Origin of the sequence: Stieleria maiorica, from assembly GCF_008035925.1 — a bacterium.
In the GTDB taxonomy this organism is placed as follows: Bacteria; Planctomycetota; Planctomycetia; order Pirellulales; family Pirellulaceae; genus Stieleria; species Stieleria maiorica.
In genome coordinates this window covers 6047641-6105311 of sequence record NZ_CP036264.1, presented here as the reverse complement: position 1 = coordinate 6105311, position 57671 = coordinate 6047641, and the positions used below count along the sequence as shown (strand labels likewise).

General features: G+C 58.4%; 44 protein-coding genes (1 of these 44 running past the window's edge). 21 read left to right on the top strand and 23 right to left on the bottom strand.

The features are described 5' to 3' along the window. The 4 genes from Mal15_RS20815 to Mal15_RS20800 form a co-directional block, all read right to left on the bottom strand. Window positions 1–418, bottom strand: the 5' end (the start) of a protein-coding gene (locus tag Mal15_RS20815) for an ATP-binding protein (RefSeq protein ID WP_147869524.1). The gene continues 659 nt to the left of window position 1, outside the view; 418 of the gene's 1077 nt are visible here — the first part of the coding sequence; its start codon is at window positions 416–418; its stop codon lies beyond the left edge, outside the window. Then, window positions 415–1842, bottom strand: a complete 1428-nt coding sequence (locus Mal15_RS20810; RefSeq protein WP_147869523.1) for a DUF5691 domain-containing protein — start codon at window positions 1840–1842, stop codon at window positions 415–417. Before Mal15_RS20810 ends, Mal15_RS20815 begins: the two co-directional genes overlap by 4 nt. Continuing rightward, complete coding sequence (locus tag Mal15_RS20805; protein WP_199773702.1) at window positions 1832–3154, bottom strand: SWIM zinc finger family protein; 1323 nt, start codon at window positions 3152–3154, stop codon at window positions 1832–1834. The genes Mal15_RS20810 and Mal15_RS20805 overlap by 11 nt, the downstream gene beginning before the upstream one ends. A gap of 421 nt (window positions 3155–3575) precedes the next feature. Continuing rightward, entirely contained in the window at window positions 3576–4511 is a 936-nt protein-coding gene (locus Mal15_RS20800; protein ID WP_233902929.1) for a 3-keto-disaccharide hydrolase, read from the bottom strand. 601 nt (window positions 4512–5112) lie between these two features. Between Mal15_RS20800 and Mal15_RS20795 the strand changes: the two genes are divergently transcribed. The 5 genes from Mal15_RS20795 to Mal15_RS20775 all read left to right on the top strand — a co-directional run bounded on the left by Mal15_RS20795 (window position 5113) and on the right by Mal15_RS20775 (window position 13225). Further along, window positions 5113–6381, top strand: coding sequence for a DUF1552 domain-containing protein (locus Mal15_RS20795; RefSeq protein ID WP_233902928.1), 1269 nt, complete (start codon window positions 5113–5115; stop codon window positions 6379–6381). A 10-nt stretch (window positions 6382–6391) separates the two neighbouring features. Beyond that, on the top strand, window positions 6392–8878 hold the full coding sequence (locus tag Mal15_RS20790) for a DUF1592 domain-containing protein (RefSeq protein WP_233902927.1): 2487 nt from the start codon (window positions 6392–6394) through the stop codon (window positions 8876–8878). A 112-nt stretch (window positions 8879–8990) separates the two neighbouring features. Next, window positions 8991–9590 (top strand): RNA polymerase sigma factor, encoded by a 600-nt coding sequence (locus Mal15_RS20785; protein WP_147869519.1) that lies wholly within the window; start codon window positions 8991–8993, stop codon window positions 9588–9590. Continuing rightward, window positions 9587–11782 (top strand): serine/threonine-protein kinase, encoded by a 2196-nt coding sequence (locus Mal15_RS20780; protein WP_147869518.1) that lies wholly within the window; start codon window positions 9587–9589, stop codon window positions 11780–11782. Before Mal15_RS20785 ends, Mal15_RS20780 begins: the two co-directional genes overlap by 4 nt. Window positions 11783–11785: 3 nt before the next feature. Next, entirely contained in the window at window positions 11786–13225 is a 1440-nt protein-coding gene (locus Mal15_RS20775; RefSeq protein ID WP_147869517.1) for an SHD1 domain-containing protein, read from the top strand. Between the two features lie 29 nt (window positions 13226–13254). Here the strand turns inward: Mal15_RS20775 and Mal15_RS20770 are convergent, their stop codons facing one another. The 3 genes from Mal15_RS20770 to Mal15_RS20760 all read right to left on the bottom strand — a co-directional run bounded on the left by Mal15_RS20770 (window position 13255) and on the right by Mal15_RS20760 (window position 15980). Further along, window positions 13255–13899: an SOUL family heme-binding protein gene (locus Mal15_RS20770; protein ID WP_147869516.1), complete on the bottom strand. Its 645-nt coding sequence runs from the start codon at window positions 13897–13899 to the stop codon at window positions 13255–13257. Between the two features lie 75 nt (window positions 13900–13974). Next, entirely contained in the window at window positions 13975–15435 is a 1461-nt protein-coding gene (locus Mal15_RS20765; protein WP_147869515.1) for a FecR domain-containing protein, read from the bottom strand. Beyond that, the gene (locus Mal15_RS20760; RefSeq protein WP_147869514.1) at window positions 15432–15980 is read right to left on the bottom strand and encodes a sigma-70 family RNA polymerase sigma factor; all 549 of its coding nucleotides are present in this window, start codon (window positions 15978–15980) and stop codon (window positions 15432–15434) included. Before Mal15_RS20760 ends, Mal15_RS20765 begins: the two co-directional genes overlap by 4 nt. Before the next feature lie 173 nt (window positions 15981–16153). Between Mal15_RS20760 and Mal15_RS20755 the strand changes: the two genes are divergently transcribed. Continuing rightward, window positions 16154–19102, top strand: a complete 2949-nt coding sequence (locus Mal15_RS20755; RefSeq protein ID WP_233902926.1) for a hypothetical protein — start codon at window positions 16154–16156, stop codon at window positions 19100–19102. Between the two features lie 11 nt (window positions 19103–19113). Then, a complete protein-coding gene (locus tag Mal15_RS20750; protein WP_147869513.1) occupies window positions 19114–20394 on the top strand; it encodes a sulfatase-like hydrolase/transferase in 1281 nt (426 codons plus the stop codon). Window positions 20395–20583: 189 nt separating this feature from the next. Here the strand turns inward: Mal15_RS20750 and Mal15_RS20745 are convergent, their stop codons facing one another. The 9 genes from Mal15_RS20745 to Mal15_RS20705 form a co-directional block, all read right to left on the bottom strand. Continuing rightward, on the bottom strand, window positions 20584–22047 hold the full coding sequence (locus tag Mal15_RS20745) for a sulfatase family protein (protein ID WP_147869512.1): 1464 nt from the start codon (window positions 22045–22047) through the stop codon (window positions 20584–20586). Window positions 22048–22232: 185 nt separating this feature from the next. Beyond that, window positions 22233–22892: a hypothetical protein gene (locus tag Mal15_RS20740; RefSeq protein ID WP_147869511.1), complete on the bottom strand. Its 660-nt coding sequence runs from the start codon at window positions 22890–22892 to the stop codon at window positions 22233–22235. A 166-nt stretch (window positions 22893–23058) separates the two neighbouring features. Next, window positions 23059–24399 (bottom strand): hypothetical protein, encoded by a 1341-nt coding sequence (locus Mal15_RS34440; protein ID WP_199773700.1) that lies wholly within the window; start codon window positions 24397–24399, stop codon window positions 23059–23061. 361 nt (window positions 24400–24760) lie between these two features. Continuing rightward, window positions 24761–25156 (bottom strand): hypothetical protein, encoded by a 396-nt coding sequence (locus tag Mal15_RS20730; protein ID WP_147869510.1) that lies wholly within the window; start codon window positions 25154–25156, stop codon window positions 24761–24763. Between the two features lie 52 nt (window positions 25157–25208). Beyond that, the gene (locus Mal15_RS20725; RefSeq protein WP_147869509.1) at window positions 25209–27140 is read right to left on the bottom strand and encodes a sulfatase; all 1932 of its coding nucleotides are present in this window, start codon (window positions 27138–27140) and stop codon (window positions 25209–25211) included. Between the two features lie 9 nt (window positions 27141–27149). After that, window positions 27150–30161: a PVC-type heme-binding CxxCH protein gene (locus Mal15_RS20720; RefSeq protein WP_147869508.1), complete on the bottom strand. Its 3012-nt coding sequence runs from the start codon at window positions 30159–30161 to the stop codon at window positions 27150–27152. A gap of 65 nt (window positions 30162–30226) precedes the next feature. After that, window positions 30227–30946 carry a 3-keto-disaccharide hydrolase gene (locus Mal15_RS20715; protein ID WP_147869507.1) on the bottom strand — a complete coding sequence of 240 codons (720 nt, stop codon included), beginning with the start codon at window positions 30944–30946 and terminating at the stop codon, window positions 30227–30229. Between the two features lie 33 nt (window positions 30947–30979). After that, a complete protein-coding gene (locus Mal15_RS20710) occupies window positions 30980–31423 on the bottom strand; it encodes a hypothetical protein (RefSeq protein ID WP_147869506.1) in 444 nt (147 codons plus the stop codon). Window positions 31424–31462: 39 nt separating this feature from the next. Next, window positions 31463–31897, bottom strand: coding sequence for an SRPBCC family protein (locus tag Mal15_RS20705; protein ID WP_147869505.1), 435 nt, complete (start codon window positions 31895–31897; stop codon window positions 31463–31465). Between the two features lie 185 nt (window positions 31898–32082). Here Mal15_RS20705 and Mal15_RS20700 point away from each other — a divergent pair, with 185 nt between their 5' ends. After that, window positions 32083–32298, top strand: coding sequence for a dodecin (locus Mal15_RS20700; protein WP_147869504.1), 216 nt, complete (start codon window positions 32083–32085; stop codon window positions 32296–32298). A gap of 302 nt (window positions 32299–32600) precedes the next feature. Here the strand turns inward: Mal15_RS20700 and Mal15_RS20695 are convergent, their stop codons facing one another. Then, complete coding sequence (locus tag Mal15_RS20695; RefSeq protein WP_147869503.1) at window positions 32601–32813, bottom strand: acetyltransferase; 213 nt, start codon at window positions 32811–32813, stop codon at window positions 32601–32603. Between the two features lie 10 nt (window positions 32814–32823). Then, entirely contained in the window at window positions 32824–33126 is a 303-nt protein-coding gene (locus Mal15_RS20690) for a rhodanese-like domain-containing protein (protein ID WP_233902925.1), read from the bottom strand. Between the two features lie 217 nt (window positions 33127–33343). On the opposite strand from Mal15_RS20690, the gene Mal15_RS20685 reads away from it, so the two are divergent. Continuing rightward, a complete protein-coding gene (locus Mal15_RS20685) occupies window positions 33344–35215 on the top strand; it encodes a transketolase (protein ID WP_199773699.1) in 1872 nt (623 codons plus the stop codon). A 106-nt stretch (window positions 35216–35321) separates the two neighbouring features. Further along, the gene (locus Mal15_RS20680) at window positions 35322–36266 is read left to right on the top strand and encodes an NAD(P)-dependent alcohol dehydrogenase (protein ID WP_147872282.1); all 945 of its coding nucleotides are present in this window, start codon (window positions 35322–35324) and stop codon (window positions 36264–36266) included. Window positions 36267–37191: 925 nt separating this feature from the next. Here the strand turns inward: Mal15_RS20680 and Mal15_RS20675 are convergent. Next, window positions 37192–37890 (bottom strand): transposase, encoded by a 699-nt coding sequence (locus Mal15_RS20675; RefSeq protein ID WP_147869501.1) that lies wholly within the window; start codon window positions 37888–37890, stop codon window positions 37192–37194. Window positions 37891–38787: 897 nt separating this feature from the next. On the opposite strand from Mal15_RS20675, the gene Mal15_RS20670 reads away from it, so the two are divergent. Next, on the top strand, window positions 38788–42246 hold the full coding sequence (locus tag Mal15_RS20670; protein ID WP_233902923.1) for a carbohydrate-binding family 9-like protein: 3459 nt from the start codon (window positions 38788–38790) through the stop codon (window positions 42244–42246). Between the two features lie 94 nt (window positions 42247–42340). After that, entirely contained in the window at window positions 42341–43783 is a 1443-nt protein-coding gene (locus Mal15_RS20665; RefSeq protein ID WP_147869499.1) for a sulfatase-like hydrolase/transferase, read from the top strand. 117 nt (window positions 43784–43900) lie between these two features. Here the strand turns inward: Mal15_RS20665 and Mal15_RS20660 are convergent, their stop codons facing one another. Further along, window positions 43901–45634, bottom strand: a complete 1734-nt coding sequence (locus Mal15_RS20660; RefSeq protein WP_233903563.1) for an arylsulfatase — start codon at window positions 45632–45634, stop codon at window positions 43901–43903. Window positions 45635–45874: 240 nt separating this feature from the next. On the opposite strand from Mal15_RS20660, the gene Mal15_RS20655 reads away from it, so the two are divergent. Continuing rightward, window positions 45875–47332, top strand: coding sequence for a mechanosensitive ion channel domain-containing protein (locus Mal15_RS20655; protein ID WP_147869498.1), 1458 nt, complete (start codon window positions 45875–45877; stop codon window positions 47330–47332). A 33-nt stretch (window positions 47333–47365) separates the two neighbouring features. On the opposite strand, the gene Mal15_RS20650 is transcribed toward Mal15_RS20655, so the two are convergent. Next, window positions 47366–47584, bottom strand: coding sequence for a hypervirulence associated TUDOR domain-containing protein (locus Mal15_RS20650; protein WP_147869497.1), 219 nt, complete (start codon window positions 47582–47584; stop codon window positions 47366–47368). A gap of 304 nt (window positions 47585–47888) precedes the next feature. On the opposite strand from Mal15_RS20650, the gene Mal15_RS34165 reads away from it, so the two are divergent. After that, window positions 47889–48047, top strand: a complete 159-nt coding sequence (locus Mal15_RS34165) for a hypothetical protein (RefSeq protein ID WP_167546943.1) — start codon at window positions 47889–47891, stop codon at window positions 48045–48047. 249 nt (window positions 48048–48296) lie between these two features. Here the strand turns inward: Mal15_RS34165 and Mal15_RS20645 are convergent, their stop codons facing one another. After that, the gene (locus Mal15_RS20645) at window positions 48297–48506 is read right to left on the bottom strand and encodes a zinc ribbon domain-containing protein (protein ID WP_147869496.1); all 210 of its coding nucleotides are present in this window, start codon (window positions 48504–48506) and stop codon (window positions 48297–48299) included. A 157-nt stretch (window positions 48507–48663) separates the two neighbouring features. Here Mal15_RS20645 and Mal15_RS20640 point away from each other — a divergent pair, with 157 nt between their 5' ends. From Mal15_RS20640 to Mal15_RS20625, 4 genes are all read left to right on the top strand, one after another. Beyond that, window positions 48664–49146: a pyridoxamine 5'-phosphate oxidase family protein gene (locus tag Mal15_RS20640; protein WP_147869495.1), complete on the top strand. Its 483-nt coding sequence runs from the start codon at window positions 48664–48666 to the stop codon at window positions 49144–49146. A gap of 31 nt (window positions 49147–49177) precedes the next feature. Continuing rightward, window positions 49178–49699, top strand: coding sequence for a glutamate--cysteine ligase family protein (locus tag Mal15_RS20635; RefSeq protein ID WP_147869494.1), 522 nt, complete (start codon window positions 49178–49180; stop codon window positions 49697–49699). Between the two features lie 147 nt (window positions 49700–49846). Further along, the gene (locus Mal15_RS20630) at window positions 49847–50317 is read left to right on the top strand and encodes a PA2169 family four-helix-bundle protein (RefSeq protein WP_147869493.1); all 471 of its coding nucleotides are present in this window, start codon (window positions 49847–49849) and stop codon (window positions 50315–50317) included. A 120-nt stretch (window positions 50318–50437) separates the two neighbouring features. Continuing rightward, on the top strand, window positions 50438–51619 hold the full coding sequence (locus Mal15_RS20625; protein WP_147869492.1) for an App1 family protein: 1182 nt from the start codon (window positions 50438–50440) through the stop codon (window positions 51617–51619). Between the two features lie 155 nt (window positions 51620–51774). Here the strand turns inward: Mal15_RS20625 and Mal15_RS20620 are convergent, their stop codons facing one another. Beyond that, the gene (locus Mal15_RS20620; protein WP_147869491.1) at window positions 51775–52494 is read right to left on the bottom strand and encodes a CAP domain-containing protein; all 720 of its coding nucleotides are present in this window, start codon (window positions 52492–52494) and stop codon (window positions 51775–51777) included. 473 nt (window positions 52495–52967) lie between these two features. On the opposite strand from Mal15_RS20620, the gene Mal15_RS20615 reads away from it, so the two are divergent. From Mal15_RS20615 to Mal15_RS20605, 3 genes are all read left to right on the top strand, one after another. Then, window positions 52968–55322: a DUF1592 domain-containing protein gene (locus tag Mal15_RS20615; RefSeq protein ID WP_199773698.1), complete on the top strand. Its 2355-nt coding sequence runs from the start codon at window positions 52968–52970 to the stop codon at window positions 55320–55322. 91 nt (window positions 55323–55413) lie between these two features. Then, window positions 55414–55938: a four helix bundle protein gene (locus Mal15_RS20610; RefSeq protein WP_147869489.1), complete on the top strand. Its 525-nt coding sequence runs from the start codon at window positions 55414–55416 to the stop codon at window positions 55936–55938. 45 nt (window positions 55939–55983) lie between these two features. Next, window positions 55984–57342, top strand: a complete 1359-nt coding sequence (locus tag Mal15_RS20605) for a DUF1552 domain-containing protein (protein WP_147869488.1) — start codon at window positions 55984–55986, stop codon at window positions 57340–57342. The last annotated feature ends 329 nt before the right edge of the window (window positions 57343–57671 follow it).

Here is a 57671-nt window from a genome sequence, read left to right as displayed (position 1 = left end):
GCGTCGGCACCAGCGCCTCGCGACTGGGTCCTTTGGCCAGCAATTGTGCGTAGTTCCATCCGTACCGAATCTGATTCTCGTCGGTGCCGGCGGTACACTGGATGATTTTTGTCGAATCACCGCTGATCGCGGCGGCCATGTGCTCCGAGACCCAGCTTTTGGCCGTCCCCGGAACGCCCATCAACAGCAATGCCCGGTCGGTCGCCAGCGTCGCCACGGCCGTTTCGATCAGACGACGATCACCGACATACTTGGCATCGATCTGTCGCTTGCCCACCTTGCCGCCGACGATGTAGGTGACGACGGCTTGAGGGCTGAGCACCCAACCGGCCGGCTTGGGATGGTGATCTTCCGCCTTCAACGCTTCCAGATCATCGGCGTAGGTCTTCTCGACCGGCTCGCGTAAGACTTCAGTCACAGAGGCTCTCCTGGTGGCAAGCACGCATTGAGTTTAAGTAGTCCAAGCATCGGGTCGGATGCAAACAGATTGCTGTCAGTGAACATCGCCAGCAGCTCCGTCGCGGCAGCCTGGTCCGCCAACAGCCCCAGCGAAAACAGACCCCGACGAAGCGTCTGCTGCCCGACCGTGTTCTTCGTCGTGTCTTGACCGGCAAGTTTTTTCAGTTCCTTGAGTGCTCGCAGCGGTTTCAATTGCTCGAACGTGATCTCGCCCCACAGCCCCTGCGCACAAACGACCGCAGCGGAAAGGCTGGCGTCGTCGTTCTCCAGCACACGCGGGAGCAACATGCCGCGACTGTCCTTCCCCAATCGGTCGAACAACTGTTGGAATCCTTCGGCCGAGATTCCATCGAGCGAGGTGATGCACGTCGCCATCGTCGCGACGGCCAACTCATTGCCGGTCGCGGCGACCATTCGCACCAGGCTATCGGACGCCTCTTCGTCGACGTGTTCCCAGCCGCGGATCAATTCGGTTTCGTCGGACAATCCTAAACCCTGCACGAAACTCTTCAGGCTCAGTTTGGCAGCCAACTCATCACGACGTTTCCGCTGGGCAGTCGTCTTCAGCCGGTTGGCCGTGATCTTGTATCCACCGCGCAGAAGCTTCTTGGCGACCGAAAAAAAGTCTGCAAACTCCGCGACGTCAGCCGCCTCGTCCTCGGCCGCTCCGATACGGGCCAAGTACTGTTCGACCAGCCGACGGACCTTGGCAGACCGATCTTTGACAAAACCTTCCAACAACGACTGGTCTTCCGCACACAATGCCTCGCCAAATGTTTCGATGATTCTTAGCCGCTCTCCCGCCGGAACGGATGCTGCCTTGTCGGCGACCAACTGCCGCGCCGCCTCGGGCTGCGTGCGACGCAGAGTCGACAGCGCGGCGCGACGCTCCGCCGGCATCCAAGCGTCCCAATTGTCGGCGTTGATTTGATCGTATTCCCCTGTCGTGTCACCTTCCTGCTCCGCGTTTTGCCAAGAAGCCCATGGCGCATAGACGTCCGGCAGCTGATCGAAACTTTTCGGCATGTAGTCGGCCGGGTGAACGACGTACCCGCGTGCCGCGAGCAAGTGCATCACGTCCCGGGTTTGTGACTCGGTGAGCTTGATGATGCGAATCAAGTGCCGGAGGTGTTGGCGCGCTTGGGGTGGCGGTGTCGGCAGACTCAATGCAGGCAGCGTCGGCGTGACTTTCAATTCGCCACCGGGCGTCGCTCGCAGTGCAAATTGCATCGCCTGTCCGGCCAATGCCAACAACGCCAGATCTGGATTCGGATCGTCTTGTACCGCCGCACGCCATGACGCTGGCGTTTTCCCAACCGCCGAACTACCGATCATCCAGCATCCTTTCAGTTCGTTCAATGTCTGCAGCAGATCACTCGCCATGGGACAGGCTCCCCCAGTCGGACTGCGACGCAAGCAGCGTGAGCGTCAATCCGTCCCACAAGGCGATCGTCTGATGCATGGCGACGCCGGCGATCTGTTTCGCGGGCTTTCCGGCAATCGGAAGTGCCAGCGAACCGTCGTCGGACTGCCACCAGTACCTGGCATCCGCTTGGGCGATCCGACCGCTGGGAAAGAGCAACGGGACGGTGTCCATCCACGGCGCCGACCGCAACGTTTCACGGTAACTTTCCAGCGGCGGTGTCGTTGCGACCGGCCAGGGTGTTTCATCGACGGCTTTGGCAGGGTCGCCGGGTTTTCGCTCGGCAATGACCGCACGAATCGGCCTCCGCGCCGGGTAAAACGCAAGCTCCGCTTCAAACCGTTCCCCGACCGCAAACGTGCTGCTTCGTTTGCCGAGTGAAGCCGGAAAGAAGTCCAGCAACAGCGCGAACCGAATTCCTTCGCCCAGATTCATCAGCCAAGTCGCCTGGCTGACCAAACCGTCGCGCCGTGTCGTCACTTGCTCCCCGACCACCTCCCAAATCGCCGCCAGTCGGGTTGCGCCCTTCAGCTCCAAGATCGAGTCGCGGGTTTCGCTGCTTCCAACCAACCGCGTCAGCTCTGCATCGTCTTGATTCGCTTTCCAAGCTCGGCAAATCAGCACGATGCGTCCGAGTTCTTGGATCAGCAGATCGAGCCGCCGATCGCCGGAGACCTGCATCAGCCGCGACGGCAATTCGTCCAGTCGGCTTGCCATCGCTTGAGCTTTGGCGTCCACCAAACGCGCCGCGATCGTTCGGCAACGCGCATTCGGATCGCTCAAGAATGCCGAAAGTCCACCGCGGATTTGATCGTCGATCCACTGTTGCAACTCGTCGATCCCCGCAGCGATCGATTTACGAGTGGCTTTGGCGCGTTTTTCGGCGGCGGCTTTGCGTCGTGTTTCGGCCTTGGGATCGAGCGGTTTGTTCTCCTCCGTTTGTTGGGCGACCGCCAGACTCTTGCCGGCTTTGCTGACGGACTTCTTGTCCGACGTGCCCGGCGCACTGCCGCTCGAGTTGCGGCGACGCCCCGACCAATCGTTCACCCACTGAGGCGTTTCTCCATCGGCAAACGGCGCTGGATCCTCGACGTACATCCACATCAGCGCCAGCACGTGCTTGCAAGGATACTTGCGTGAGGGGCACGTGCATTTGTAACCCGCATTGGAGTTGTCAAAGACCGTGCGATAGGGATTGGCGCCGCTGCCTTGGCATTCGCCCCAGACCAGATCGCCGTGCCGAGTCAGCGCGGGCCATTTGCTCGGCTTCATCAGTTTGTTCGCTGCATTGAGCGAAGCCTGATCTGGCGCTAGCTCCGTGATCTTGCTGGTCGTCAATGACATCGCCGCACCCGATCGGCATCGTTGTTTGAACGGGCCGTTGTTTCAACCAATCGATCGCGCCCGCCCGTCCGTCCACGCGGGCATTGTCGCTGATTTCACAGGGGCAAACAATTCCCCTTTTCCGCTCGCGGTCCATCCACGCTCGAAGCGCAAGCGAGAGAGTCGCAGCTTGCTTTTCGAGTAGTGGACCAGGCGACGAGTCCATTCGAAACATGCACCGCGAGGACTCCTCGCGTCGTCCACGACCCCTTTCCCGCCCGACCGAGCGTCGCCGTGTTCTCCGAACTCGGCGGACAAAAGCGTAGCGTTGCCCCACGCGCCGACCTCGGAGAGGACGGCGACTATCCAGCTACTCACCGATCACCGGAGCCAGATAGATGTCGCGGTACTTCACGCTGGTGTGATCACCCTGCAGATGAATCGGTCCGGGTTGCGTGGGGTCGGTGAACACCGCGCCGCCTGTCGGGCCGACGACGGGCTGGTTGTCGATGACCTTGACGCCGTTCAGGAAAACGGTGACGTGGCGGTCGACCAGCGTCAGGTCATAGGTCTGCCATTGACCGCCTTGCTTGCCCGCATTGATCGAGGGCGCGATCTGTCCAAAGATCGCCCCGACGCCCTGCTTGCCCTGCATCCGACTGTCACGATCGACGACTTGCGCCTCGTACATGCCGCGCAAATAAACGCCACTATTGCGAGCCTCGCCGATGTTAAACTCGATATGCAGCCAAAAGTCTTCAAAGACCGCCTCGGTGCGTAGATTGGCGTAGGCCCCCGTGGCACTGAAATCGGTCTTCGGGGTCGTGTTGACCAGCGAACCGTCCTGAACGCTCCAGCCCATGATTTTCTCCGGCTCGTGGGCCCGCCACCCCGTCAAGTCTTTCCCATTGAACAGCCGGATCGGGTGCCCGAATCGAACGTTGGACAGATCGGGCGGCGTGGACGGAACGGGAGGAATCTTCTTGCCGGTGAACGTGTCGCGATGCACCGTGCCGTCCTTTGCCCTGGAAATGATCACGCCGCTCAGTTTTCCATTCTCAACCCCGACGTCGACGGTTTTGACATCCGTCGCTTTCTTGTTCTGACGCAAGGTGAATGTCAAACGTCCGTCGACCATTTTGACGTCTTGGTGAGGACCTTCCGGACCGACGTGCAATCGGAACGTGACCTCCGGTTTGTCACCCAACTGTTTGACGCTCATCCAAGCGGGCGTCTTCGACTCCAACTGGAGCGACCAGTCACCGACGATCTGGTCGGTGGCTTGGGTGCTTGTCGGAGTGATCAAACTAAGGAGAACGAGGGCTGGAAGGGCGCCGTGGACGATTGGTTGCATAGTGATGAAGCTCTCCGTAGTAGTGCTCAGATGCTGCTGAACTGGACAGCGTCACTTGATACAAAATACTTCGTGAATCGCCGTGTGAATGTAGCTACCTTCGCCAGAAGGTGGTACTCCGGTGTTTTCCACTACATCAAAAGGGACGCTGTCCAATTAGCGAGCCATTTTGACAGAACCTGCCTCGAAAACTGATTTTTCTGAGGCAGATCGCTGGATTTCGGCGGCTAATACGTGACGCCCCCGCCTTTTTACCTGCCCGCGATGCCGACCGAACTTGATTTCGTTTCCGAATATTCCCGCTGGTAGAATGAAGTGTACCGCTTCATTCTGTCGCCGGTTCCACATCGCCCGGATGCCGACGAATTAATGCAAGAGACGGCGAAAACGCTGTGGACGAAGTACTTTCAGGCCGAGGAGCCGATTCAGTTGGCGGATCCGTTCCCGCAGCGATCAAGTCCGCGTCCTCGTCGCCGCCGATCGCTAACTGTGTTGCATTCTGTCCGGCGGCGCAGCACCTTCCCCATGCCCTCCCTTTCGAGAATCGTTCCTGATGTTTGACCGCAGATCAATCCTCCAAGCTTTCGGCGGAACACTGACCCTGCCGATGCTGGAATCGACGGCCTCCGCCGCATCCCCCGCGTCCGCCACAACACCAACGCGATTGTTGATCGTGGCGAACCCGTTCGGCGCCCACCCGGAACACTTCTTTCCAACCGAGTTTGGGACCGACTTTCAATTCCCGAAAACGTTGAGTTCGCTCGAGTGGCTACGTGACCGAATCAGCATTCTTTCGCACACCGACCACAACATGAAAAGCGGTCACGGTCGTGAGATCGCCTTTCTGAGCGGCGTGCTGCCGGAAACCAGCGCGGCGTTTCCTGAAAAGAACATGTCGATCGACCAGATCGTCGCCCGGCATACGGGTACCCACACGCGTTTTGCTTCGGTCAATGCGTGTTTGGAACGCAGCATCCGACTCAGCTGGAACGCCAATGGTGTCGACATCAAACCGTTCACCGACGCACAACGGATGTACGACCATCTGTTTTTGAACCTGACCGCACAGCAGCGGCAGCAGCGCCGGCAGTTGCTGCAGCAAAACCGCAGCGTCCTGGACGCCGTGCGTGAACAGTTTTCCGGTGTCCGCAAACGGGCATCGAAAAACGACCAGGTGCGGCTGGATCTGTACGCGAACGCTTTGCGCGACCTGGAACAAAACCTGGTCGATCGCCAGCAATGGGTCGATCGCGACAAGCCCAAGTTTGATCTCTCGGGCTACTTTACCGGCAGCGACATCACGATCGACAACCGCTACAACGCCGTGTTCGACATGGTCGCCTACGCGTTCCAAACCGACCTGACACGCGTGGCGACGATCGGGTTTTCACCCGAGTTGTCGTACACCGACGTGAACGGAGTGACTCGCGGTTACCACGCTTGCACGCACAACGGGAAAAAGGAAGACACCGTCGCGGAGCTGGTGGCGATCGAGTCGTTCCAGATCTCGCAATTGTCGCGATGTTTGAAAAAGCTTGATGAAATCCCCGAGCCCGGCGCCGACGGCAGCATGCTGGATCACACCGTGGTCCTGTTCGGCAGCGGCATGGGATACGGAGGCACCCACTCCAACCGCAACCTGCCGGTTCTGGTCGCCGGCGGCGGCTTCAAACATTGCGGGCACGTCGACACCCGTGATGCCGGCGGTGACAACATGCCGTTGTGCAACCTGTTCCTGACATTGCTCCAGCGATTCGGCTTGGAATACGACCAATTCAACCAGAGCAGCGGTTCGTTTGACTTCGCAACCGCAAAGGCCTAAGGAGATGTCCATGAATCGCTATTTTTCTTACTTGATCCTTGCTTTGGCCGCCTCCGTCGCGATGCCTTGCCACGCGGACCTGTCGCTGATCAAACAACATTGCTCCAAGTGCCACACCGGACCGGAGCCGAAGGGCGACTTCAGCTTGCACGACCTGCGCAGTTCTGCCGATGCCGAGAACGTCGATCACTGGGTCAGCTGCCTCGAGCGTGTGGAAGCCGGTGAAATGCCACCGGCAAAGCACAACCGCATGACCGACGAAGAAAAATCAGCCCTGAACGCATTTCTGCGAAAACAGATCACACGGTACGAGTCGCAGATCCAGCGGCCGAACCAAACACCACCCCGCCGGTTAAACAATCGCGAATTCGAAAACAGTCTGTGTGACGTGCTGTTGATCGACCACGTCGGGACGCACGATCCGCTGGCGAACTTGCTGGGCGACACGCTGCACGACGGCTTCGACACGCACGGTGAAACTCTCGGAATGAGCGAGTTTCATCTCGACCAGTACGTCACCGCCGTGCGGCAGGTGCTGGACAATGTGGTTTTCACAGGCGATCGCCCGGCATCCGAACGTTCCCGCAACGGCCCGAAACAGTTGCAAGTGGTCGACACCTCGAATCGTTCCCGCGCCGATCGAACCAGCCGAAGCGACGAGGGGGTCGACATCCGCGACACACGACAACGCATTTATTGCAAGAATTTCGTCCGTGCCCCGCACTCGGGAAACTATCGCATCACCGTTCGCGCCAAAGCACTCGATCGCCACGTGTACCGGCAAGACCAGACCGGCATCCACGACGATGATCCGCTGACGCTACGCATGCATCTGGGCAACGGCAACATCGATTTCAACCTGCACGAGGGCGAACTACAGGAATTCGAATCGAACCTCTGGTTGGCCGAAGGAACGCCCCTGGAGTTTTCGCACCACACCGATGGCTTGCGAATGATCGGGAACGGAAACTTCAAATTCCAGTACCGCATCGCTCACGACTACCTGAAGGAAGCGGATCCGCAGCTCTACGAGCGCGTCGTCACCGAGGAGGTTCCCAAGTCGAAATTCCGTCGTGACAATCCATCACACTGGAGTCACTGGGTGGATTATTGGCAGGGACCAAGACCGTTGATCGCCAGCGTCACGATCGAAGGTCCGCTGTACGAATCCTGGCCGCCGCAGCGTCACGTCGCGTTGATCGGGCAGAAACCTGACGTGAAGGACGCCGCGACAATCCTCGCCCCGATCGCCGAGCGGGCATGGCGTCGCGACGTGACGAAAACAGAACTGGAACCGATCGTGGCTTTAGTGCAATCGCAGCAGGAATCCCTGGGCGATGTCGGCGCCATCAAAGAGGGCATCGTCGCCGTCTTGGCCTCGCCGTCGTTCCTGATGCTCAATCCCGAGCAATCGTCCCCACACAATCTGTTCGCGACAAAACTCAGCTACCTGCTGGGCAGCACGGCCCCCGACCAAACGCTGATCGGCAAAGCCAAAGATGGCCGGCTCGCTTCCTTCGATGCGGTGCGTGAGGAGCTGAAACGACGGCTCGAAAGTCACCAGGCAGACGAGTTTCTTCGCGAGTTTCCTTATGCATGGCTGCAATTGGACCGCATCAATTTCATGGCTCCCGATGTGGATCGCTATCCGCTCTATGAAAAGAAAGCCATCAGCGAGGACATGGTCCGCGAAGTACTCGCCTTCTTTCGTCATGCCGTCGAACACAATCGGCCGCTGCCGGAATTGCTGACCGCCGACTACTCCTTCGTCAACGCAGACTTGGCCAAAGTCTATGAACTGGAGAACGTCCCCAGCGATTCGGTGCATCGCAAGTACGTGTTTGACGACGGGCGTCGCGGAGGATTCCTGGGCATGGGAGCATTCTTGACGCTCACCGCGGACACGTTGAACACCTCGCCGATCCACCGCGCGATCTATGTGATGGAGAATTTCATGGGGATTCATCCCGCCCCGCCGCCGGCCGATGTCGAGATCAAGGAACCGGACATTCGTTCGGCGACAACGATTCGAGAAGTCCTGGAGGCGCACCAAAGCGATGCCACATGTGCGGCGTGCCACCAGAACATCGACCCGTTCGGCTATGCCTTTGAAAACTTCGATCCGATCGGGGCATGGCGTGACGAGTACATCGATGTGTCCCAGTCGGTCGATCCGTCCGGTCCACCGGGCAAACGCAAGCAGTTTTTTTCGGCAATCCCGATCGATGCATCGGCCACCTTCCTGAGCGGTGCCCAGTACCAGGACATCACCGATTTCCGCGAGCTGATGAAAAGCGACGTCAACCAAAAGCGGTTCGTCCGCTGCTTCATCACCAAGCTGCTGACGTACGCCAACGGCATCGAGCCGGAGAACTTCACCGAAGTCGAAGCCATCGTCCGTCAATCCGCAGACCACGACTACCGCATCGTCGAAACCATCGCGGCAGTGGTGGACAGCCCGCTGTTCAGGGAAACGAACGCCCGCGGTTCAGATTAAACAGCCGCCCCCTCCGAGGCAAACCGCCCGCGATTCTTGGATTTTTTTCCCGACGCGTGTCAGAATTCCGGTGATGCTGGATTAGATATAGTGGACCGTTTTGGAGCCCACGATGACTGATTTTCCAGAAACCCGAGAAAGCCTGATCCGTCGCGTCAAAGACACGGGCGACCGGTGCGCCTGGGAAGAGTTTTCGAGCATGTATCGCCCCGTCATCTATCGTGTGGCGAAATCCCGCGGGATGCAGGACGCCGACGCGCAGGACCTGGCACAACAGGTGCTTCTGGCCGTTTCATCGGCCATTGGTCGCTGGGAAAAACAATGCGCCGAGACGAAATTTCGCCACTGGCTGAGCCGGATCACGCGAAACGCGGTGGTTAAATTCATGACCCGCGGGCCTCGTGATGTAGCCGTCGGAGGCACCGGAATGCTGGACTGGCTGGAGGAGTGTCCCGATCCGGATTCTGAAACGGCCCAACGGTTCGATCTGGAATACCGACGTCAACTCTATCTCACGGCATCCGATCAAGTCCGACGCAAGATTCAGCCTCAATCCTGGCAGATCTTCCAGATGACCGTTTTGGACGGGGGCTCGATCGAGGACGCGGCTCGCCAGACGGATCGTACCATCGGGAGCGTCTACGCCGTTCGCAGTCGCGTCATGCGTCAGCTGCGCGAAGCGGTGTCGCGTTTGGAGGCCGACCAATCATGAGCCCACATTTTGATGTTTGCGGCTCGAATCGGATCGAGGCGTATCTTCAGAATCGATTGAGTGCGGTCGAAGAATCAGCGTTTGAATCACACTTGGAGAACTGTTCCTGGTGTCGCCAACGTCTGGAAGAATGTGCCGCAGCTCCCTCGTGTTGGCACGAAGCCCGCGACCTGCTCACCGAGTCGTCATGGCGGGATCACTCGCAACCGATTCGCAATGTGCTGGAAATACTGGCTCCGACGGATCAGCCCGACATGCTCGGCCGACTGGGCACTTACGAAATCAGCGGCGTGGTCGGATACGGCGGCATGGGAGTTGTGCTGAAAGGGTTCGATCCGTCACTGAAACGCGTGGTGGCCATCAAGGTCCTGGCACCCCATTTGGCGACCAGCGGTGCGTCGCGTCAACGGTTCGCACGCGAGTGCCAGGCTGCCGCCGCTGTGACTCATGACAACATCATCGAGATCTACGGTGTCGCTGAAGCCAATGGACTACCGTATCTGGTGATGCCCTACGTACGCGGCCCATCGCTGCAATCGCGTATCGACCGTCAGGGCGCGTTACCGGTGGAAGAGGTACTGCGAATCGGACACCAAATCGCGGCGGGATTGGCCGCCGCTCACGCGCAAGGTTTGGTGCATCGCGACATCAAGCCGGCAAACATCCTGCTTAGCGATGGGACCGACCGATTGGTCATCACCGATTTCGGATTGGCGCGGGCTGTCGATGACGCTTCGGTGACCAAGACGGGAGTGATTGCGGGAACCCCGCAGTACATGTCGCCTGAACAGGCACGAGGCGAATTGATCGAACAGCGATCGGATTTATTCAGTTTGGGGAGTGTCCTGTACACGCTCTGCACGGGCCGCCCACCGTTTCGCGCAAACACCACGTATGGGGTCCTGCAACAAATCTCCGACCAGACCCCTCGTAACATTCGTGATTTGAACCCCGCCATTCCCGAATGGCTGTGCCAGATCATTCGTCAGCTGCACCGCAAATGCCCGAACGATCGGTACGAATCGGCAGATCAAGTCGCTCGCCGACTGGAGCAGTGCTTGGCCCACGTGCAACAGCCCCACGTTCACCTGCTGCCCGAAACGATCCCACAATCACGTCGTTCGGTCGCGTGGTCGCACATGCCCCTGTGGCTGCGAACGTTTACGGTTTTAGTAGCACTCGGTTTAATCGGCGTAACGATGTGGTGTCTGCCGCGGACACAAACCATCGCGACTGATCCAATCTCCCCCGCAACGATGGCGCCAACGGATGCCTCGGACCGACTGTGCTATCAGATGCAATCGGATCAGGAGCATGCTTTTCTGATTACGATTTACTCGGAGCTTCCCGACGTGGATACTCAGGTCGACGGTTTGGTCGTCACAAAAGTTCTTGCGACCGATGACGCTGACTATCACTTGAGAATCGAAAGCGATCTTCAACTGACTGAAACGTTCGACCGGCACGACGATCGAATCGTCAATGACGTCGGGATGCGTCATTACGGAAATCACTATCGACGCTGGAGTGGCCGCCGAACCGGTCACGCCGTCCTCCGCAAGACCGGTGAATTGATCTCACAGCAAGGCAACCTGGAGCTACCCTTCGCATTGGCGTCACTTCCGGAATTGATACTGCCGGTATTGCCGGTCGAATCGAAGGTCGGTTTGCCGGGCACAAAAGACAGGTTTCGTATCGATTCAGAGGTGCCGAAAGCCCCTATTCATTCCGACAGCCGAATTGTCCGCTTTGTATCCGGTGATGCCCAGGTCGACTTTGACGCGGCTGCCGGAATGATCGATTCGGTACGATTTGATCGCACCATCACGTTGGTTTCGGACAACACAGTGCAGCGGGTACCGATTCATGCCGAAGTTATCCGAATCACTTCGGCGGAGCGGCTAGCATGGGAAAGCGGTCGCGGCGATGTAGGTCACACGCCGTCTCGCGAGACGGTCCCGCTGACGTCGGATCAGGAGGATCGTCTATTGGCCGACCTGCAAAATGACCGTCGACTCTTGTATTGGCTTCACGACTTGAATCGCCGTCCCGTCGCCAGTTTCTCAAGCGATGTGGCCGATGCGATTGCCGTGCTAAGCCGTCACCCCAACGGTTCATTCCGCACCATCGCCCAGCGTCTGGTCGACAAGATGCCTCCCGAACAACTCAACCCGTTTCGACAAGTGGAGTAATACATGACGTTCACAACAGTTCGTTTGCTTTTGATCGGTGGCATTGCGTTTGTGTTCGGCGCAAACGCGAAAGCCGAACCGTTGCGGTACCAACTCCAGCCCGACGAGGTGGTCGCCTACACGGTGACCATCACTGCGGACACGCCATCGTCGGTCGATACCATGAAAGGGGTCATCGCCTTCACCGGAAAGCGAAGCGAAGGCGAAACGATGACGGTCGAGTACAGCGGTGGACTGAGCAAGTCGGTCAAAACCAAGTCCTCCGGTGGCGGTCCGCGGAGAGGCGGATTCGGTCCGCGCCGGGGTGGCCCCCCGATCCCGCGCGGCCCCTTCGATCGCCCCGATTTCCGCGGGCTCACCCAATCCACCAGCACCCTGGTCTTGACCAATACGGGCGGGGTCGAAAGCATGCGCGGTGATTCCCAATTGCCGTTCCTGTTGGGCAACCTGTCATTGTTACCCTTCGATGCACTCCCCGAACAAGAGACAAATCGATGGCAGGACGGTAGCGGCCTGACCATCACATCGCGGTCATCAAACAACTCTCGATTCGGACCGAGATTCGGCCCCTTCGCCAACGACAATGACGAATCGGTCAAGACCGGCGGCGGTGAAACAGCCAGCTACGAAATTCAGCGTCAGGATGGAAACCTGGTGACCATCCGCAAGACGTATTCCCTCTCCTCACCCGCGGCAAACAGCAAGGAAACCGGTTTCGAGATGCAAGGAAACGGCACGTGGATCTTCCATCGCGAACTCGGCGTCACCGAATCGATGGATTTCAAGGCCGATCTCGCCATCCAATCCAATAACACCGAGGTCAAGATCCCCGTGACGGTGGCGTTCGAGCGAATGCCCGAAGAGGAGTATGCCGCCCACGTCAAGGCGCGTCAGGAACGCATCGCCGATTTGCAAAAACAGGCGGCCGAACGACGAGCCAGACAGGCGGCTGCCGCCAAAGAACAAGAAGGGAAGCCCTTGACGGAGCAAGTCAAACGCGAAGTGATGGCCGATTTGAACTCGTCACAATGGCCGACCATTGCCAACCGATTGCGGCGGATGAAAGGCTACAAGCCGCACCCGGACGATTTTGACGTCGCGATGCGGGTCAAAGAGTTGCAATCGCACAAGGTGATCGGAGTGAGCATGGCGGCCAAAAACCTTTGGAAGGGGATAGAACCCGTGATCGATACCACCAACCAACCGGCCGCTCCGACCGGTACGAGCAACCCGTTCGCTACGGCAGAGGAGAAGATGGAGGGCGCTCGAGGGATGCGTCAATGGAGCGACAACACGGGTTCCTTCCAAGTCGAAGCTCAATTTGTTCGTATCGACGGTGCAAACGTCGTTTTGGAAAGGGCCGATGGAAAGGAGCTGCGAGTTCCGATCGCCAGATTGAGCACCGCAGATCAAGCGGTCGTCAGATCACTCGCGTCAGAGTAGAACGCATGTTTTTCGCGGTCCGGTTGACTTCACCCGTCCGTCTTCGTTTCGCGGACGGTTGCAGCCTCTAAGTTCTCAGCATCCGTCAAGCGAATCAGGACCTCGTTGCGACGCAGGGGGGCCGGCGTGAATGGCGGGTCGTAGCCGGCCGCCTCCGCTTTTGCCGCGCCGCTCAGCCCCCGCGCTTCCATCCACTTGCGCAGCTTGGTTTCTTGCTGCTTGGCCAGTTGCGTGTCGAGCCGACCGGGAAAGCGGATCACGGCGAAACGCCCGCCCTCGCGTTTGCGAATCTCGACGCCTTCACCCTTGGGTTCCGGCACGCCCTGGGCGGCCACCTCCTTGGGCATCACAAACCCCATCGAAACGTCCGACTTGCCGATCTCGCCTTCCATGAACACGGGCGTCGTCATCGCGATTTTCTGGTCGTCTTGGTTCGCCCCGCTGATGTATCGAAACAGCCGCATGAAGCTGCCGTCGCGGCCCTGGGAGTCCATCTTTGAATCGGTCGCCGCGAGCATCAAATCCGGATACTCGCGGATCTCGATGTTGCCGTCCGATTCGATCACCTCGTATTCGGCCGACTCGTACCCGGCCCGCGCCGTCATCGTCCAGGCCGCCATCGCGACCCCGACGATCCCCAGAGTCGCTGCCCAATAGATCATTCGTCGTTTCATGGTCCTGTTTCCCCTGACGTTATTTCAAACGCGTTCGCCGAAGCAGGATAGCGGACGGTCAAGCAGGAGCCGGCATCACGGAGAATTCGGTCCGACCAGCAGCGCCGGGGGCGCGGCAACGGCGTTGGACCGATTGGCGAAGCCGTGAACCAATCCACCCGGGGAACGCTCCTTGGTTGCGCGAACGACAATCAGTGTCACGATTCCGTTGGTGTCCGCGTTCAAAAAGTCGACCAGTGCGTCGCCCGCGATCCAAACCTGGCCGTGCTGTCTGCCCCGCCGGACGACGAATCGACCTAATTCGCGAGCCCGACCGGCATCGACGTCAGCAGCCCCCTCGGCGTTGGCTGGTGCAGTCTGCCAGTTCAAGGTCTGCGGCGACCAATCGTCGCCTGATTCGTCGGCCAGTCCGTAAACGACGAACTCGCAATCACCCACTTGGCTTGCAAATCCGAATCCACTCGGCTGCAAAGTGAGTACAAACTTCGCTGTGGCGATCGCATCACCGTTGAGCGAACCGAGGTCAAAGGCGAAGTATCCTTTGCGGCTGTATCGTTCATACCCGTCATATGGGTTCTTGACCAGCACCAGCCCGTCGCGACTGTTGTTCTTCACCTCGTCCGCTTGGCTGCGACTGATCGAACCGTCCCTGCCACGGCCATCTGCAGTGGTGATCCGGTGCAGCTTTTGATGCTGGGAATCTGAACGATCCACTTCCATCAACTCCGGCTCGCCACTGTGGGTTGGCGAATCGCGAAGCCCGGCCACAGTAGCAACGACGCGTTGCTGACCGCTCAGGCGACGCATGGCGTCGGATCCGACATGCTGCACTTCCACCTCGCCGTCAAGAACTTCGATCGATGACACCTGGGAAGAACGCTCAATCGTCACGGCGAACGCGGTCCCATGATCAATCGCCACCGCGGTCGGTGTGGAAAGCGTGAATCCATGAGCCGATTCGGGCACCTGGACCACGGCCGTTCCCGCCAGCAGTCGCCCGCGAAACGACGATTGAATTTCCAATTCGGCAGGTGATTCCAACGTCACTTCGGCGCCCGAAGCAAAGCGGATCGTGGTCAAACCACGCTCGATCCTTAGTCGTCCGCGGTGAAGATTCGACCCGACCGCTGTCGGCAACGTGCTGTCGCCCCATTCTGCATCCGACGAATCGATGATTTGCGCGACGAACGGAGTGGTCGCTGGTGCGTCGTCGTCGGGAAAGTTCCACCACACCGCCAGCAAGACCATCGCGGCCAAACCGATCATCGCGGCCAGCCACGCGTTGCGTCGGCCCGGCCGACCGCGTAACGGCGGGGGCTCATCCTCCGCGACAACCGGTCCCCTGCCGACCGCAGAAAGATGAACACGTTCAAGTTGCAAATGGGCGTTTTGCTGCATCAAGTCAAGGTACAACTCGCGCGCCTCCGGATTCGCCATCAGCACGCGTTGAAGCTGATCACTTTCTCCCGGATCCAGCGAATCGTCCAGTTGCTTTTCGACCCACAGAAAAAGCTGTTCCCGATCATGGTTGTTCATCGTGCCGACTCCGACGCTGGCAGGACGCCGTCACTAATCCCTCGAACACAATCACGCAAAACCAGCCGAATCCGGCTGAGAACGCGGTAGGTGGCCGGCACGGTGCGATCGATCCGATCAGCAACGGCTTGCATCTGCAACCCTTCTCCATAACGCAGCGACAGGATCCGACGGTGATTCGGCGACAGTTTGGCGACACAGTCGGACAATCGTTCCAGCTGCGTTTCTCGCCGAGGGGCGTCTTGTTCAAACGCGTCGGCCAACTGTTGCAAACAGTCATCGGAGAAAACCAGGTGTTGGCTCTCACGCCCCTTTCGCTTGCGGAAATCAAAGATTCGGTTCAGCGCCGCCTGTCTCGCCCAGGCACCAAAGTTGGTTCCGATCTCAAATTGATCGAACGAACGCCACAGCGCCAATTTGGTCTCCTGGAGAATGTCGTCCGCATCGGCCGATCGAGGCACGAAGGTGAGCACGTACGCAGCCAGACGACGCTCGTGCTGGGCGAGCAGCTGAATGAACTGTTCGGCTCGATCATCATCAACCATTGACTTCTCTCTGTTTGCCATGCAGATCCTGACATCGATACAGTGCCCGTCGCCGGCGATTTGGACACCGAATGCGTTTTTTTGTGAAAATCCCTGCGCCGGCTGTCCAAAGCCTCCGCCCACGGCACTGTAGGATTATCCCGACAGACCATTCTTGCGAGGCCGAGGCACCCATGACACGAAATTTCATTGAATCTTGCACGCTCAAACGTAACGCCTGGTGGGTGGTTTGGGTCGCGGCTGGCCTGGCATTTTTCGCTCTGTCAGACATCGCAAAAGCCGGGCAAGGTTCTGCGAACGCGACCTCCGGTGGTGCGAAACAGAGTCCCCGCACCGACCTGTTCATCAGCGGCGTCTACCCGCACCTGACGACCTACGGCGTCTACAGCCAAAACGGCGCCCACGACAAGAGCGGACACAACGAATGCGGCATCGGTGCGATCGTCCCCTGGGCCGGCAAGCTGTGGATGGTCAATTATGCCCCCCACATGCCTCGGGGCAGCGAGCACAAGCTGTATTCGGTCGATCCGGACCTGACCAAGCCGCTGAAGATTCATCCCGAAAGCGTCGGCGGCACACCGGCCGGACGGATGATTCACCGGGAATCGAATCAATTGCTGATCGGGCATCACCTGGTCGACGCCGATGGAAACGTCCGCTCCATCCAGCCGGCGGACATGCCGATCCGCGTGACGGCCATCGCACGCCACCTGAGCGATCCGGCCAACATGGTCTACTACATCGACATGGAAGGTTCGATTTGGGAAGCCGACGTGCACACCTTGGCAGTCAATCGGCTGTTCAAGAAACCGGTTCCCGGATGGCACGGCAAGGGCGGCTACACCTCGCAGGGACGTTTGGTGATTTCCAACAACGGAGAATTGCACGTCGGTGACTACAAAGACGTCCTGGTCGGTGGCGAAGCGAAAACGCCGGAAGAACAAGGCGTGCTGGCGGAATACGACGGAACGAATTGGCGGATCGTCGAACGGCGTCAGTTCACCGAAGTCACCGGCCCCAAGGGGATCACCGGCGGCAGCGACGGCAACGATCCGATTTGGACGATGGGCTGGGACCGACGCAGCGTGCGGCTGAAGGTTCTGGACAACGGCACATGGCACACGTACTTGCTGCCCAAAGCCGCCTATTGCAACGACGCCCAACATGGCTGGTACACCGAGTGGCCACGCATTCGCCAAATCACCGACGGCCGCTGGATGATGGACATGCACGGGATGTTTTTTGATTTTCCCAAGACGTTCTCGGCCACGAATTCGGCTGGCATCCGACCGATCGGCAGCCATCTGCGCTATGTCCCCGATTTCTGCGATTGGAACGGACGACTGGTGCTGGCCACTGACGAAACCAGCATCCAAGGCAACCCGCTGGCCGGACAACCGCAAAGCAACCTTTGGTTCGGAAACTACGACGATCTGAAGCACTGGGGCCCGGCCAGCGGCTATGGCGGACCGTGGATCGACGACGCGGTCATGGCCGACACGCCCTCCGACCCTTTCCTGATTGCCGGATTCGATCATCGCATGCTGCACCTTGCGATCGGTCCCATCAAACCCACCTCCGCCCCGATCCTGCGTACTGCTGACCAACTGCCGATCAGCGACCTGCCCGACCTGCTGGCCGGACTTCCCCGGGTCACCATTGATCGCGGCAACTGGCGAAAACCCGCGGCCGGTTTCGAATTCATCCTCGACAAGCCCGCAACGGTCTACTTGGCGGTAGACGGTCGTGGCGAATCGACGCTGCCGCCCGAATGGAAACCGTCCGACCTGACGTTGACGTGGAACAAACAGGTCAAGGACCCGATCTATGTTCGCCGGTTTCCCGCCGGGAAAGTTTCCATCCCGGGCAATGTGTTCGAACACTCCAAGGGTGCGTTCGGAACGCCACACTTGGTATTTGTTCGATCCGAGGACGGATCCGTTGACTCCGCCGCCGCGGTCGGAAAAGCCAGTGTCGTGCTGCCGAACACAAAGACCGCCCCAGAGGCCCCCAACGGAACTCCGGTTCGAGTCACGCTGCAAATTGACAAGCAAGGCAACGGTTCCTGGACCGACCTGAAAACAATCGATTTGGCTGTCGGTGAACCCATCGCCGAGCTGCTTCCCAAGGACCTTGACGCGGAGTGGCTGCGTTTGATGACGGACCGCGACTGTGTGGCAACCGCCGTCCTGCACCAAACAACCAGCCGATTCGTCGACGGCGAATCGGCGGCGAACAAGGCATTGTTCGCAGGAATTGCCGAGGTCGGCGATGACGCGCTCGCCGGTACCGTCTACCCGGCAAAACGCAACCGCAATCTGCGTGTCATCAGCGGCGATCAACAGCACTTTGAGTTCACCAAGTCGGGATTCGCGTTTGAACCTGCTGAAGCGGACGCGAAACTTGCAAAGCTGCTGCACGTCGAACCGGAAATCTCGGTCGACGAAGCGTCGGTCATCGTTACAAGTAACGGGAAACGATTCCGATTGCCCAAGGGCGACGCCGCCTACGACAAACCATTCGCATCGCGCTGGCCGCGGGCCTCGCGGGAAGTCCAATCCGAACGCCATCTCGCCAACATCCATGGGACGTTCTACGAAATTCCGCTGGTCACCAACGGCGCGCCGCCGGCATGGAACCTGATGCGCCCCGTGTCCAGCCACAGCAAGCAGATCACGGATTTCTGCTCCTGGAACGGGTTGTTGGTGCTGTGTGGAATCCGACCGGATGCGGAAAATGATGGCCACGTTTTCCGCGACGCCAAGCACAACATGGGGCTCTGGTTCGGCGGAATCGACGACCTCTGGAAACTGGGAAAGCCAACCGGCAGCGGCGGTCCATGGCGGAACACCCACGTCAAGCCGGAAATTCCATCGGATCCCTACCTGATCAAGGGCTATGACGACAAGACAGTCACGATGTCGCACGATGCCACCGTGGCGGTCACCATGACCCTGCAGATCGACTTGGATGGCGACGGTCGCTGGGTGGACCACAAACGTTTCGACGTCCCCGCCGGAAAGCCGCTACGATATCCGTTCCCCAAAGGGTTTTCGGCGTGTTGGATTCGAGCCGTTTGTGACACGCAAACCATCGCAACCGTCCAATTCGACTATCGATAATTGGCAATCCAATGAAGGCATCCGCCCCCACCCTCCTCCTTGCCGTTCTGTTTTCCGCCGCCCTGCACGCGCAGACCGAATCCGATCCCCCGAACATCCTGCTGCTGTTTGCCGATGACCTGGGGTACGAAACATTGGGGTGCTACGGCGGACAGGATTTCCAGACGCCGCACTTGGACCGTCTGGCCGCTGGCGGCATGCGGTTCAAACGGGCGTACACGAGCCCCGTCTGCACGCCGTCGCGGATGAGTCTGTACACGGGAACGTATGCATCACAGCATGGTTATTACAACGTCCTGCCGGTGCATGTCGGGACGAAGCAGGCGGTGGATTTCCGCGAGCGGTTTGCGACGTTTCCGCAGTTGTTACGCAAGGCCGGGTATGCGACGTCGGTCACGGGCAAGTGGCAGCTGGCGGCGCTCGAGTTTCATCCCGAACATTGTCGCGACGCCGGTTTCGATTCGTGGTGCGTCTGGCAGATCTGGCGGCGGGGTGCCAAGACGACGCGTTATTGGAATCCGTGTCTGAACCACGACGGCCGGATTCGCGACGACATCGCCGATCGTTTCGGTCCAGACGTGCTGGCCGATTACGTGATCGACCAGATGAAGTCCGCCGTCGATGCCGGACGGCCGTTTTACATTCACCACAACATGCTGCTGCCGCATGTGCCGATCATCGACACGCCCGCCGAACGTGCCAGCGGCCAGCCGGCGAGCCTGGGCCGGATGATTCACTACATGGACGCCCTGTGTGGCCGCATCATCGCCGCAGTGGACCAACTGGGCATCGCCAACCAGACGTACGTCATTTTCATGGGCGATAACGGCACGGATTCGCAAGCGCGCCGCAAAACGAATGCTGGTCCCGTGTCCGGTGGCAAACGCGACCTCAACGACGCCGGAACGCACATCCCACTGATCGTGCGGCGCCCCGGCACCATCGCGTCCGGTACGGTAGCCGACGACCTGATCGACATGGCCGACTGGTTCCCGACCCTTTGCGATCTGGCCGGCATCACGCTGCCAGCGGGCATCGAACTTGACGGTGTCTCGTTCGCATCGCGTCTGCATGGCGGTGAACCATCATCACGCATGTGGATCACCGGCGGCATTCGCAACGAGATGAGTTACTTCGACGGGCAATGGCGGATCCGAACGGGCACCGAACAAGTCATCGACGCACGTCACCTGCCGCACGAAACCGTGCTGGAGATCGTCCCCGCCGAAGCCGAATTGCCGATCAAGCGGCTACGATCGGCCGCCGTGTTGCAGCGGCAGCGCGGAGAGTGAAGCTGCCGGTGCTTGCGGCTTTAAAAGAGGTGTCAGATTGGCGTTGCCTGCGACAGTGGATCACAACGCCCCAACGATTGTTGGTCAGGGGAAATAGGACCTATGGGACCAATCTGACATAGATGTCCTATTTGTCGCATTGGTCCTTTGCTCGTCCAATCGTGCCGCTCGCTGGTGTCGGACGCTGGATTACGGTTTCGCCTGGTAACGCTGTTCGATCGTGTTCCGGAATTCGACGTCACCGAACGGGTCTTCCGTTTGTTTCTGCCACTGATGCAACGAACGCTGAAGTCGCGATTGGACGTCGGAAACGTCGGCGTCTCCGGCCAGATTGTGGAACTCGATCGGATCATTTTCCAGATCGTATAACTCCCACTGGGGCGGGTTTTTGAGCCTTTCCATCGCGATCCGGGCCGGGTGGTTTTCGGGCAGCGTTTGGGCTTGGGCGTAGGCGCTGTCTCCGTCGACCGAGTCGATCGCGGATGCTTCACCGGCTCGCAGGTTATTAATCAGCTTGTACCGTCCGTCGGTGATCGCCCGGCGCGGGAAGAACGGTGTCGCACCGTGGTAGTGGAATTCACCGACCAGCGTTTGCCGCCAATCGGCTGCGTCGTTCTGCGCTGCCAAGACGCTTCGCAGTGAGCGACCATGGCGGGGTGACGGCAGTTCGATGCCAGCTGCATCCAGGATCGTCGGATAGATGTCCACGCTGCTCACCAGCCGATCGGAAACATGCGGCTGGGAAATGCCGGGCCAGCGGACCAGGAACGGGACTCGCAGCCCGGATTCGTAACAACTGGTTTTTCCACGCGTGAACGGCGGACCGTGATCGCCCAGAAACACCACCAGCGTGTTATCCCAGTTGCCGGTTTGCTGCAGCACGTCGTCCAACATCCCGATCGCCGCATCGATGCGGTGGACGCAGTTGTAATAGCCGGCGATCTTGGTGCGCTGCTCCGGCGTGTCGATCTGTTGCCAGGGCCAAGGAACGACGTCCTCAGGGCCGAGCACGTTTTTCGGCAACCCCTTGACCGTGTCGGGAAAGAATTGCGGTCCACGCCGACCGCCCGGCATTCGCTGTCTGGCCACATGGGGATCGAACAGATTGAACATCAGAAACCACGGCGCGTCGTCGTCTTGCCGCAGGAACTTGCGTGCAAAATCGACTTGCAACCGGACGTCGCGGCTGCCGAATCCTTCGCCGTGTCGCACGTCAAACGCGAATTCCTTTTCCGGCCCGACGTGAAGCTTGCCGATGATCCCCGTCCGATAGCCGTGGTCTTTCAAGACGTTGGGCAACAGCGAGTCGACCAGATGCTCGTGGACGCGAAACCCGACATTGGCGTTCAGCAATCCGTACTGCCCGTTGCCGTGGGGGTACAAGCCGGTGAACATCGACGAACGCGAGGGGCTGCACGACGCTTGGCTGACGTAAGCGGTGCGAAAGCGGACCGATCGGTTCGCCAATCGGTCGATGTTCGGCGTGTCGGCATAGGAATCCCCGTAGCACGACAGTTGCAGCCCCAGGTCGTCCGCCGTGATCAACAGAACGTTCGGCCGCTCATCAGCCCGTGCAATGACGGCCCGTGAAACGATCGCCACCAAGACGACCGCCAGCGTGCCCCATCGGCGGCACATCAATAAACCACGCATCTCCTATTCCTCGCTGTCCCTCGTGAACGAATCGCAATCTCGAACGAGAAATCATAATCCAGATCGGCGGACCATGGACCAGATCCTGGGAGTCATGTTGCGTTCGACGGAACCATTTGTAGCAAAGGTGGCAAAACAATGGGGGCAAAACGATTTCAAGATGCGATCATTCTTCGGGCGAGGCGTCATGCGCGGCGGCGATAGAGCAGCGTGGCGGCGAGGGCCGATCCGGTCAACCAACCGAACACGGACGGCTCGGGAACGGCGACGATCGAGGTGGCTTCGAAGGTGACGTTGTCGAGCAGGAATTGTTCCCCGGTGGTGAGATCGCCCGGGGTCTGGAAGAACTGAAAGACGACGTCGGGATTGTTGTCGTCCGTGTTCCCCTGGAACACGTAATTCACCGTCAAATACTGGTCCGGCGGCGTGGTTTGAGAGCGTTGTGTGAAGCTCGCGCCCCCATCGGCCGACCAGCCGAACGTGGATTGCTTTCCGGTCCCGATTCGCCACGACGGATCCCCGCGCCACGCCCAGCTGACCCGTAGATCTTCCAGCCCGGTCATGTCGACTGCGAAGCGAATGTCATAGTTGGCTCGGTTGTCGGGCTCGGCTTCCAATGCAAATGCCGATCCGGCCGCTACACCGCTCAGAGCATTCACCGTGGTGCCCGTTCCAAAGGTTTGGACGAGGCCGGGATTCAGCTGAAACGCCACCGACATGCTTCCCGCACCTTGATCCACCAATAGATCGCCGTCATTAAAATCCCACGACGCCACCACCGCCGCGGGCGTTTCACGGATCGCCAATAACGACAGCAGACAAAGTGCAAACAAACAGCGGTTCATGATGATTTCCACAAGGTGCTTCGACTGGGGGCAGGAGTGCCGCCAGAATAGCAGGGCTGCGCAGCGCCGACAACAATTTGCCTCCATTGTCAATCACTTTGCCTTGGACGCACATGCCGCTCGCCACCGCTGCGATCGAAACCGAGGGCATGGCAGTGGCGGCGAATCAGTGCCGGATCTTGCCGGGCGACATCGCCTGTGCGGGGGATGCTTCACGGGCCGTCGCACCGGCAACCCTTTGATGCGTCTTGGTGACCGCCTGGTTGATCGGGTCCAGAGCCAGCAACTCCGCGTCAGTCTTTGCCTGATAGACCGCACGGGCAAACTCCCGCCAAACGCGACCGCCGCGGACCGGCAATTGAAAGTCAGCGTACGTGGCCCCGGAGCGACGGAGCGGACGCGTCATCGGTTGATAACACAGGCCGTCACCGCTGTAGGTTCGAAAGACGCCATCACGCTTGGTCCCGTTGGCCCGCGTCGATTTGAAGAGAAAGTGTTGATCGACCGTGGCGATCAAATCCAACTCCCACAATTGCGGACTGCGATAGTCCCAGACCCCTTGGATCGGCTGCAGTTCGGGGATCGTTTCTTGACCATCTTGAAGTTCGCCGTCGGCGTAGCAGGCGAAGTAGTCAAAGTGCGTCCGCATTGCCGGTTTCATCGATCGGTGATCGTTCAAAAACGACTTGCCGGTTCGCGTTTCAAAGTCCAACATTGATTGCCGAAACGCTCGCATCCGCGACGGATCGGTGACCAACTCTTGATGCGGGCGTTGCAGCAACTCGGGCGTGTCGGTCGAGGAAGATCGAGTCGCTAGTGTTTGTCGCGGAGTCTTCAGCGTCGACTTTGCAAACCGGGCGTCGACCGATTTGCGAGGACTCGTCGCAGGCCGTGCTGGTGTATCCAACGCGGGGCGCGGTGTGGATGTGACGTCGGCTGCCGTCACCAACGTTTTTTCGGATCGCGATTTCGCGGCTTCGTGCTGGCTGATCAACCACCAACCGCCCCCGACCAACGTCGCGGCGATCAGCATCTTGTAGTAGTGCCCGGCGATGTAGCCGCCGACCAGCCCCGTGACCACCCCGCTGAACAATCGACCGTCTCCTTCCAAAAGCCCCATTCCCCAAAGCCCGGCCGCGATGAACCCCAAGGTTGCGAACGCTGGGTTCCAGTCGCTCGGCCCCGCCGGTCGGGTCGATCGGGACGCTCGCGAGGCGTTGCTCGTGCCGCCGGTCGACCTCGTCGACTGCCGACCGGCCGCGCCGCAACGCTCGTTGCGATCCGTTCGGCTGAGCGTTCGTTGTTGGGCCGCTTGCTGTGCTGCGGCCTGCTCGGCTGCGGCTTGCTCCGCTGCCGCGGCGGCATCGGCGGCGGCTTGCTCCTGACGCTGCCGGTTCAGCTCGTCTTCCTGCATCCGCCGCATCTCTTCGGCTTGCGATCCCGCAGGGTCGTTGTAACCGTCGACGCTACTGAATCCGCCACCGGGGTGTTGATCGTAGTCGCTCATTGCAATCCTTTGCCCGCAGCCGCGAAATCCTCCCGGGACGTGCGGGAGACGCTTGGTTCTGGTCGTTTTGTCGCGAACCTAGCAAAACCCTCGACGCCGCATCCAGAGGAGAGTGCTTGGTCGAGGCTCTGGGATTCCGCCGCAGCTTGGTTTCCGGGTAGTGGACGAGGCGACGAGTCCATTCGGATTGCGTCCTACGTTTACTCGACTCTTAACGCGAGATGGACGGCTAAGCTTTGTCCCTAAACCCGGCAAGAGTCGTATGTGGTAGCGGAATTCGCCAAGAATTCCGGCTTTTCCCGTGTGAACTGCTGCGCGTCGAAAGCCTTGGCGGCTTCCGCTACAGGCTTAGGGACAAAGCCTAGCGTTTGGCTGATGCAGGCGTGGCCCCGGTAGCCGAGGCAATCGCTTGATCCAGCCGCTGCTTGAGCGTTTCTTGGACCGCGTGATGCTCCGGTCGGTCGGCGAGATTTACACGTTCGACCCCGTCGCTTCCGTAGGCGTACAACTCGCGAAACGCCGCGTCTTCGTCGGTCGCGTTTACCGGTCGCCATTCGGTGTAGCGGTGCGTCTTGGTCCGAATCGTATAGCCCATGTAACCGGCCTTGGGATATTGGCTGATCGCGATCTCCTGGCCCGCGGCGACTGGGTCGCGGACATTGGCGGCAAAGCTCTCCCCCCTGTGCACCGGCGTGGATCGGCAATCCTGCCAGTTCGCTGAGCGTCGGATGCAGATCGACCAGTTCGACCAGGGCATCGCAACGCCGATCGGATGATCGGACAGATCGTTGCTAACGTTCGCATGGTGATCACTTCACGCGCGTGATCTCGGAGAACTCCGCTTTGGTGTTCTTGGCGTAAATGCCGACGTAGTCGACGCTTTCCAAGTTGCTGGGCAATTGATGTTCGATCCGCGTGTCGTTGACCTTCAAGATCAACTTGCCATGGTCCAAATCGATCGTCACCGTGGCGTCGAATGTGTCCGTGGAAGCAAAGTTACCCTGTTTGCTCGCGCCGATGCCGACATTTGCCCAGCTGCCGTCAAACGCCCCGTGGCGGCCCATCCCGATCAACGTGCCGGCTTTATGCAAGCGATCGTTCACCGGTTCCGCCCCGAAACAGAAGCAGGCGTTTTGGGTCACGCTGTCGGTCGCCGAGCGGTATTGGATTCGAAAGGTCGCGGATTCCTGAACCGGAGCGTCCAGCTTTTGAAGCGCAAACCCTTCGCTTTGACCGCTGTCCAACAGGTAGCCGAGCTCGCCGCGGGAAACCGTCGCGCCCTTGACCACGTCAAAGTCTCCGGTTTTATCGGTGCCTTCGGACAATTTGGGGCCTTTCTTGCGCTTGCCGCCATCGGGCTGGTTGATCCACCATTCTTTGGGCCCTTCATACTCGACGCCTTCCCAGACTTCCATGAACTTCGCTTTCATCTCCGCCAACTTCTCGGGCATCTGATCGGCCAGATCGTGCTCTTCTTTCCAGTCCTTGGCGATTTTGTACAGCTGGAACCGCTCCAATTTTTGGTCGGCAACGATCTTCCAATCGCCGATCCGCATCGCCGCATGACTGGCCGGAGGGGCGATGTGGGTGCGCCAGAATAGCGGCACGGGGCGCTCGAGTTCTTTGCCCTCGCAAGCCGGCAACAGGTTCACGCCATCGATCGTGCGGTCACTCGGCACCGGCGCGCCGGCGATCTCCAACACCGTCGTGAAGATGTCCGAGCCGATGACGGGAACGTCGCTGACCGTGCCCGGCCGGATCTTTCCAGGCCAACGGACGATCCCCGGCACACGAATGCCGCCTTCGTGGCTGTCGCGTTTGCGACCACGCAAGCCTCCCGTGGAACCCCACGTGCGATTCTGTTGGGATTGCGGATTCTTCAGGTTGCCTTTGCCAGATCCTTCCGGCCCGTTGTCGCTGGTGAAAATCACGAACGTGTTGTCGCGCAATCCGAGTTCATCGACCGTCTTCATCAAGTTGCCGAACGCATGGTCCAGTTGCGTGACGTTGCCGTGGTGCTGCCGAACGCCGGGATTGTCGATCTCGCGGTACAGTTGCTGAAACTTCGGATCGCTTTCGATCGGCAGGTGCGGTTCGTGAGTCCAAACGGTGATGAAAAACGGTCGGTTCGGATCGCGCTGCTGCTTCAACCACGACGACGCTTCTTCGGCAACCAGTGGAGCCGAGAAGCCTTCGAGCGGGCCGACCGCCTTTCGGTTGCGAACGAAGTTGATCGGATCCTTATGCGACGGCGAGGCGTTGTTCTGCGTCGCGAACCACCAGTCGTATCCGTGATCGTCCGGCTGCGGTTGTTCGTCGCTATTAAAATAGCCGTTCAAATGCCACTTGCCGCTGTGCATGGTTTGATAACCGAGCGGGCGCAGGGTCTCCGGGATCGTGATTTCGCTCTCCCGCAAATGGGCCTCGTTGCCCACCGGCAGCCAACGCCAGACGCCGTTTCGATAGGGAGTGCGGCCGGTCAAAATCGATGAACGACTCGGCGAGCAAACTCCGCATGCGGCATAAGCCTGTGTGAAACGCACTCCTTCGGACGCGAATCGGTCCAGGTTTGGCGTCTGGATTATCGGGTGTCCGTAGCATCCCAGGTCGCCCCAACCGAGATCGTCCGCCAGAAAAACGATGAAGTTGGGCTGGTCTGCAGCGTTACAGGACACCACAAACCAAGCTTGCGACAACAACAGCAGCGGCGCGAGCAAGGCGGCATGGAGAACGGGTTTCATTGTGGATTCCTATTTCCTGTCGGGAGGGGCGGTGTTGGATTGCAGAAACGCGAAGAGGTCGCGGACTTGTGTCTCCGTAAGCGGTTGCAGGATTCCGTCGGGCATCAAGCTTTGCGTCAATGGGCGGATCCGCTCGACGTCTTCGCGGGAGACACGCTGCACGTCATCAATCGTTTGGATCGTCACGGTATGCTCGTCTTGCCGGGTGATACACCCGCTGATCACGCGGCCATCGGACAACAAGACCGCGGACTGTCGCAACGCGGCCGGGACGATGCGACTGGGATCGATGATGTTTTCCAGCAAGTAGCTCAAATTATCACGATTGGATCCGGTTAGATCCGGTCCGACGGATTTTCCTTCGCCGAACATCTTGTGGCAAGTGCCGCAGACCTTTGCGAACACCCGTCGACCGGCCGCCAGATCCGCTTCGGCCAAATGCGTTGGCGTCAATCGAGCACGGTAAGATTCGATCAACTCAAGCTTTTCCTTGGGGCTGGTCTGGACCGCCCCCCAAAGCTCTGCCAACTTCTCCGTCAACGCCTGGTCGCCGTGTCCTGCGATGTTGCCGGCGACCGCTGCGGAGATATCCCGACGATCGATCGTGCCCGCCTCGACGGCGGCAAGCAGCAGCGCCGCGTAACTGGCACGCGACGCCAATGTGCTAATGATCGCGGGGCGGTGTTCGTGTTTCGCGTTGTGATAGTAGCTCAGCAACTGTTTCCCGATCTGCGGCTCCTCGTAGCGAGCCAAGCCCTTGATCGCCAACGCTCCGACGACCCGATCGGACTTTAGTTTCAGCAGCGTCGGCGACAATCCTTTTGGCCGGCTTTCCAACACCACCGACAACGCATCCCGCCGCGCCGACGGGCCGACAGCGGTGTCTTTGGCGATCGCCAGCAATTCGTCCACGGCTCGGCCGTCACCGAACACGACCGACAACTCGCGAGTTAGTTCCGTAACCGTGGCGTCGTTCATCGTTGCCCAGACCCTTGTCGCTACCTGCCAATTCGCCGGCGGCGCGACCCGATTCCGGCCTTTCAATGCCGCGGCCAACCCGGAAAGATAGTCCGACGCGTGCTCCACGTCGGACGTCGAAGCCTGATCGATCAACGCTTCGACGATCAACGACTGGTGGTCGATCGACGAACCCAAGCGACGCGCGACGTACTCCCGGAGCAACGGGATTTTTGTCGCCAACGCCAATCGGAGTGCTCGTTCCGGATCGCTCGTGATCGCCGGTTCGATTCCGTACCAAATCATCAGCGGTTGGACGCGATCGTTGGCATCTGCCGCAAATTGACTGAGTTGATGGGCGATCGGCCAACGATCCGCAAGATCGAGCTGTTGCAGGGCCGACGCCAACGCGAGTCGAACCAAGCCCGAGCCTTCATGCTCGCTCTGTTCGGCCAATCGCGCAGCCGTTTCCGCCCCCGGGTGACCTCGATCGACCAGCAAACGAACCGCCCAACTGCGAACGTGTTCGGATGGATCGTTCAATTGACCGACCAACCAATCGGCACCTGCCGCGTCGATGCTGTACAAGGCCCACATCGCGCGCAACCGTCGCGTGACGTCGGGGTGATCCGCAACGATCGCACGCAACGCGTCCGCCGCTTGCGACAGATCTTCACCTGCCACGTGGCGCTCCTGCAGTCGGCGCCGGGCATGACGGACGAACCAGTCATTGCGGTGCAGCTGACAGTGCACCAATTCCGTGTCGGACGACTGACTTAGATCGGGACGTTGCGGCTGCGATTCCCCGTAGGTGATCTTATAAATTCGCCCGCTCGTCCGATGCACACCGTCACGGTCATGGCATTCCCCCAGATCCGACCAGTCGGTCAAAAAAACGCCTCCGTCGGGGCCGTACTTTAATTCGACACCGCGAAACCACGGGTTGTTGGCAATGAGGAAATCGGCTTCGTGCTCGCCGGCGTAGCTGTTGCCGCGGCGTACCAAGCGGTCGACGTTGACCCGTCGTCCGTGCGTGTTGCACATCAGCATCCGCCCGCGATACTCCGCCGGCCAATTGTCGCCCAGATAGATCATGCCTCCGCAATGCGAATGGCCGCCGCCGTGGTCGTCATGACGCCCGTCGTACTGTTTGCGATTCTTGTTGTCCGAATCGCCGACTCCGCCGGCAGTGTCCCAGTGAAAGTGGTCCGCGGTGGGTTCGATCAATCCGTACAGATGCGGATTGAAGTCCGCACCGTGCATGCGTTCGTAATGGGCACCGGGAATCACGTGCCACAGATGATTGATCACATTGTTGGTAAAGAACCATTGGCCGTGATCATCGTAATCCAGCCCCCAAGGATTCGTCGTCCCATGGGTGACGACCTGAAAGACATGCCGTTGGGGATGAAACCGCCAAATCGAACAGTTCAGCGGCGTGCGTTTGCCCAGCGGCGTCTCGGGGGTGCCGACGTGGGAGGTGTCCGTGATTCCGTGTCGACCGTACAGCCATCCGTCGGGTCCCCACCGCAAACCGTTGACCATATTGTGCCGCGCCAACACGCTGAACCCTTCCAGCATGACTTGCGGCGGACCGTCGGGCCGATCATCGTGATCGCGGTCGGGCAAGAACAGCAAGTTCGGCGCGCTGGTGATCCAAACACCGCCAAATCCGAGCGTCAATCCGGTCAACCGCTGGCCCTGGTCCCAAAAGATCTTCCGCCGATCGAATCGTCCGTCACCATCGGTGTCATCAAAGATCAAAATGCGGTCCCGCTTGTTCAGGTCATACTCGCTGCCTTCATAGGTGTAACATTCTGCAACCCACAATCGGCCACGATCATCGATCTCCATCGCGATCGGTTGATGAACATCGGGTTCACCGGCAAACAACGTGACGCCAAAACCGGTAGGGACCTCGATCCGATCGGCTGCCTCGGATGCCGATGGTGGGTGTTCGCCTGCGGCTTGCGTGTTGATCGCGTGCGGCGTGTCGAGCTGCTGGGCGAGTGCGTTTGCACACAGACACGACACGCAAAGAAGCAACGTCGAGACACGGATCATGGAAGGTTCTTCGGCGGGGCGGACAGGAGGGAGGTCGCTCGGCGATTCTTTCAGACGTCACCGCGTCAATCACGAACGACAATTTCTTTGAACTGGACCGTCATGGGTTTGCCGGATCTCAATTGCAAACCGAGCATTCCCTTCAAATCAAGGTGGGCTTCTTCTTCGTCGATCAACTGTGACGCCGTCTGACCGTTGATCCGCAGCGTGATCCGGGTACCTTTGGCGATGATGTGGTAATCGTTCCATTCGGGCCAGGGATTCATTTTAACCTGGGGGCCGATGTCAGTGGCGGTTCGATTGCCGGCCTTGTCGATGACAGATTTTTTTCCATTGGCGCTCAGCAGTTCCGGGCCTTCGCGATCGTGCATTTCGTCACAGACCCCGCCCAGGTACGGACCACTGTTGTAGATGTCGGCTTGGTATCCGACGGCCAAGCCATCGGGTCGAAAGACGCTGCGGAACTGCACGCCGGAGTTGCAGCCGTTGCCTTGAACGCGGAATCTCAATTTCAGCTCAAAATCCGACAGTTCACCGCCCTGCCAGACCAGAAACTTGTTCTTGGTGCAGGGGTTCTCCGCGGTCGATTCACCCGTCAGGGCTCCGTCGCGAACGGACCAGTAACTCATGTCGACGCACGACCAACCTGCCAGCGATTTGCCGTCAAAAACCGGGCGAAATCCGTCGTCATCGGCCGGCCCAAAATAGCCGTCACCGGAAGGTGACTGGGCGGCAAGTACCATCGCAACCGGAACAAGCAAGGCGAATAAAACACAGGATCTCATCTCGATCGGCCTTTTGGGGAATTCAACGCAAGATTAATTCGTGGCTGTCGCGGGCGGTTGATGCACTTCGCCGTTCCGTACGCCGCCCAGCTTAACACCCAGCAGCGCCGCGGGGATGTACAAAATGGTGTCCACGACCGCAAACCACATCGGGGCCGGAAGCATCATCAACATGCTGATGCCCCCGCACATCCACAGAATGCCCATCGCCCCAGCTGCGATGTACCAATTTCGTTTCGCAATCAATCCGCACACCAGACCGCTGACAAAGCTGCCACCGGCATGGGCGGCCAACACGATCAATAACGCGCCGGTCGGCATCCCGCTGTCTTCGACATAAGTGCGAAATGCTTCGAAGTCGTTCGAGTCGATCCCGTCGGGCAACGGATACACGACATGGGACACGCTGACCAGGGCCATGTTGAACATGCTGCCGGCGACCAGACCTGCGACGATGGCGACGACGTTGCGAATCATCTTTCACCACTTGTTAAGTGTTGCAGCACGTTGGAGGCCTCAGCCGTCCAGGTATTGCTTCAAGCTGGTTTGCAGCAGATACGTCCACCCGTCTTCACAACTCTCGCGCGTGAATTCGGGGATGTCATTGGGGAACGACTCGATGCCTTCGTTGGTCACCCGCAGTTTCGAACCCTCGGCCTCCTCAAAAACTTCGAAGGTCACCTTGCCCTGGCCCGTAAAACCTTCGTATCGCCAATCATAAACAATCTTCTGTTTCGGGATGACTTCGGTGATCTTCCACAGATGCCGAAAAACTCGACTGCCGGTGTCGATGTCGAACTGGGTCTCGAACCCAGGCTCGGCTCGGAATTCAAGAATGTTCTCAAAGAACCACTGAACCATGTGTTCCCGTTCCGTGATGGCCTTCCAGACCAATTCGGTGGAAGCGTCAAACGATTGCTCGACGACAACCGGGGCTGAAGAATCATTCATACTTTGGACTCCATGCTGGACAACGAACGCGGCACCCAATGATACACACCCTGGGCTGCATTTGCGCGCACACCATAAAACGCGGCGTCGCTCCCCCCAAAATCGTCCGCTACAATGGCATGGCGATTGCGGCCGATTCCACGAGCAGTAACGAATCCGATTCTTCCACCTTGGGAGTCCTGATCATGTCCGATCACGTCTACAAGAAGATTGAAATTGTTGGTTCATCGACGAAGTCGATCGAAGATGCCGTCGAGAACGCGATCGCACGCGCCGCCAAAAGTGTGCATGGCATGCGCTGGTTCGAAGTTGCTGAAACTCGCGGCAACATCAGCGACGGAAAGATCGAACATTGGCAAGTGACGGTCAAGATCGGATTTACACTTGATGAATCCCGGTGATTGCAGACGCGACCGATCGCGTCTTGTCCGATGACGTCGGCTGCCACGGGGGCGTCGACTGTTGAAGTGCCGAGTTTGTTTGTTGCGGAAGTCGCCAAGACTCTCGAGTTCCGGGGCAGAAGCGACTCTGCTGGCGCGGGCCCTCTCTGGCGTTTGCTTGCTGCGCAAACGCCGTCTCTGCCAGAGGGAGAGACCTTAAGATGCGGGCCAAAGTTGCACTCAACCAATCGACGTTCCGAGTGACATCGCACCAGCCTATTTGCGAGACCACCGGAGTGCGGCTGTTGCGTGCCAACGGCAATTCACCGATGAAGCTGGTAGTTCGCATCCGTCCAGCATTTCGGTAGTGATTCACCGGATGGGAATGCGAGGTCCGATTTGGCGAACCGAGCTTCATCTTGCTCCTCTTCGCCGGCCTGGATTCGGCCCGTGACCTCTGCTTCCAAGGGGCTTTCCAGCTTGTCGGCCTGCGTTACCCGAATCAGGTGACCGGTTTTCTTTTCTTTCACAAACATCGCATTTCCCTCAAACCGCGAGTGGTTCACCGGACGCTTTCCAGGCCGCCGCGCCGCCTTCGTAATCTGCAACGTTGAACCCCGCGTCATCGAGTTCTTTTGCGGCCTTCGTGGAAGAGTCGCAGTCATCGCTGGCACAGTACACCACGACGAGCTTTTGTTTGGATCCCGCCGTGTTGAGAACCTTGTCGGTGAATCCCCCTTGGGACAATGGGATATTGATTGAGTCGGGGATTCGGGTCTGTGCGAAATGCTTTGCATCAAGCGTGTTGACAAGCAAAAAGTCTTTATTTTCAGCTTTCAGCGTTTTCAATCGTTCTGTAGTCACTGTTTTCATTGTCTCGGCCCTCTCGAAGTCTCCAAGAAAGTTGTCGGTTAATCGTTCACAAAGACTGTGTTTGGGTGTGCAACTCGCATTCCACGTGAAGCATGATGTCGCTCGGCTTTTTGCGACTCCGGGCGCGTGATTTGCAGCACGGTCTGGCATCTTTACCACACGACGAATCGCAGCTGATCACGGGGAGTTTTTGATGCCAACGGCAATGCAATGCGACACTTCACACCTGGAGCAAATTTCTCGACAAGTCCGTCGGTGGATCGTCCGCTGCACGTTCGAAGCGGGGTCGGGGCATCCGACTTCGTCGTTATCGGCAGTTGAGTTGATGGTGGATTTGCTTTTCGGCGGGCATTTCAGGTTCAACCTTGACCAGCCCGATCATCCTGCCAACGATCGATTAATCTTTTCCAAGGGGCACGCGTCACCTCTTTATTATGCGTTGTGGGCAGCTGCAGGAAAAATTGAACCCGACGACTTATTGAGCTATCGCGAGTTCGGCAGTCGGCTGGAAGGACACCCGACTGCGCGGTTTTCGCTCACCGAGGCCGCTACGGGATCACTCGGCCAAGGCTTGTCGATCGGGCTCGGCATGGCGATGGTTGCGCGCTACCTGGACAAATCCCCCAGCCGCACCTTTGTACTCCTGGGCGACAGCGAGATGGCCGAGGGGGCGCAGTGGGAAGCGATCCAGATCGCCTCGCATTACAAGCTGGACAACCTGGTGGGCATCCTGGATGTCAATCGATTGGGCCAGCGCGGTGCGACGATGTATGGACACGACCTGGATTCCTACCGCAAGCGGATCGAGGCATTCGGCTGGCGATGCGTCTTGATCGACGACGGCCACGACAACGACCAAATCTTGCACGCTTTTGACGAGTTGAATGCCGACCATGGGGGATCCGATCGGCCGACGATGTTCATCGCACACACGATCAAGGGTAAAGGGATTCCGTCCTTGGAGAACGAAGGCGGTCATCACGGCAAGCCCGTCGATGAAGACGACGTCGATGAGATCCTGGCGGGTTTCGGAGCGGCGAATGAGCAGATCCGCGGGACGATCCCGCCGCCGATCTTGTATCAGCCGGATCCGCCCGCATCCCGGCAAGCCGAACGCATCGATTACGAAATCGGCGACACCGTTGCCACACGAGACGCCTATGGGAATGCGTTGTTGCGATTGGCGGCGAAGTTTCCGCAGATGGTCGCATTGGACGGCGAGGTCTGTAATTCGACGCGTACCAAACGCTTCCGTGACGAGTTGCCCGCACGTTTTTTCGAAATGTTTGTTGCCGAACAGAACATGGTCGGGGTGGCCACGGGAATGGCGTTGCGCGGCAAGATGCCCTTCGTTTCTACGTTCGCCGCCTTCCTGACGCGTGCGTTTGATCAAATCCGAATGTGCCCCTATTCGGATGCCGCCGTCAAATTCGTCGGTTCACACTGCGGCGTGTCGATCGGCCGAGACGGTCCCTCACAAATGGGGCTGGAAGACATAGCCATGTTTCGAACGATTCAAAACGGCGTCGTGCTGTACCCTTGCGACGCCGTTTCGACAGAAGCCCTCGTCAATGCCATGGCTGAATACGAAGGGATCGCTTACCTGCGAACGACACGTGGCAAAACCCCTGTGATCTATGACAACGATGAATCCTTCGGCATCGGTGGTAGCAAGGTGCTGCGGAGCAGCGACGATGATCACGTCACGTTGATCGCAGCGGGAATCACGCTGCACGAGTGTTTGGCAGCTCACGCCACCCTGGCTGATCGCGGAGTCCGCGCGCGTGTGATCGACTTGTACAGCATCAAGCCCCTGGACCATGCCACGATCCGGCGGGCCGCCGACGAGACGCCGCTTCTTTTCACCGTCGAAGACCATTTCCCCGAAGGCGGCATTGGTGAAGCGGTTTTGACGAGTCTTTCCGACCATGCAACGCCGGTCAATTGCTTGGCCGTTCGCAAGCGACCGATCAGCGGGTCGCCCGACGACCTGCTCGAATTCGAAGGAATCTCGGCGGCAAGCATTGTCGACGCCGTCGAGCGTTGTCGCTGCACGACGCAATAACGACCGTGACGCCACACGGAATGAACAAACACCACTCTCAACCAGGACCCCAGTCATGACACAACAAACCGAACCGAGAACGATTGACATGGCGCCGGCGTCTGTCATGCAAGCCATGGTGTACGATGACTATGGCGCCACCGAGGTCTTGCACCAGACTCCGCGGCCGATCCCTCGTCGCCTTCCCGGACAGGTCTTGATCGAAGTTTGGGCCAGCAGTGTCAATCCGATCGACTATCGTTTGCGGAGCGGTGAAATGAGAGGGTTTCTACCCGGCGGATTCCCTCGCATTCCCGGGTACGACGTCGCCGGCACCATCGCCGAATGCTCACCTGACGCGCCATTTGTGGTCGGGGATCGGGTCATGGCGTTTTTGGATTCGGTTCGAGGCGGCGCTTGCGCCGAATACGCCGTGTGTGCGGTTGATTGTGTTGCAAAACTGCCCGACGAAATGCCGATCGATGAAGCCGCCGCGATTCCACTGGCTGGAACAACGGCGCTCCAATCACTTCGCGACCATGGCAAACTAAGCCGTGGTGATCGCGTGTTGATCAACGGAGCGAGTGGGGGCGTCGGCATGTTCGCCGTTCAGATCGCAAAGGCGTTGGAATGTCACGTCGATGCGGTCGCCAGCGAAGACAACCGCGAATTCTGCTTGTCGCTGGGAGCGGAACGCTTCTTCGACTACGCAACCGTTGACTTCACACAGTCCCAAGAAAGCTGGGATGTGGTCTTTGACGCCGCTGGAAAGTCGAGTTACTTGCAAGCACGCGATGTGTTGGCCGCCGACGGACGCTACGTCTCGACCGAGCCAGATGTCAAAGGGATGTTGACGACCGTGTTGACTTGGCCGCTTTCGAAATCGGGAACGGTGATGTTGGCCAAACCGAAGGCTGACGACTTGCGAGAATTGATCGGACTCTACCAGGCCGGCAAACTCCAGGTCACAATTGACAGCCGTTTCCCAATGACCCAGGTCGCCCAAGCTCATCAACGCGCGGAATCGGGAGTGGACCGAGGCAAGGTCGTCTTGCTTCACCGCAGCGAGTGATCGGTTCGAAACTTGTCGAGTGTAGAACCATTGTCCCAATTGTTCCCCCACGCCGCCCCCGGCGGCGCGTGAACACCCTCTGTCAGCTGCGCTGCCAGCAGGAACAGCTGAGACAGCGGTTCTACACTGGCAGAGTGTAGAACCATTGTCCCCAATTGTTCCCCCACGCCGCCTCCCGCGGCGCGTGAATACCCTCTGTCAGCTGCGCTGCCAGCGAGAACAGCTGAGACAGCGGTTCTACACTGGCAGACTGTAGAACCATTGTCCCAATTGTTCCCCCACGCCGCCCCGGCGGCGCGTGAACACCCTCTGTCAGCTGCGCTGCCAGCGAGAACAGCTGAAACAGCGGTTCTACACTGGCAGAGTGTAGAACCATTGTCCCAATTGTTCCCCCGGCCGCCTCCGGCGGCGCGTGAACACCCTCTGTCAGCTGCGCTGCCAGCGAGAACAGCTGAAACAGCGGTTCTACACTGGCAGAGTGTAGAACCATTGTCCCAATTGTTCCCCCGGCCGCCTCCGGCGGCGCGTGAACACCCTCTGTCAGCTGCGCTGCCAGCGAGAACAGCTGAAACAGCGGTTCTACACTGGCAGAGTGTAGAACCATTGTCCCAATTGTTCCCCCGGCCGCCTCCGGCGGCGCGTGAATACCCTCTGTCAGCTACGCTGCCAGCGAGAACAGCTGAGACACCGGTTCTACACTGGCAGAGTGTAGAACCATTGTCCCCAATTGTTCCCCCACGCCGCCTCCGGCGGCGCGTGAATACCCTCTGTCAGCTGCGCTGCCACGAGAGAACAGCTGAGACAGCGGTTCTACACTGGCAGAGTGTAGAACCATTGTCCCAATTGTTCCCCCACGCCGCCCCCGGCGGCGCGTGAACCTCCTCTGTCAGCTGCGCTGCCAGCAGGAACAGCTGAGACAGCGGTTCTACACTGCGCGCTCGAAGTACAGAAACTCGCCTTTGCTCAAGTTCGCTTTCTTCGGATTGTCGAAAACGTATTGCCGCAAATACTCGAATTGTTCGGGGCTGCGGATGATGTGGTCGAACGGTTCCGGTTGCCAAAAAGCACTGCTGCGTTGGCACGAAACATTGATTTGTCGTGCCGTGTACCGCAGCCAGCTTTGACTAACAACGTCCAAGCTCTCTCCTTCGCGAAACTGCACGATGGCATGCACATGATTCGGCATCACGACAAATCGATCCAGGTCGTATTTGACGTTGTCGTAGAACAGGAGTGAATTGGCAACGAGCTCCGCCAATTCACAGCGTTTCAATAAGCACTCACCGTGACACTCGTCGAGCGAATGATGGAAGAGGCGGTCGGAAAGCTTCTTCAACTCGCGGCGTTGGGTTGTATTCAGCGATCCGAGAAGCTCGTCGTGTCGCGCTGATTTTTGAACAACCGTTGACTCTGCCAATTCAATCGGAAGCTGATTTGCATCCAACCACTGTTCCAGCTCTCGTTGCCATCGCAGCACGACTTCCTTGGGCAACGAATCCGCAGTTCGGAACGTGATGAACATCGCGGCACCGACCTGGAACCAATGCGGCAGGTTTCGCTCGGTGATGAAAACTTCCGCAAGCGGATCAAAGCTGCGAAAGATCGGTTTATCGTTCGTGCCCATCGCACGATTGTAGACCCTTTGTCCCGGTGGGTCTCCCCCCGGCGGTGCGTGCCTGTCCTCTGTCAGCTGCGCTGCCAGCGGGAACAGCTGAGACAGCGATTCTACACTGGCAGAGTGTAGAACCATTGTCCCAATTGTTCCCCCGGCCGCCCCGGCGGCGCGTGAATATCCTCTGTCAGCTGCGCTGCCAGCAGGAACAGCTGAGACAGCGGTTCTACACTGGCAGAGTGTAGAACCATTGTCCCAATTGTTCCCCCACGCCGCCTCCGGCGGCGCGTGAATATCCTCTGTCAGCTGCGCTGCCAGCGGGAACAGCTGAGACAGCGATTCTACACTGGCAGAGTGTAGAACCATTGTCCCAATTGTTCCCCCGGCCGCCCCGGCGGCGCGTGAATACCCTCTGTCAGCTGCGCGGGTTAACAAAAGCCATGGAAAGTTCGGATTTGGCTATGGAGAACGCTCGACGAACGTCCAGGATTTTACCCGGGTATATCCTGAAGGGCGGCCCCAATCGCTGCTGGAACCATCGCCCCGTGCCGTGGGGGATCGATCCGTCGATCAACCGTCGGCGCAATGATTCGCATTGAAGAACGCCGACGCGCAACGGGGATTCGTCCAGCCCGGCAGCGGATCGGCTACAACTAAAAGGCCTAGCGTCCCCAAAACCATGGCAATCCCATTCGATTCCGCAACCTTTCGATCATGCGGGACTTGCCGGAGGCCCAATCGATCATGTGTAGATTCTTCGTTTTTCTGAGCATTGGTGTTCTCGCAGCGGTCACTCCATGTCGGGCTGCCGAGCGACCCGGCATCGTCGCGACCACGGCGACCGAGACCGCAAGTTCAAGGGTTCACCCTTGGACAGACTCGCGCGTCAAGGGCAGCCCTGACCCACCGTTGCCTTACACGACGAATCCGGTTTTCACTCGCGTTGAATTGGATCGCCCGACGGACATCACCTGGTTACCGACCGCACAAAAGTGGGTGGCGAACCATGCCGGCAACAAGATCGTTACGTTCACCAACGACATCCAGACCGCAGTCGCGCAGCCGCTGTTGAATCTGAGCGAGTTATCTGACGAGCCGGTGCAGACCGGATACGCAACGAAGTTCCATTTCGATCTCGAGAATCAGCCCTGGTGCTTCTTGACGTTCACCACCAAGCGACAGCTACCCGACGGGCATTGTTTGGCACGGGTGAAGGTCTTGGACCCGAGTGTCCCGACCTTCGACTTGGAGAGCCTGACGGAACTGGCGCGATGGAAAAGCCATGGTCATGTGGGGTCGAGCATGCAATTCGGCCCCGACGGAATGCTCTACGTCTCCGTCGGCGATGGCCAACCGCCTTACCCGCCAGATGGTGATGGAACGGGTCAGGACCTCAGCGACCTGCGAGCATCGATCCTGCGGATTGACGTCGACGATCCGACGGCCGACAAGCCCTACCGAGTCCCCACCGACAATCCGTTTGTTCATCAGGAAGGTGCCCGCGGAGAAATCTGGGCCTACGGGTTTCGCAACCCTTGGAAGATGGCCTTTGCGCCAAATTCCGAGGAGCTGCTTGTCGCAGACGTGGGCTGGGAAATGCGTGAAATGATTCATCGCGTTCGTCGCGGTCGCAACCACGGCTGGAGCATCATGGAAGGAAGCCAGCCGGTGAAACCCGACGAACAACCCGAGGTCCCCATCACACCACCGCTGTTCGAGCACACGCACCTGGATTCACGTTCCATCACCGGTGGCTATTTCTGGCAAAGCGATCGCATTCCGGAATTGAAGGGAGCCTACATCTACGGTGACTGGATGACAGGAAAAGTCTGGGGGCTTCGGTTCAAGGACGACAAGGTGACGTGGCAACAGGAACTGGTGGACACACCGCATCGCGTCATCTGTTTCATGCTGGACCCATCAGGAGAAGTGTTCATCGTCGGGTATGACGGAACGATTTTGCAGCTCCAGCCCAACACGGTCTTGCCCTCCGACGAACCGTTTCCAACCAAGCTCAGCGAAACGGGGATTTTCGCCGACACTCCGTTGCAACAACCCGCCCAAGGAGTGGCCCAGTACAAGATCAATGCTCATCGCTGGGCCGACGGAACGCACTCGCGACAATGGATCGCACTTCCGGATTCGAGCCAACTGCAACTTTTCAAACGGTTCAACTGGATGACCGGCGAATCGGCGGGGAGGTTCAATTTCCCTTCGGACACCGTCGCCGTGAAAACGGTCAGCTATTACGCCGACGCCCAGAATCCGCAGTCCGAACAGCATCTGGAAACACAGCTGTTGCATAAGAACGGAGACGAATGGCGAGCGTACAACTACATCTGGAATGATCAGCAAACCGATGCGATCCTACAGGACGACAAAGCGACCGAACGCAAGCTGATCATCAAAGACCTGACCGCAGACGGTGGACAGCGGACGCAACTCTGGCGGCATGCGAGCCGCAGCGAATGTCTGTTGTGTCACATCTGGTCAGCCGGCACGGTGCAAGGATTCTGGCCGCCGCAGTTGGACTTGAATCTCGGAGACGAAAACCAGCTCGATCAACTGGCTTCCCTCGGCCTGTTCTCCGAACCCGTTCCGCGACCCGAACCCGTCGTCTCTCCAAGTGATGCAGCGGCGTCCCTGGAGGATCGAGCGCGATCCTATCTGGCGATGAATTGTTCGACGTGTCATCGCAATTTGGGAGGCGGGACTTCGATTTTTACATTCGACATCACCGTTCCGCTCGAAGACAGCAAGTACCTTGACGCGTTTCCGTCTCAAGGCTCATTCGGCATCGAGGACGCACGAGTGATTGCACCAGGCGATCCGTCCCGTAGCGTGCTCATGTACCGATTGCTCAAGTCTGGACGGGGACACATGCCACAATTCGGGTCCAACGTGATTGATCGAGATGGCATCCGATTGATTCATGACTGGATCGCATCGATGGAAGCTCCATCCAACGAAATCAAATCGCTCCCGCCGGGCGTTAAGTCATTGGATCTGAACAACGTTTCGGAGTCGACGATTCAGTCGATGCTTTCCACCGTCGAAGGTGCGATGATTCTCTCGATGGCCTGCGGCAGCGATTCTCTGGATGATGAACGAAAGGAAAAAATCGTCGGGATGGGAGCAAGACACCCGCACGCTCCGATTCGCGACCTGTTTGAACACTATTTGCCAGAAGATCAACGCACCAAGCGTCTTGGTCCCAGTGTCGATGAAGAAGCACTGTTGGCCATCGAGGGATCGGTCGAATCCGGAATGAAGCTGTTTGAAACAGCCACCGATGTCAACTGTCGCAATTGCCACCGAATCGGTGCGGTCGGACAAAACATCGGCCCCGACCTGAGCGGTATTGGGACACAGCAGACGCCCGCCGAGTTGCTCGGCAGCATCGTCCGGCCGTCTGAAAAAATCGATCCGAAGTATCGCGCGAAACAAATCCTGACGGTGGACGGAGAGGCGGTGTCTGGAATTGTTTTGGAGGAGACAAGGGAGTCGATCCAGATCGCCGATGCGTCGGGCAAGGTACACAAGATAGCGGCCGACGACATCGAACTCCTGCGTTTTGCCTCCAAGTCGGCGATGCCCGATCAGCTGCTTTCCGGCATGACACCTCAAAACGCCGCCGACTTGCTGGCCTACCTTTCGTCACAGCGCAAGATCGGGCCGCTGCAACACAAACAGGCGATGGTCCATCGAACGTCAGCGAAGATGAGGATCGATGGGAAACGCGACGAAACAGATTGGGCCACCGCTCCATCGCTTGGCGATTTCGTGTTCACCTGGTGGAAAGACGGCGATCCGCCGAAACAACAAACCGATGCCAAATTGTTATGGGACGACCAGTTCCTTTACGTCTCGTACGCCTGCGTGGACCAAGACGTCCGCGCGACCCGGCGAGGTCGCGACAGCAAGGTTTATCGCGATGACTGCGTTGAAATCTTCGCATCGCCCGAGTTGGAGCACCCCGAGAATTATTTCAATATCGAAATGAACGCGCTCGGTGAGCAACTCGACCAGTACCGCCCGGGAGGCGAGATGCAGGACAACTGGAATCCTGACGGGATACAGATCGCGGTCACGATCGATGGAACGCTGAATGATTCGAACGATTCGGACAGGGGCTGGACACTCGAAGCCGCCATTCCGTTCAAGCTCTTCAAAAAAGTCCTGCCCAACGGCCGCCCGGTGATCGGCGACCGATGGCGGCTGAACCTAAGCCGGCTTGAAGATGAAATGGCGATTAAGAGCCAATGGTCGCAAGGCGATCGCAATTTCCCGCGTTTCCACCATCCCGAATACTTTGGGTTCGTCGAGTTTGTCGGCAAGGCTGACGCGTCCGAGTTGCCGTCACAATAACAAGCCGATGAACGAGAAGCTTTGCGTGTCGCGAAAAGCCCAACGCATTTTCCTGCACCGTGCATTCAAACCTTCCCCCCTTTGAAGCAATGACATGAAGCCCTTCGCACTCCTCTCCTTCGTCCTCCTGCTGGGATCCGTCCACGCCCTCGCCGACGACCGGCCCAACATCATCGTCATCATGGCGGATGACATGGGCTATGCCGACGCCGGCTTCACGGGCGCGAAGGACATCCAAACGCCCAACCTGGACAAGCTGGCCGCATCCGGCGTGGTCTTTCGCCAAGGCTACGCCAACCATCCGTTCTGCGGACCGACGCGTGCCGCGCTGATGTCGGGCCGCTATCAGCATCGATTCGGTTTCGAAACCAACCCGGCCTACGACCCGGCCAACCCGATCATGGGCATCGATCCCGATGTCACGCTGTTTCCAAAGCGGTTGCAAAAAGCCGGCTACGTCACCGGTTGTGTCGGCAAATGGCACCTCGGTGCAGCCGCACCGTTTCACCCCAACAACCGGGGATTCGATTACTTCTATGGCTTTCTCGGTGGAGGTCACGACTACTTTCGGATCGACTTAACTCAGCCTGTCAAGGAAGCTTACCTGCAAAGCCTGACCCGCAACGACAAACCCGCAACCTTCGACGGTTACCTGACCACCGGACTCAGCCGCGATGCAGCCGGTTTTGTCGCGAGCAACAAGGACAAGCCGTTCTTTCTGTACCTCGCCTACAACGCGCCGCACGGCCCGTTGCAGGCACCCGACGAGGACATCGAGCGTTACAAACACATCGAAGATCAGAAGCGGCGCGTCTACGCAGCGATGGTGGATGTGATGGATCGCGGAATCGGTGAAGTGATCTCGGCGGTGGAGGAAAATGGCCTTCGCGACAACACCCTGATCTTCTTCCTCAGCGACAACGGCGGTCCGCAGGCAACCAAGCAGAAGCCGGGTAAATGGAACGGATCATCGAACGAACCGTTTCGTGGCGGCAAAGGCGATCTCTATGAAGGCGGCGTTCACGTCCCCTTCATCGCCTCCTGGCCGACCAAGATTCCCGCCGGAACGACGTTTGACTCGCCCGTCATCTCGATCGACATCTCACGCACCGCGATCGCCGCGGCAGGAGCAACTCCCGGAGACAAACACGCGATGGAAGGCGTCGACCTGATTCCGTTTGTCACCGGCGAGAAAACCGGCGCCCCACATGACAATTTGTACTGGCGCAGCGGGCCAAGGTGGTCGGTGCTCGCCGCCGACGGAACCAAACACGTTCAAGAAAACGACAGCAAGTCAGCGCAGCTGTTTTTCCTGCCCGACGATGTTTCGGAATCGAACGACTTGATCACCGACAAGCCAGAACGTGCACGCCAGCTCCGTGAAACATTCGAGCGTTGGGACGAAGAAAACGTGCCTTGCCGCTTGATGGGTTACATCGACTATCACAAAAAGCGCGACGTCTTTTTTTCAGAGGCGATCCCTGAGGAAGCCAAGGAGTCCGGCTATAAACCTAACGTCAAAGGCAACTTTAAATAGATCCCCAAACGGATGAAGGGATCGTCTCGGCCACCTCTTCGGCGCGCGACAGACCCAACGGCTTCACGGGCGTTTTTCGACCGGTGTACCACACGTCGTCCTTTCCGTTCGCAAAGATCACCTTGGATGGGTCACGGCGAGTGTGTCGTCGTCGTCACCCGAGACGCCTAGTCGTTCCGCATGAACAAAGTAGGCCCCGCGAACCTCGCCCTGTTGATCGGTTAGGAATGTCGAGAGGATTGCCGGCCCCTGAGGCAATTCGACGTTGAACGTGACAGAGGTTTCGTCTCCGCCGAGTCGCTTCGACCACTGTTTGTCTCCGATCTTCAGCACCGCCCGATCGGCTCCCATCGGCGCCGGTGCATCGTCGGGAAACCTGGACAGTCGAATGGTGTAGCGGCCGGCCGTCACGACATGGATCGCCCAAAAACCGTTGATCGTCAGTGCGTCGTCGCCCAGCTGGTCTTGTTTCCAAATCACGTTCCCGTTGGTCGGATGCCAATCGCGTACGGTCAGCAGCGTCGGGTTCTCTTCGGCCGCGCCGATCTGAAACCGCGTGTAGGCTCCGCCATCGGCAAACACGTCGGCGAAATGCCGCTCGTACTGCGACCTTAGTTCGCGCACCACTTCGGGGTGCTTCGCCGCCACGTCGGTCGTCTGACTGGGATCATTGATGATGTCATAAAGCTCATCGCCGACCAAACGCCACCGCTGGGTCAGCACTGCGTAGCGTGACCGACCTTGGTTCACGCTGACCAACCGGGGGCGGTCGGGTTGTCGTTGAATAAACAGGGTTCGTTCGGGCCAGGAATCAGCGCCGCCACGGATCAACGGCTGCAGGCTTCGGCCGTCAAACGTGACGTCCTTCGACTTGGAAAGACCACACCAATCGATCAACGTCGGCAACCAGTCGCGGCAGCAGGTCAGTTGGTGGATTCGCCGACCGGCCTGCAACTCGGCAGGCCAACGAACAAAGCAGGCGACACGATGCCCACCTTCGTAGACCGAACCCTTTTTGCCGCGCATTGCCGCGTTGTATCCGCTGCCACCCTCGCGATCGACTCCTTCGGCGGTCCCGTTGTCGCTCATGAAAATCAGAATCGTGTTCTCGGCAAGTTTGCGGGCGTCGAGCAGTTCCAACAGCCTTCCCAAATTTTTGTCGAAGTTGATGATTTGCCCGAAAAACTTTGCTCGTTTCTCGTTGTGTCCCTCCGCCAAGAAGGGTTCGTAGTACCGTTTGGCCACCGTGTGTGGGCTGTGCATCGCGTTGAGCGGCAGGTAGACGAAGAACGGCGATTCGGACGACTGGCCGATGAACCGTTCGCACTGGTCAAAAAACACGTCGGTGCAATAGCCCTCGATCGTTCCCCGCGTTCCGTTTCGGTAGTAGGTGTCGTCGAAGTAGTCGTTGCCGATCGGGTTGCCGATCTCGTCGATGCCGCCGGCCAGATGCCGGACGACTTCCTGAAACCCGCGATACCGCGGGGCGTACGGCCAGGTGTCGCCGAGGTGCCACTTGCCGAACATCGCGGTGCGATAACCCGCCGCGGAGAACACGCCCGCCATGGTCACTTCATCGGGGTCCAGAAGTTGCCGCCCCTGCACGACGTCCCAGGCCCCGACGCGTGTCGAGTATCGCCCGGTCATCAGCGCGGCGCGGGTCGGCGTGCAGACCGGATCGACGTGATAGTTCTCCAACCGCACGCTCTGCCCGGCCAGACGATCCAGGTTGGGCGTCTGTAAGAACGGGTTTCCGTGACACGACATGTCGCCGTAGCCCTGGTCATCGGTCACGATCAAAATCACATTGGGCCGATCGTCAGCCAGCCCAAAGGTGGCCACCAGCAGCATGAGCACAAATGCCAGCCATGTCGATCGTTGCTTGGTCATCATGGTGTTACCGATAAATCAATCGCCTGCCGAAGATGTGTTCACCGATCAGGACTGAGTTCTTGACGAAAGTATACTTCGGGGGATTGGTATGGCCCCGCAGTCGCATCCGCAACAACATCCGGCGGTTGGAACACAATTTGCGTTGGGGTGATTCCTCCGGGAGCACACTGACAGGTTCCGCTAGCCCAATCGATCGGAATGTTTTACCTCGCCAATCGTGTTTGTGCACGATCACAGCCCCTGACCGGCCGTTTAGCCGCGGCAATCTTGTTCACGTTCTACTCCACCGGGGTGGTCGCACAAAACCCCGTGCCGACGGCGGAAGAAGTGGCGGCGGAGGTGACCGGCGACACATCCACGCAAAATGTCGAAGTTGCTAAAGAGGTGCAGGTTGATCCGGTCACCAGTGACCAACAAATTGCCGAGCGACTGTCCGAAATCATGGCGGCGACGAATTGGTTCGATTCGCCCGCGGTCAAAGTGGACCAGGGCGTCGTGTTTCTAAGCGGCACCGCAGACACGCTGAAGCATCAACAGTGGATCGAGTCCACCGCGATCAACACATCTGATGTGGTGGCGGTCGTGAATCGAGTGAAAGTCGCGGAGCGTCCGCTGTGGAACTTTTCGCCCGCGATCGAGTCCGTCAAACAACTCAGCCGTGAAGCAACCAGCGTGTTGCCGCTGATCATCGTGGCCATCTTCATCGGAATCGTTGCCTACTTCGCCGCTCGGTTGGCCGCACGAGCGACACGCTACGTCAGCCGTAGACGCATCGAGAGCGGATTGTTGCGTCAGGTTGGCGGGAACGCCGTGGGAGTGCTGGTGTTCTTAATCGGGCTCTATTTAGCGCTGCGAGTCTCGGGACTCACGCGTCTTGCCGTCACGCTGCTTGGAGGAACAGGATTAGTTGGACTCGCGCTCGGGTTCGCGTTTCGAGATATCGCCGAGAATTACCTTGCCAGCATCCTGCTTTCACTCAACCACCCGTTCCGCGTCGGTGACCTGATCGAAGTGGAAGGCACCCTCGGCTATGTCCGTAAAGTCACCACGCGGGGAACCGTACTCAATACGATGGAAGGGAACCAAGTGCAGCTTCCCAACAGCACGGTCTACAAAGGCAAGATCATCAATTACACCGCGACACCACTCGTCCGCAAAGACTTTTCGGTCGGAATCGGGTTCGATGATTCGGTGGTCGAAGCACAGGCGATCTTGATGGGAGTGCTCCGCGAACACATCGCCGTGGTAGAGGACCCGGCCCCCGTGGTGGTCGTCGAATCACTGGGTTCGGCGACGGTCAACCTACGCGCCTATTATTGGATGGACCAACAACAGCATTCCGTTTTCAAGGTCACCAGCAGCGTGATCCGGCAGGCGAAGCAGCATCTCACTGAAGCAAAGATCACCATGCCGGACGAAGCCCGCGAATTGGTGTTTCCACAAGGTGTCCCCGTGCAACTGGACCGCACGCGAACCAACCAGGCGGAACGCGAAGCAGTGGGCGCCGCATCCAGCGGCCCACCACGTCTCATGTCGGTTGAGAATGAACCGGAAGTCAGCGTCGGAGAAGGCGAACTGACGAGCGAACAGGCCGAAGTCATGCGAGCGACCGCTAATGATGAAACGGTCGCGGATGAAGCCAACCTGATCGAGTGAGATACCCTCAGTGAGAATTCGCGATTAGATAATCTACGCGTTGCTCAACTCGCTTTCGCTCTTGAGCACTTGGTCGCCATCTTCTTGCTCAATGAGGTAGGCTGGATCGTCCTCGGTTGCATTGCGAGTCACTTCGTTCCCTTGAAGCCTACGTGTGACTTTCTCTTTGAATGCCTCTTGAATTTTTCCCGTCGCCGTTCCGTTTCCGTAATTCCATTGAACGTACTGTTTGACTTGGAACTTCTGACCCATGTTTTTCGCTCTGTCCATTTGAGTGTAGTGGTTGACCTAACTTCGGGGGCACCGCAATTTCTGCGCCAACGGCACGAGATTGATGGTCGCGGCACTGACCCGATGGGAGTGCTCTCTGAACGAGCAAGCTGGGCGAACCGAGCTGGGCGAACATTGATCAGCCCGTTTGCTCGAATTCGCCGATGTTCACGCTGCATTGTGCGACGTAGTCCAGACGCTGCCGAGGTCGAGAAGTCTGGCACAGGGATTGCGTTGATCCACCTTTGTCTTCAAGCCAACAATCACTTCAAATTGAGGTATAGCGATGCAAACGCCAATTCAAACCAATCATGGTATTTCCTACCCCGTCGTCGGTGTCAGCCGTATTCCACAAACGGAATTGAATCAAGATGACGAGATTCCCGATCGCGATGCCGCCGAACCGCCAAGCGGTTTGGAGCCGGGAACGGCAAAGTCACGATGAGTCGTTGATCACGGATGAGAGCGGCCAGCCGACCAGGCAGGCGATCGATGGCGACACGAATCAGAATCGTGTCGCCAATTCTTTTGGTCGATCAGTTTAGATCCTTTCCCCTTTGGACAATCCGGTGCAACAGTGGGGCAATCTTTGTTTGCCGCGCAATTGCCTTGGGTTTTGCGCTCAGACAAAGGCCCAGCAAAGACTGTGACGAAAATTGGACCTGCTTGCCGGTCGGTTTCCAGCCGGCCTGGTTTACCTTCGACCACGCGGCGACTTCGGTTCTTGGGGCCCATGATTCGCCTCAACAGGCTCGTGCCTTGTCGGAGTGATATCGCCAGGGTGCTCAACATAGACTTTTTCGCCGCAGTAGGGGCAAGCTGGCGCGCGGTCGTCGACTGGTTTGCCACACTGCGTGCAGGTCGTTTCATTCAGCGGTGCAGTGTCTTTTTTGGGTTGTTGCATCGGTCAAAGGTTTAGCGTTGCCGGATTCAATTGCCGGAAAGCCTCCTCAAGCAATTCGCAAGCCAATTCGAAGACGGCTTTGGGTTTGGCCCGGTGTTTGCGACTTCGTGACGGCCGAACCGATGGCAATTCGTCGCCTATCAAACAAGGACACCATATGAACACCGAAAAAAAGCTGCTCGACCTGATCCATGGCTTCGACAACGCGATGCTAGTAACGAAAACCCCAAGCGGGGCACTCGACGCGCGCCCGATGGCGGTTGCCCAGGCGACCGACGATGGCCGGTTGTGGTTTGTTACCGATCGCAACTCAGGAAAGATCACCGACTTGATGAATGATCAAGACGTCGCAGTGACGATGCAAAGCTCTCGGAAATTTGTCACGATTTCCGGCACATGCCGCGTTGTCGATGATCGTGCAAAGATCGAAGAGGTCTGGAATGAGATTTGGAAGGTTTGGTTTCCTGGTGGTCAATCCGACCCCTCGATTGTTCTGTTGAAGGTTGATCCACAACGCGGGGAGTACTGGGACAACAGTGGTGTGGCAGGGATAAAGTACCTGATCAAGGCAGGGAAGGCGTACTTGCAGGGCGAGCGAGCCGAAACCGATGCAAGTGTGAACGCTTCGGTTGTGCTGTAGTCGACCCCAAAAGAATCGCTATCGAGTGATGATGGATCGATATCAGCAACTCGTTGGAGCGATCAAAGACGAAAGCTTTATCTACTGGGATATTCGCCTGCCAGCGAAGGTGCCGACGATCGAGTTTAGAGGAGCGGATGTGATGACGCGGGTCGAGGAAACGGTCGGATACGTTGGCTTGGTGCGAGCCATGGTGATGACAGCGATCGACGAGGAAAGGCGTGACGCTCCCTTTAAGAACATCCATCCTAACATCCTTTCCTATGCACTTTGGCATTCTGCCCGCTTCGGAGTGTCCGATCAACTGATCGATCCGGCAGCCGGGGACAAGATTGCAGTCGCCAACATGGCGGATCGGGTGTTCGATGGATTGAACGGTGCGCTGCAACGATCAGGAGAACGAGAGTGCGTTGATAGGTTCGTGCAGAACGCTCTGCAGCATGGAACCGGTGCTGACCGGCAACGGCAAATCGGTGACCTGATCCTTGCCGTCCAAATCGTGATTGCAGAAACGGTACCCGCAGCTTCCATTGCCGCACCGCAGGCATGCTGATCGCCGAATGATCGCTATCGTCGAGTCGTGCGGCCAACGACTTGTGCGAGTTTGAGATATGACTGGCATGGCTTTTGCAACCTTTCCAGTCTACTGCGAGCATTGTTGCTCGCTCGCCGCACGTCACCAAATGGAGAAAGCAAGATTATGAGTTTGGAAACGAAAACTGACCTGAATCAAACGACGATCGACAAGATTCAAAAGCTGATTCGCGCGAACATCGACTCGTACAATGGGTTTCACGAATCGGCAGAAGAGTTGAACGACGCCGAGCTAACGGCGCTGTTTAAAAAGCTTGGCGATCAGCGATCCGCCATGGCGACGCAATTGCAAGAGTTCGTCGAATTCAACGGCAAGGAAGCGGAGGACGATGGCAGTGTCGCGGCCAAAACGCACCGCATCTGGATCAACATCCGTGGCAAGCTCAATGGCGGCGATCCCCATGTGATCCTGATTGAAGCCGAGCGAGGCGAAGATCACATCAAGGAAGCTTATGAGGATGTGTTGAAGGAGACTGCCGGCAGTGCCATCAACGATGTCTTGACTAGGCAATATGCCGAGGTTAAGGCCGGGCACGACAAGGTTCGGGATCTTCGAGACGCATACAAGAATCGCTAATGTTACCTGTCCAAGTCGAAGGCGCACGCCGCTAGATCAGCGGATTGATCGCTGATCTTGTGGCGGCGAATTCGAATGAGCGATGCAGGTCGAGGTGAGAGAAAAAAGGATCACTTTACCATGGCAACCACCCCAGGATCGGCATGGCAGCGTGAACTGAAGTCTTGGTTGGCGCGTGCGGCGTCGGCGGCCGATGACTTGGCCGATGCCGGCATTCGTCGGCTGCGAAAACGATTCGGTCGGGCGGGTATCGCCCAAATCCAGCCTTATATGGGCTATGCTTCAACTGATACGGCGCATTTGCACGGTCGTATCCTGACGAATCCTCCCATCGATTCGGATTATCATCGCGATCAGTGGTGGGAGAATTTAGGTCACACCGTCCAGCGATTTGCGACCAACGAAGTCCCCGGCGCAGAAATCGAGGCGAGTTTCAACGGTCGACGCGGGACCGCAGTCAGCGATGACGAAGGGTATTTCCACCTGACATTACCGAGACCTCAGGACGGAGACGACGTCTTTTGGGACGTCGCCAGTTTCCGAATTCTCAATCCCGCAGACGCAGCGCAGCAACCGAGTCGCGCCACCTGTGGTGTGATGGCGGTGCCCAATGATGCCGCGTTTGGAATCATCAGTGATGTTGACGACACGATCTTACACACCGGGGCGACGGACATCGCCACCATGGCCAAACTGACCTTCTTCGGCAATGCCCGCACCCGGGCGCCATTGTACGGCGTTGCGGAACTCTACGAGCGATTGCAGAGCGGCGGTGTTGAATGCCCCGCCAATCCGATCTTCTATGTGTCCAGTTCTCCCTGGAATCTCTACGATCTGCTGGAAGATTTCTTGGAACTGAACGCGATCCCGCGTGGGCCATTGCTGCTGCGAGATCTCGGGTTTGACGAAAACATTTTTCTGAAATCCGGCCATGATCACAAACTCGACAAGGCGCGGCGATTGATCAACACATTCGATCATCTGCCATTCCTGCTTTTCGGTGATTCCGGACAAGAAGACGCTCGACTGTATGCAGCGGCCGCAAGCGAGTTTCCGGATCGCATCGCGGGGATCTTTATTCGTGACATCGACCCCGACGTTGTCAGTGACCACAATGAAAAGGTCGATCGATACGTCCGCCAAGCCGCCGAAGTCGGCGTGCCGATGTACTTGGTCAGTGACAGCAGCCAAGCCGCCGAAATCGCAGTCGAGCACGGTTGGCTTTCCCGGAATTGCCTGGACGGGATCGCCGACGCAACGCGGCGTGACAGGGAGCGTCCCGCTGGTACGGTTCAGCCCTAGAAAATGCACGTCTGCGAAAATTCAATTCCGTGCATCAGAATCGCAACCGACCCGCTTACTCGATTATCGCTACGATTATTTGTCCGGGAACGCCGATTGAATCCAGAAAGTTGCAGTCGCACGATCGACGTCTTTCGGCGGGACTCGAGCATCCATCACTGTGCAGTTTCCAAGCCTTCGTCGTCGATGACAAGATTGGCTGCATCCTTTACCAGGATCGTCTGCTCCCCGGACTTGGTCGTGATGGTTGCTGGAAAGCACCGCTTCATACGAACAACTCCTCTGGGTGGCAGTTCGAATTCGTCCTGACTGTTGTTGGATTCCGCGATGATCGTCTGGGGTTGATCCGATCGATTGGATATTTCCACCTTGAATGCGGCTGATTTCGGGCGTCCAAACAGTTGCACAGCGTAATACGTCACCCCATCACTTGATGCCACGCCGACGCCGGTTTGCGTCACATAGTCGGCCAGCAAGTTTTCACGGTGCGGCGGCGAATCGATCCAGCCCTGCACGAACACCTCAGTCAAGCTGTCCGCCGTGACGCCGCCGGTATTCGTTCGGTAAGCGATGTTCTCGCGCACCACGCAGTATTGGTATCCGGAAGCCTTCGCCCGCTGGGCCGGGGTCCGCCCGTCCGCCCGGTGGCCGTATTTCTCGGTTTCCGCCATGAATTCGGCAAACTTCTTTGCCGCCGATGTCAACTTTTCATTGCTGGAAACACGTGGCAATTCATTTTCCTTGCGAAAATCATTCGTCCGCGAAACGATGGCTGACTCGACCCGGTCGGTGATGTCGTTCGTTTCGGATGATTCTTGAGCGACCAGGACGGCCGTCAGAAGGATGAAAAGGGGGAAACAGATTGTGAAACGCATGGATCAGACTCTGATGTGAGATTGAGATAATTAGCAAAACAATCAGTTGGGAAGAACACGCGATTCGAGATCGATCTTGAATCGTTGGGCGGAAATCATTTTTGTGGTGGGATCACGAGCAAAGCCCATACCGGATTGTCCACAAAGAAGCGTTACACGGTTCAAAGACAACGGTCACAGTCGTTCGTCATCGTGTCGCCCACGCAACAGGCTGGCAGCCAGTTTTGACAGGGGGGATCTAGCAGAGCCTGACAGGCAAACCGGCGAATCGACACGAATTGGCCATTCGCTTGCTCGGCGATGCGCAGCCTATTAGGATGTCTGGCAAGCAAGCGGGTTCAACAGAACCGTTCGCTTGCAGCATGACATCCGGCACGACAATGCCCTACCTCCAAGAATCATTGCCTTCTCGACTGCTCCTCCTCATTGGTCTTTGCTGTGCCAGTGCTGTCTGCCGAGCGGAACCCTTTGAAGTGTTTCTACAGAGGCATTGCGTCCGCTGTCATGGCCCTGAAACGCAGGAAGGCGACCTTCGGATCGACCGGCTTTCGCGAGAATTCAACGCAGGCGTGGACACGCACCAGTGGGCGGAGGCACTGGAGAAGGTCAACAGCGGCGAGATGCCGCCGAAGGAAGAACCGCAACCGACTCAAGACGAGATTGCGACTTTCGTGGCGAATCTTGATGCCCGGCTCCAGGACGGACGTGCGTCTCGGATGGCAGCGCGGCCGGCAGTGGCACACTATCGACTCAGTCGCAAGGAATATCAGAATACGGTCTATGACCTCTTGGGCGTGCGCTACGATCCGACTGAACCGGGACAGCTGAACGAGGACACGCTGTGGCATGGATTCGAACGCATCGGGTCGCAACTGTCACTCTCGCCGTCGCATATCGATCGCTATTATCGCGCCGCCGACATCGTGCTGTCCCGAGCGTTTCCCGCCGCGCAGCCTGAGCCGCGTCACGTTCGTAAGACGGCCGCGGAGTTGCGTTACGGCGGCGGGAAAAATCAACAGGAGGCATTGGACAGGTTCGGTATCCAACGACCGCTTCGCTACCTGCTATTCCCCGGTCGAGTCCAAAGCGCGCTATCGCCGCACTGGTTTGGAAAAACCGGCGCCGAACACAGTGGGCTGTACAAGGTTCGCCTGCAGGCCAGCGGGATCCGTCCGCCCGGCGGCCAACCGGCCCACCTGAGCATCGGGAAACAGACCAGTGAGGAGACGGTCGACGCGATTGTGGAATTTGACGTCACAGCGCCGGAGGACCATCCCCAGGTTTATGAGTTTGAAGTCTTTCTCGAAATGCCGGTCAACCTTCATTTCTGTGTGGTCGCCACCGATGTGGTCGACAGGAGGGCCGGCGCCGCCTTCCGTAATGCACTCGCCAGCAGGGGCGGTCATATCTTCACCCACAGCAGCGAAACGCTGTTGCTAAATCCCAACGCCCCGCAGATGTTCGATGACCAAGGAAACGGGATCTTCTCCACAGTCATCCTGGATTGGATCCAGTGGGAAGGACCGCTGGTATCGGAGGCAGAACAGTCGCGACGCAATGGTGTGATCCCTCCCGACGACGCAACGCCCGAGATGGTCGCCGAGCATCTCGGGCGTTTCGCCGAGCGCGCCTGGCGACGGCCGGTGATGAAGGACGAACTGGAAAACTATCTGCAGTCCTACCATGAGCAACGGGAGGCGGGGGAATCGCCGGCCGAAGCGTTTCGGGTCGCGATGCACGGCGTGCTGACGTCCAGAAATTTGATTTACCTGGTCGAAGGCGATCCGGCCGCTCGCGAATATCTGACCGACTGGGAACTCGCATCACGGCTCTCATATTTCCTGTTCAGTTCGATGCCCGATGATCCGCTATTTGCTGCGACCAAGGCCGGCAACCTGGACGGCGAGGGGCTGGAAAGTGAAGTGGACCGAATGTTGACCGACCGCCGGGTCGATCGCTTCATCGACGACTTCTCCCGCCAGTGGCTGCAGTTGCACCGCGTCGGCATGTTCCCACCCGACAAAACGCTGTATCCCGACTACGACGATTGGTTGGAGGCAAGCATGCGGGCCGAACCGGTCGAATACTTCCGAGAGGTGTTCACGAAGAATCTGCCGCTGGATGAATTGCTGGATTCCGACTGGACCATGGGCAACGTTCGGCTGTGCGATTTTTATGGTCTGCCGGAACCATCGACGAGTGGCTTCCAGCGCGTCTCGCTTAATCCGGACGACCATCGTGGCGGACTGCTCACGATGGGCGCCGTGCTCGGGTTGACTTCCGACGGAACACGCCACCGCCCGGTGCATCGCGGCGTCTGGCTCAGCGAAGTGATTCTCAACAGGACTCCGCCACCGCCTCCGGCCAACGTCGATCCGATCGAGCCCGTACCGCCCGAGGGCACCAAGGTGACCATCCGCCAACGAATTGACGCCCACGCCAAGAATCCCAGTTGTGCCGCTTGCCACCGTAATCTCGATCCGCTGGGACTGGCGTTTGACCACTATGACGCCATTGGCCAGTGGCGGACCCGCGAAAGAGTGCCAACGGGGATGGGTGAAGACCCGCTGGTCGATGCCTCCGGCGTGATGCCCGACGGCCGTCCGTTCTCCGACGCCGTCGAATTCAAACGACTGCTGATCGAGGACCGCGACAAGGTCGCACGGGCCTTCATCGAACACCTCTGCACCTACGCGCTCCGCCGAGTCCTGACCGTCGACGACCAAGACGACCTGAAGTTGATTGAAGAAGAGGCGAAAAGGAGGGGCTACCGCGTCAAGGACATCGTCCGCGCCGTGGCGTTGTCACAGCTGATGAGGAAGCGGTAGTTTTTGTTCTTTGTTCTTTGTTCTTTGTTCTTTGTTCTTTGTTCTTTGTTCTTTGTTCTTTGTTCTTTGTTCTTTGTTCTTTGTTTACACCTTGCCGCAACTCGTGGAATTGACACCACGCACCAACAACCAACAACCAACAACCAACAACCAACAACCAACAACCAACAACCAACAACCAACAACCAACAACCAACAACCAACAACCAACAACCAACAACCAACAATGTCGATACGACGCTTCGAAGAGATTGAAGGATGGCAGTTGGCGCGGGAGTTGACGAATCAGGTTTACGCGGTGGCGAGCCGCGGAGCGTTTGCGAGGGACTTTGGACTCAGGGATCAGATCACGCGAGCGTCAGGATCGGTGATGCACAACATCGCGGAAGGGTTCGACGGGGGAAGCAATGCTGAATTTGTCAAATTCCTGCGTTACTCACAGCGTTCATGCTCGGAGGTCCAAAGTCAGCTCTACGTTGCATTGGACCAGTCCTACATTTCCCAAGGTGAGTTCGACGCCATCTATAAACAGGCGGCTAAGACACACGCGAAAGTCGGCGGATTCATCCGCTATCTCTTGAGAACCAAGAACCAAGAACCAAGAACCAAGAACTAAGAACTAAGAACTAAGAACTAAGAACTAAGAACCGCCCCCAAAACCATGAACTACCTCTCGCAATCCTGGCTGATCGACCGTCGCCATGCGCTTCGCGCACTGGGGACTTGCATTGCGCTGCCCATGCTCGAATGCATGACGCCATTGCGGGCGGCTGAGCAGTCGTCGTCGGCGCCCCGGCGCAGTGCTTTCATTTATCTCGCCAACGGGGTTCATTCGTTGAACTACCAGATCACGACGCCGGGCAGGGACTACCAGTTCTCTCGGTCGCTCAAACCGTTGGAAAAACATCGCCAGGTCATCACGCCGATCAGCGGTCTGCACCACCCGGGAAGCCTCGGCCACCACCACAACTGCATCAAGATCTGGCTGACCGGCGGAAACCTCGGCCCGTCGGACCGCAACACGATCTCGGTGGATCAGAAGATGGCCGAAGTCACCGCGGCGCACACGCGTTACCCGTCGATGGAGATCGCGATCACGCAGGAGTCGCTCGCCTGGACGGCCGATGGTGTTCCGCTGCCGCCGATGCGTCGTTGCAGTGAAATCTTTGCGTCCTTGTTCGAAGAACCCAAAGGCGGCATCGCTGCCCAGCGAAGGGCGTTGCGCCGAAAAGCGAGTGTCCTGGACGACAACCTCGCGGAGGTGCGGCGGTTGAAGCAGAAAATGGGAGCGGCCGACAAAGGACGTCTGGATCAATACCTGACTTCGGTCCGTGAAGCAGAAATCCGCACGCGGCGGGCCGATGCGTGGCTGGATACGCCGCTGCCGGCGATCTCCCCGGCCGATCGCAAACGCACCAACCGCGACATCCCCCAAACCCAGGCAGGCGACTACTTCCGAACCGTCTATGACCTGATGGTGCTGGCGTTTCAGACCGATGTGACACGCGTCGCCACGTTCAGCTTGGGAGGTGAAGGCCAGGCGATCGCCATTCCGGAAATCGGCATCACCGAGTCACGCCATCAACTCAGTCATCACGGCGGGGATGCCGGCTACATCGAGAAACTCACCAACTACGACACGTTCGCGATTGAGCAGTTCAGCTATTTTCTCTCGCGGCTTGAAGAGACCAAAGACGTCAACGGCCGGCCGCTGCTGGGATCCACGATGGCGCTGTTCGGCAGCGGCATGTGCTACGGCCACAGCCACGGCAATGCCAACCTGCCGCTGGTGCTCGCCGGCGGTTCAGACCTGGGGCTCAATCACGGCAGCCATCTCGACTTCAACCAGGGTCACTTCGATGGATACCGGCTCGACCAGCCCGGTGATCACTACTCACTCTGCAGTCGCCCCGCAAACCCGGACGCACACATGAGCAACCTGTTGCTGTTGATGGCACAGAAGATGGGCGTGGAGACCGGCCAGTTCGGCGACAGCAATTCGGTGATCGATGGAGTTTAGGTCCATCACGTCAGCTTGACGTAGCGACGCTCGCCAGAGCGTGGTCAACGCCGGTGCCTACTCCCGGTAAAGGTAACAACGTCGGGTCGGCGAATCACGATCTCTTTTGTCTGACTCAGCGCTGTCCAGCTCGTGTTACCTTTTGAACCTGTGGACGGGTCCATAGCCTCCCAACTCCCAACTCCCAACTCCCAACTCCCAACTCCCAACTCCCAACTCCCAACTCCCAACTCCCAACTCCCAACTCCCAACTCCCAACTCCCAACTCCCAACTCCCAACTCCCAACTCCCAACTCCCAACTCCCAACTCCCAACTCCCAACTCCCAAC

What these genes read in the sequence shown, in the direction of transcription:
- Mal15_RS20810 (WP_147869523.1), bottom strand. Translation starts at nt 1,842, where the DNA reads ATGGCGAGTGATCTGCTGCAGACATTGAACGAACTGAAAGGATGCTGG.
- Mal15_RS20805 (WP_199773702.1), bottom strand. Translation starts at nt 3,154, where the DNA reads ATGAAGCCGAGCAAATGGCCCGCGCTGACTCGGCACGGCGATCTGGTC.
- Mal15_RS20795 (WP_233902928.1), top strand. Translation starts at nt 5,113, where the DNA reads ATGTTTGACCGCAGATCAATCCTCCAAGCTTTCGGCGGAACACTGACC.
- Mal15_RS20790 (WP_233902927.1), top strand. Translation starts at nt 6,392, where the DNA reads ATGAATCGCTATTTTTCTTACTTGATCCTTGCTTTGGCCGCCTCCGTC.
- Mal15_RS20785 (WP_147869519.1), top strand. Translation starts at nt 8,991, where the DNA reads ATGACTGATTTTCCAGAAACCCGAGAAAGCCTGATCCGTCGCGTCAAA.
- Mal15_RS20780 (WP_147869518.1), top strand. Translation starts at nt 9,587, where the DNA reads ATGAGCCCACATTTTGATGTTTGCGGCTCGAATCGGATCGAGGCGTAT.
- Mal15_RS20775 (WP_147869517.1), top strand. Translation starts at nt 11,786, where the DNA reads ATGACGTTCACAACAGTTCGTTTGCTTTTGATCGGTGGCATTGCGTTT.
- Mal15_RS20770 (WP_147869516.1), bottom strand. Translation starts at nt 13,899, where the DNA reads ATGAAACGACGAATGATCTATTGGGCAGCGACTCTGGGGATCGTCGGG.
- Mal15_RS20765 (WP_147869515.1), bottom strand. Translation starts at nt 15,435, where the DNA reads ATGAACAACCATGATCGGGAACAGCTTTTTCTGTGGGTCGAAAAGCAA.
- Mal15_RS20760 (WP_147869514.1), bottom strand. Translation starts at nt 15,980, where the DNA reads ATGGTTGATGATGATCGAGCCGAACAGTTCATTCAGCTGCTCGCCCAG.
- Mal15_RS20755 (WP_233902926.1), top strand. Translation starts at nt 16,154, where the DNA reads ATGACACGAAATTTCATTGAATCTTGCACGCTCAAACGTAACGCCTGG.
- Mal15_RS20750 (WP_147869513.1), top strand. Translation starts at nt 19,114, where the DNA reads ATGAAGGCATCCGCCCCCACCCTCCTCCTTGCCGTTCTGTTTTCCGCC.
- Mal15_RS20745 (WP_147869512.1), bottom strand. Translation starts at nt 22,047, where the DNA reads ATGCGTGGTTTATTGATGTGCCGCCGATGGGGCACGCTGGCGGTCGTC.
- Mal15_RS20740 (WP_147869511.1), bottom strand. Translation starts at nt 22,892, where the DNA reads ATGAACCGCTGTTTGTTTGCACTTTGTCTGCTGTCGTTATTGGCGATC.
- Mal15_RS34440 (WP_199773700.1), bottom strand. Translation starts at nt 24,399, where the DNA reads ATGAGCGACTACGATCAACACCCCGGTGGCGGATTCAGTAGCGTCGAC.
- Mal15_RS20730 (WP_147869510.1), bottom strand. Translation starts at nt 25,156, where the DNA reads ATGCCCTGGTCGAACTGGTCGATCTGCATCCGACGCTCAGCGAACTGG.
- Mal15_RS20725 (WP_147869509.1), bottom strand. Translation starts at nt 27,140, where the DNA reads ATGAAACCCGTTCTCCATGCCGCCTTGCTCGCGCCGCTGCTGTTGTTG.
- Mal15_RS20720 (WP_147869508.1), bottom strand. Translation starts at nt 30,161, where the DNA reads ATGATCCGTGTCTCGACGTTGCTTCTTTGCGTGTCGTGTCTGTGTGCA.
- Mal15_RS20715 (WP_147869507.1), bottom strand. Translation starts at nt 30,946, where the DNA reads ATGAGATCCTGTGTTTTATTCGCCTTGCTTGTTCCGGTTGCGATGGTA.
- Mal15_RS20710 (WP_147869506.1), bottom strand. Translation starts at nt 31,423, where the DNA reads ATGATTCGCAACGTCGTCGCCATCGTCGCAGGTCTGGTCGCCGGCAGC.
- Mal15_RS20705 (WP_147869505.1), bottom strand. Translation starts at nt 31,897, where the DNA reads ATGAATGATTCTTCAGCCCCGGTTGTCGTCGAGCAATCGTTTGACGCT.
- Mal15_RS20700 (WP_147869504.1), top strand. Translation starts at nt 32,083, where the DNA reads ATGTCCGATCACGTCTACAAGAAGATTGAAATTGTTGGTTCATCGACG.
- Mal15_RS20695 (WP_147869503.1), bottom strand. Translation starts at nt 32,813, where the DNA reads ATGTTTGTGAAAGAAAAGAAAACCGGTCACCTGATTCGGGTAACGCAG.
- Mal15_RS20685 (WP_199773699.1), top strand. Translation starts at nt 33,344, where the DNA reads ATGCCAACGGCAATGCAATGCGACACTTCACACCTGGAGCAAATTTCT.
- Mal15_RS20680 (WP_147872282.1), top strand. Translation starts at nt 35,322, where the DNA reads ATGCAAGCCATGGTGTACGATGACTATGGCGCCACCGAGGTCTTGCAC.
- Mal15_RS20675 (WP_147869501.1), bottom strand. Translation starts at nt 37,890, where the DNA reads ATGGGCACGAACGATAAACCGATCTTTCGCAGCTTTGATCCGCTTGCG.
- Mal15_RS20665 (WP_147869499.1), top strand. Translation starts at nt 42,341, where the DNA reads ATGAAGCCCTTCGCACTCCTCTCCTTCGTCCTCCTGCTGGGATCCGTC.
- Mal15_RS20660 (WP_233903563.1), bottom strand. Translation starts at nt 45,634, where the DNA reads ATGCTGCTGGTGGCCACCTTTGGGCTGGCTGACGATCGGCCCAATGTG.
- Mal15_RS20655 (WP_147869498.1), top strand. Translation starts at nt 45,875, where the DNA reads ATGTTTTACCTCGCCAATCGTGTTTGTGCACGATCACAGCCCCTGACC.
- Mal15_RS20650 (WP_147869497.1), bottom strand. Translation starts at nt 47,584, where the DNA reads ATGGGTCAGAAGTTCCAAGTCAAACAGTACGTTCAATGGAATTACGGA.
- Mal15_RS34165 (WP_167546943.1), top strand. Translation starts at nt 47,889, where the DNA reads ATGCAAACGCCAATTCAAACCAATCATGGTATTTCCTACCCCGTCGTC.
- Mal15_RS20645 (WP_147869496.1), bottom strand. Translation starts at nt 48,506, where the DNA reads ATGCAACAACCCAAAAAAGACACTGCACCGCTGAATGAAACGACCTGC.
- Mal15_RS20640 (WP_147869495.1), top strand. Translation starts at nt 48,664, where the DNA reads ATGAACACCGAAAAAAAGCTGCTCGACCTGATCCATGGCTTCGACAAC.
- Mal15_RS20635 (WP_147869494.1), top strand. Translation starts at nt 49,178, where the DNA reads ATGGATCGATATCAGCAACTCGTTGGAGCGATCAAAGACGAAAGCTTT.
- Mal15_RS20630 (WP_147869493.1), top strand. Translation starts at nt 49,847, where the DNA reads ATGAGTTTGGAAACGAAAACTGACCTGAATCAAACGACGATCGACAAG.
- Mal15_RS20625 (WP_147869492.1), top strand. Translation starts at nt 50,438, where the DNA reads ATGGCAACCACCCCAGGATCGGCATGGCAGCGTGAACTGAAGTCTTGG.
- Mal15_RS20620 (WP_147869491.1), bottom strand. Translation starts at nt 52,494, where the DNA reads ATGCGTTTCACAATCTGTTTCCCCCTTTTCATCCTTCTGACGGCCGTC.
- Mal15_RS20605 (WP_147869488.1), top strand. Translation starts at nt 55,984, where the DNA reads ATGAACTACCTCTCGCAATCCTGGCTGATCGACCGTCGCCATGCGCTT.